This window comes from Pediococcus sp. (assembly GCF_003533255.1).
Taxonomy (GTDB): domain Bacteria; phylum Bacillota; class Bacilli; order Lactobacillales; family Lactobacillaceae; genus Pediococcus; species Pediococcus parvulus.
Window position 1 is genome coordinate 57,672 of the sequence record NZ_DOEM01000001.1, and the last position, 57,671, is coordinate 115,342.

General features: G+C 38.2%; 52 protein-coding genes, 1 other RNA gene and 1 pseudogene (2 of these 54 cut by a window edge). 11 read left to right on the forward strand and 43 right to left on the reverse strand.

Annotation, left to right across the window (positions count from 1 at the left end):
* Both rnjA and DD627_RS00265 read right to left on the reverse strand, forming a co-directional pair.
* Positions 1 to 804: the beginning of a ribonuclease J1 gene (gene rnjA, locus DD627_RS00260; protein WP_260274450.1), read on the reverse strand. Its footprint begins 882 nt before the window's first position; only the first 804 of its 1,686 coding nucleotides appear in the window; it begins with the start codon at positions 802 to 804; the stop codon falls past the left edge of the window.
* A 220-nt stretch (positions 805 to 1,024) separates the two neighbouring features.
* Positions 1,025 to 1,888, reverse strand: coding sequence for a DegV family protein (locus tag DD627_RS00265; RefSeq protein ID WP_260274448.1), 864 nt, complete (start codon positions 1,886 to 1,888; stop codon positions 1,025 to 1,027).
* 202 nt (positions 1,889 to 2,090) lie between these two features.
* Between DD627_RS00265 and DD627_RS00270 the strand changes: the two genes are divergently transcribed.
* A complete protein-coding gene (locus DD627_RS00270) occupies positions 2,091 to 3,788 on the forward strand; it encodes an NFACT RNA binding domain-containing protein (protein ID WP_260274446.1) in 1,698 nt (565 codons plus the stop codon).
* Between the two features lie 56 nt (positions 3,789 to 3,844).
* Here DD627_RS00270 and DD627_RS00275 read toward each other — a convergent pair whose 3' ends face one another.
* The 12 genes from DD627_RS00275 to DD627_RS00330 all read right to left on the reverse strand — a co-directional run bounded on the left by DD627_RS00275 (position 3,845) and on the right by DD627_RS00330 (position 15,225).
* Complete coding sequence (locus DD627_RS00275; protein WP_260274445.1) at positions 3,845 to 6,307, reverse strand: ATP-binding protein; 2,463 nt, start codon at positions 6,305 to 6,307, stop codon at positions 3,845 to 3,847.
* A 1-nt stretch (position 6,308) separates the two neighbouring features.
* Positions 6,309 to 7,391, reverse strand: coding sequence for a carbamoyl phosphate synthase small subunit (locus DD627_RS00280; protein WP_068807251.1), 1,083 nt, complete (start codon positions 7,389 to 7,391; stop codon positions 6,309 to 6,311).
* An 18-nt stretch (positions 7,392 to 7,409) separates the two neighbouring features.
* Positions 7,410 to 7,946, reverse strand: coding sequence for a bifunctional pyr operon transcriptional regulator/uracil phosphoribosyltransferase PyrR (pyrR, locus tag DD627_RS00285; protein ID WP_057782356.1), 537 nt, complete (start codon positions 7,944 to 7,946; stop codon positions 7,410 to 7,412).
* A gap of 113 nt (positions 7,947 to 8,059) precedes the next feature.
* The gene (locus DD627_RS00290; RefSeq protein ID WP_260274443.1) at positions 8,060 to 8,971 is read right to left on the reverse strand and encodes an RluA family pseudouridine synthase; all 912 of its coding nucleotides are present in this window, start codon (positions 8,969 to 8,971) and stop codon (positions 8,060 to 8,062) included.
* Between the two features lie 2 nt (positions 8,972 to 8,973).
* Positions 8,974 to 9,429, reverse strand: a complete 456-nt coding sequence (lspA, locus tag DD627_RS00295) for a signal peptidase II (protein ID WP_068807254.1) — start codon at positions 9,427 to 9,429, stop codon at positions 8,974 to 8,976.
* A gap of 19 nt (positions 9,430 to 9,448) precedes the next feature.
* Positions 9,449 to 11,107: a formate--tetrahydrofolate ligase gene (locus DD627_RS00300; RefSeq protein ID WP_260274441.1), complete on the reverse strand. Its 1,659-nt coding sequence runs from the start codon at positions 11,105 to 11,107 to the stop codon at positions 9,449 to 9,451.
* 4 nt (positions 11,108 to 11,111) lie between these two features.
* The gene (locus tag DD627_RS00305; RefSeq protein WP_068807403.1) at positions 11,112 to 11,516 is read right to left on the reverse strand and encodes an EbsA family protein; all 405 of its coding nucleotides are present in this window, start codon (positions 11,514 to 11,516) and stop codon (positions 11,112 to 11,114) included.
* Positions 11,517 to 11,524: 8 nt separating this feature from the next.
* Entirely contained in the window at positions 11,525 to 12,643 is a 1,119-nt protein-coding gene (locus DD627_RS00310) for an NAD(P)/FAD-dependent oxidoreductase (protein ID WP_260274439.1), read from the reverse strand.
* On the reverse strand, positions 12,630 to 13,787 hold the full coding sequence (locus DD627_RS00315; RefSeq protein WP_260274437.1) for a THUMP domain-containing class I SAM-dependent RNA methyltransferase: 1,158 nt from the start codon (positions 13,785 to 13,787) through the stop codon (positions 12,630 to 12,632). Before DD627_RS00315 ends, DD627_RS00310 begins: the two co-directional genes overlap by 14 nt.
* A gap of 80 nt (positions 13,788 to 13,867) precedes the next feature.
* An RNA gene (gene rnpB / locus DD627_RS00320) (RNase P RNA component class B) lies at positions 13,868 to 14,242 on the reverse strand.
* A gap of 12 nt (positions 14,243 to 14,254) precedes the next feature.
* The gene (gene gpsB, locus DD627_RS00325) at positions 14,255 to 14,596 is read right to left on the reverse strand and encodes a cell division regulator GpsB (protein WP_057782372.1); all 342 of its coding nucleotides are present in this window, start codon (positions 14,594 to 14,596) and stop codon (positions 14,255 to 14,257) included.
* 59 nt (positions 14,597 to 14,655) lie between these two features.
* The gene (locus DD627_RS00330; protein WP_068807265.1) at positions 14,656 to 15,225 is read right to left on the reverse strand and encodes an SLOG family protein; all 570 of its coding nucleotides are present in this window, start codon (positions 15,223 to 15,225) and stop codon (positions 14,656 to 14,658) included.
* Positions 15,226 to 15,316: 91 nt separating this feature from the next.
* Here DD627_RS00330 and recU point away from each other — a divergent pair, with 91 nt between their 5' ends.
* Both recU and DD627_RS00340 read left to right on the forward strand, forming a co-directional pair.
* On the forward strand, positions 15,317 to 15,952 hold the full coding sequence (recU, locus tag DD627_RS00335) for a Holliday junction resolvase RecU (RefSeq protein ID WP_084254316.1): 636 nt from the start codon (positions 15,317 to 15,319) through the stop codon (positions 15,950 to 15,952).
* On the forward strand, positions 15,942 to 18,230 hold the full coding sequence (locus DD627_RS00340) for a PBP1A family penicillin-binding protein (protein WP_260274435.1): 2,289 nt from the start codon (positions 15,942 to 15,944) through the stop codon (positions 18,228 to 18,230). The genes recU and DD627_RS00340 overlap by 11 nt, the downstream gene beginning before the upstream one ends.
* 74 nt (positions 18,231 to 18,304) lie before the next feature.
* Here DD627_RS00340 and DD627_RS00345 read toward each other — a convergent pair whose 3' ends face one another.
* The 4 genes from DD627_RS00345 to DD627_RS00360 all read right to left on the reverse strand — a co-directional run bounded on the left by DD627_RS00345 (position 18,305) and on the right by DD627_RS00360 (position 23,806).
* Positions 18,305 to 19,021, reverse strand: a complete 717-nt coding sequence (locus tag DD627_RS00345) for a DnaD domain-containing protein (protein ID WP_057782379.1) — start codon at positions 19,019 to 19,021, stop codon at positions 18,305 to 18,307.
* Positions 19,022 to 19,047: 26 nt separating this feature from the next.
* Positions 19,048 to 20,349, reverse strand: a complete 1,302-nt coding sequence (gene asnS, locus DD627_RS00350) for an asparagine--tRNA ligase (protein WP_057782381.1) — start codon at positions 20,347 to 20,349, stop codon at positions 19,048 to 19,050.
* Positions 20,350 to 20,376: 27 nt separating this feature from the next.
* A complete protein-coding gene (locus DD627_RS00355; protein WP_068807278.1) occupies positions 20,377 to 20,871 on the reverse strand; it encodes a cell wall elongation regulator TseB-like domain-containing protein in 495 nt (164 codons plus the stop codon).
* 64 nt (positions 20,872 to 20,935) lie between these two features.
* Positions 20,936 to 23,806: a helicase C-terminal domain-containing protein gene (locus tag DD627_RS00360; protein WP_260274433.1), complete on the reverse strand. Its 2,871-nt coding sequence runs from the start codon at positions 23,804 to 23,806 to the stop codon at positions 20,936 to 20,938.
* A 249-nt stretch (positions 23,807 to 24,055) separates the two neighbouring features.
* Here DD627_RS00360 and mvk point away from each other — a divergent pair, with 249 nt between their 5' ends.
* The 4 genes from mvk to fni are packed head-to-tail and all read left to right on the forward strand — an operon-like array spanning position 24,056 to position 28,133.
* A complete protein-coding gene (mvk, locus tag DD627_RS00365) occupies positions 24,056 to 25,018 on the forward strand; it encodes a mevalonate kinase (protein WP_260274432.1) in 963 nt (320 codons plus the stop codon).
* Positions 25,005 to 25,970 carry a diphosphomevalonate decarboxylase gene (mvaD, locus tag DD627_RS00370; protein WP_260274431.1) on the forward strand — a complete coding sequence of 322 codons (966 nt, stop codon included), beginning with the start codon at positions 25,005 to 25,007 and terminating at the stop codon, positions 25,968 to 25,970. Before mvk ends, mvaD begins: the two co-directional genes overlap by 14 nt.
* Positions 25,971 to 26,003: 33 nt before the next feature.
* Positions 26,004 to 27,080: a phosphomevalonate kinase gene (locus tag DD627_RS00375; protein ID WP_260274423.1), complete on the forward strand. Its 1,077-nt coding sequence runs from the start codon at positions 26,004 to 26,006 to the stop codon at positions 27,078 to 27,080.
* A gap of 12 nt (positions 27,081 to 27,092) precedes the next feature.
* A complete protein-coding gene (gene fni, locus DD627_RS00380) occupies positions 27,093 to 28,133 on the forward strand; it encodes a type 2 isopentenyl-diphosphate Delta-isomerase (RefSeq protein WP_068807290.1) in 1,041 nt (346 codons plus the stop codon).
* Positions 28,134 to 28,180: 47 nt separating this feature from the next.
* On the opposite strand, the gene DD627_RS00385 is transcribed toward fni, so the two are convergent.
* Positions 28,181 to 29,536: an RsmF rRNA methyltransferase first C-terminal domain-containing protein gene (locus DD627_RS00385; RefSeq protein ID WP_260274421.1), complete on the reverse strand. Its 1,356-nt coding sequence runs from the start codon at positions 29,534 to 29,536 to the stop codon at positions 28,181 to 28,183.
* A 102-nt stretch (positions 29,537 to 29,638) separates the two neighbouring features.
* On the opposite strand from DD627_RS00385, the gene DD627_RS00390 reads away from it, so the two are divergent.
* Positions 29,639 to 30,451: a Cof-type HAD-IIB family hydrolase gene (locus tag DD627_RS00390; protein WP_260274420.1), complete on the forward strand. Its 813-nt coding sequence runs from the start codon at positions 29,639 to 29,641 to the stop codon at positions 30,449 to 30,451.
* A 79-nt stretch (positions 30,452 to 30,530) separates the two neighbouring features.
* Here DD627_RS00390 and thmT read toward each other — a convergent pair whose 3' ends face one another.
* A complete protein-coding gene (gene thmT / locus DD627_RS00395; RefSeq protein ID WP_147206650.1) occupies positions 30,531 to 30,749 on the reverse strand; it encodes a 2-hydroxymuconate tautomerase in 219 nt (72 codons plus the stop codon).
* 84 nt (positions 30,750 to 30,833) lie between these two features.
* Here thmT and DD627_RS00400 point away from each other — a divergent pair, with 84 nt between their 5' ends.
* Entirely contained in the window at positions 30,834 to 32,264 is a 1,431-nt protein-coding gene (locus DD627_RS00400; RefSeq protein WP_068807296.1) for a C69 family dipeptidase, read from the forward strand.
* A gap of 169 nt (positions 32,265 to 32,433) precedes the next feature.
* Here DD627_RS00400 and ppsA read toward each other — a convergent pair whose 3' ends face one another.
* From ppsA to rpsP, 8 genes are all read right to left on the reverse strand, one after another.
* Positions 32,434 to 34,836 carry a phosphoenolpyruvate synthase gene (gene ppsA, locus DD627_RS00405; RefSeq protein WP_260274419.1) on the reverse strand — a complete coding sequence of 801 codons (2,403 nt, stop codon included), beginning with the start codon at positions 34,834 to 34,836 and terminating at the stop codon, positions 32,434 to 32,436.
* Positions 34,837 to 35,094: 258 nt separating this feature from the next.
* On the reverse strand, positions 35,095 to 35,355 hold the full coding sequence (locus tag DD627_RS00410; protein ID WP_260274417.1) for a hypothetical protein: 261 nt from the start codon (positions 35,353 to 35,355) through the stop codon (positions 35,095 to 35,097).
* Between the two features lie 33 nt (positions 35,356 to 35,388).
* Positions 35,389 to 36,090, reverse strand: coding sequence for a M57 family metalloprotease (locus tag DD627_RS00415; protein WP_260274416.1), 702 nt, complete (start codon positions 36,088 to 36,090; stop codon positions 35,389 to 35,391).
* A gap of 186 nt (positions 36,091 to 36,276) precedes the next feature.
* Positions 36,277 to 36,624: a 50S ribosomal protein L19 gene (gene rplS, locus DD627_RS00420; protein ID WP_057782405.1), complete on the reverse strand. Its 348-nt coding sequence runs from the start codon at positions 36,622 to 36,624 to the stop codon at positions 36,277 to 36,279.
* Between the two features lie 119 nt (positions 36,625 to 36,743).
* Entirely contained in the window at positions 36,744 to 37,502 is a 759-nt protein-coding gene (trmD, locus tag DD627_RS00425) for a tRNA (guanosine(37)-N1)-methyltransferase TrmD (RefSeq protein WP_260274414.1), read from the reverse strand.
* The gene (gene rimM / locus DD627_RS00430) at positions 37,499 to 38,020 is read right to left on the reverse strand and encodes a ribosome maturation factor RimM (protein WP_260267582.1); all 522 of its coding nucleotides are present in this window, start codon (positions 38,018 to 38,020) and stop codon (positions 37,499 to 37,501) included. The genes trmD and rimM overlap by 4 nt, the downstream gene beginning before the upstream one ends.
* Before the next feature lie 50 nt (positions 38,021 to 38,070).
* Positions 38,071 to 38,328 carry a KH domain-containing protein gene (locus DD627_RS00435; protein WP_057782411.1) on the reverse strand — a complete coding sequence of 86 codons (258 nt, stop codon included), beginning with the start codon at positions 38,326 to 38,328 and terminating at the stop codon, positions 38,071 to 38,073.
* Positions 38,329 to 38,343: 15 nt separating this feature from the next.
* Entirely contained in the window at positions 38,344 to 38,616 is a 273-nt protein-coding gene (rpsP, locus tag DD627_RS00440) for a 30S ribosomal protein S16 (RefSeq protein WP_046870580.1), read from the reverse strand.
* A gap of 484 nt (positions 38,617 to 39,100) precedes the next feature.
* Here rpsP and DD627_RS00445 point away from each other — a divergent pair, with 484 nt between their 5' ends.
* Complete coding sequence (locus tag DD627_RS00445; protein WP_260267585.1) at positions 39,101 to 39,772, forward strand: EAL domain-containing protein; 672 nt, start codon at positions 39,101 to 39,103, stop codon at positions 39,770 to 39,772.
* Between the two features lie 82 nt (positions 39,773 to 39,854).
* Here DD627_RS00445 and DD627_RS00450 read toward each other — a convergent pair whose 3' ends face one another.
* The 13 genes and pseudogenes from DD627_RS00450 to DD627_RS00500 form a co-directional block, all read right to left on the reverse strand.
* Complete coding sequence (locus DD627_RS00450) at positions 39,855 to 42,053, reverse strand: sigma 54-interacting transcriptional regulator (protein ID WP_260274413.1); 2,199 nt, start codon at positions 42,051 to 42,053, stop codon at positions 39,855 to 39,857.
* A 515-nt stretch (positions 42,054 to 42,568) separates the two neighbouring features.
* Positions 42,569 to 42,760: pseudogene (locus tag DD627_RS09165) on the reverse strand (ribulose-phosphate 3-epimerase); the annotation flags it as partial.
* A 136-nt stretch (positions 42,761 to 42,896) separates the two neighbouring features.
* Positions 42,897 to 43,118, reverse strand: a complete 222-nt coding sequence (locus tag DD627_RS09170) for a beta/alpha barrel domain-containing protein (RefSeq protein ID WP_147206655.1) — start codon at positions 43,116 to 43,118, stop codon at positions 42,897 to 42,899.
* Between the two features lie 176 nt (positions 43,119 to 43,294).
* Entirely contained in the window at positions 43,295 to 44,728 is a 1,434-nt protein-coding gene (ffh, locus tag DD627_RS00455) for a signal recognition particle protein (protein WP_260274412.1), read from the reverse strand.
* 17 nt (positions 44,729 to 44,745) lie between these two features.
* Complete coding sequence (locus DD627_RS00460; RefSeq protein WP_260274411.1) at positions 44,746 to 45,087, reverse strand: putative DNA-binding protein; 342 nt, start codon at positions 45,085 to 45,087, stop codon at positions 44,746 to 44,748.
* A 16-nt stretch (positions 45,088 to 45,103) separates the two neighbouring features.
* Positions 45,104 to 46,225 (reverse strand): signal recognition particle-docking protein FtsY, encoded by a 1,122-nt coding sequence (gene ftsY / locus DD627_RS00465; protein WP_057782422.1) that lies wholly within the window; start codon positions 46,223 to 46,225, stop codon positions 45,104 to 45,106.
* Positions 46,222 to 49,791, reverse strand: a complete 3,570-nt coding sequence (gene smc, locus DD627_RS00470; protein ID WP_260274410.1) for a chromosome segregation protein SMC — start codon at positions 49,789 to 49,791, stop codon at positions 46,222 to 46,224. Before smc ends, ftsY begins: the two co-directional genes overlap by 4 nt.
* Positions 49,792 to 49,809: 18 nt before the next feature.
* Positions 49,810 to 50,511 (reverse strand): ribonuclease III, encoded by a 702-nt coding sequence (gene rnc / locus DD627_RS00475; RefSeq protein WP_068807329.1) that lies wholly within the window; start codon positions 50,509 to 50,511, stop codon positions 49,810 to 49,812.
* A 130-nt stretch (positions 50,512 to 50,641) separates the two neighbouring features.
* The gene (gene acpP / locus DD627_RS00480) at positions 50,642 to 50,887 is read right to left on the reverse strand and encodes an acyl carrier protein (RefSeq protein ID WP_057783534.1); all 246 of its coding nucleotides are present in this window, start codon (positions 50,885 to 50,887) and stop codon (positions 50,642 to 50,644) included.
* Between the two features lie 81 nt (positions 50,888 to 50,968).
* A complete protein-coding gene (gene plsX / locus DD627_RS00485) occupies positions 50,969 to 51,979 on the reverse strand; it encodes a phosphate acyltransferase PlsX (protein ID WP_260274408.1) in 1,011 nt (336 codons plus the stop codon).
* Between the two features lie 20 nt (positions 51,980 to 51,999).
* Entirely contained in the window at positions 52,000 to 54,051 is a 2,052-nt protein-coding gene (recG, locus tag DD627_RS00490; protein ID WP_057783530.1) for an ATP-dependent DNA helicase RecG, read from the reverse strand.
* 57 nt (positions 54,052 to 54,108) lie between these two features.
* On the reverse strand, positions 54,109 to 55,785 hold the full coding sequence (locus DD627_RS00495; RefSeq protein WP_260267644.1) for a DAK2 domain-containing protein: 1,677 nt from the start codon (positions 55,783 to 55,785) through the stop codon (positions 54,109 to 54,111).
* Between the two features lie 39 nt (positions 55,786 to 55,824).
* Positions 55,825 to 56,187 carry an Asp23/Gls24 family envelope stress response protein gene (locus DD627_RS00500; protein ID WP_057748240.1) on the reverse strand — a complete coding sequence of 121 codons (363 nt, stop codon included), beginning with the start codon at positions 56,185 to 56,187 and terminating at the stop codon, positions 55,825 to 55,827.
* A gap of 392 nt (positions 56,188 to 56,579) precedes the next feature.
* Between DD627_RS00500 and rpmB the strand changes: the two genes are divergently transcribed.
* Positions 56,580 to 56,765 carry a 50S ribosomal protein L28 gene (gene rpmB / locus DD627_RS00505; RefSeq protein WP_046870836.1) on the forward strand — a complete coding sequence of 62 codons (186 nt, stop codon included), beginning with the start codon at positions 56,580 to 56,582 and terminating at the stop codon, positions 56,763 to 56,765.
* A 52-nt stretch (positions 56,766 to 56,817) separates the two neighbouring features.
* Here the strand turns inward: rpmB and DD627_RS00510 are convergent, their stop codons facing one another.
* A complete protein-coding gene (locus DD627_RS00510; protein ID WP_260274403.1) occupies positions 56,818 to 57,465 on the reverse strand; it encodes a thiamine diphosphokinase in 648 nt (215 codons plus the stop codon).
* Positions 57,465 to 57,671, reverse strand: the 3' portion of a protein-coding gene (gene rpe / locus DD627_RS00515) for a ribulose-phosphate 3-epimerase (RefSeq protein WP_260274402.1). It continues 450 nt past the right edge of the window; the window shows 207 of its 657 coding nt (coding positions 451-657); the start codon falls outside the window, past its right edge — the gene reads right to left on this strand; the stop codon is at positions 57,465 to 57,467. Before rpe ends, DD627_RS00510 begins: the two co-directional genes overlap by 1 nt.

The following is a 57,671-nucleotide window of genomic DNA, read 5'->3' on the forward strand; positions in this document are numbered from 1 at the left end:
CTCAATCGCATTTTCCATACTACGTCCAAAGATAGCAATTTTACGTCCCTGAGCCAAAGCAGCCTCGCAAGCTTCTCGAACCCGATAAACATTAGAAGCAAACGTTGCAAAAATAATTCGACCTTGAATTTCAGTAAAAATACGTTTAATACTTTGTTCTACAAAACGCTCAGATTTAGTGAAAGTTGGTCGTTCTGCATTAGTACTATCTGACATTAACAACAAAGAATCTTTAACGCCAATAGCAGCCATTTTCTGGAAATTTGGTGAAGGTAAATCCCCCACTGGCGTTAAATCAAATTTGAAGTCTCCTGTTTGCACAATAGTTCCTTGAGGGGTATGAACAGAAATTCCCAAAGTGTCAGGAATTGAGTGCGTTGTCCGGAAAAATGAAACGGAAAGTTTTCTGAATTTTAAAACGGTATCTTCCTGTAGTTCATGTAATTCAGTTGTCCGCAACAAATTATGCTCTTTTAGCTTACCCTTAATTAATTCCGAAGCAAAAGGACCTGCCCAAATTGGCACGTTTAGTTTTTGAAGGAAAAATGGAATTCCACCGATATGATCCTCATGTCCATGAGTGATTACCAACGCTTTAATTTTCTTTTGATTTTCAATCAAAAACTGATAATCAGGGATAATATAGTCAACACCTAGAAGTTCATCTTCGGGAAACTTAATTCCACAGTCAATGATTACGATTTCATCTTGATATTGCACACAATACATATTTTTACCAATTTCGCCTAAACCACCAACGGCATAGACAGCCACTTCATTATTTTTAACTTTTAATTTACGCATAAAAAACTCCTTCTTTTAATAAACCCTAATAACCCATTTGAAAGGCATCAGTGTTTTTACGATCATAATAATTTTTTTCATGGCAAACAACTCTCACCATTCCGATTGTATTAAATTAACCTTATCACATTCCCCTTCAGTTCACAACAAAAGTACCAAGCCTTTTATAGAATAGTAATAAAATAAGACGCAAGCCAATATGCTTGCGTCTTATTTTAGTTTACTGTTTTGTATAATCCTCTAACCAGGCCAAAGCAAGTGCTTTTTCACCTAAATGGGCTCCAATAACTGGGCCAAAATAACTAATATCAATTGGCAAGTCTGGATACTTGGTTTGCAATTTTTCCTGCCACTTTAACGCGGCAGGTTCATCGTTTGCATGAATAATAATTGCTCGAATTGGGTAATCTAGATTTTCTTTACTCTTTGCAAATAATTCTTCTACCCTGGCCAAGGCCTTTTTAGTAGAACGAACTTTTTCAAAGGCTACGATTTCGTGAGCATCGTTGAAAGTCAAAATCGGTTTAATTTTTAACAATCCTCCGATAAACGCTGAAGCATTTGACAATCGTCCCCCACGAACAAGGTTCTGCAAATCATCAACGATGAAATATTCCCCAAAAGTGGAACGTAGTTGATTGAGGCGTTCTAAAATCGAGGCTGGTTCTTGCCCCTCACGTGCCATCCTGGCAGCTTCTAACACGAGTGATCCCATCAAACGCACCGTGATTTCAGAATCATATACGTAAACATTTAAGCCTTCTATCCCATTTTTAATAGAGTCCAAACTACTTACAAATCCTGAAATCGTGCTTGCTAGGTGAATACTAATGACATTTTCATAACCTTCATCACGTAACTGCTTATACAACTCAATCATTTTGCCTAGTGGGGGCTGAGTTGTGCTTGGAAAAGAACCCGAAGTTTTTAGTTTTTTATAAAACTCTTCATTAGTAATGTCAACGCCTTCATCATAACTTTTCCCATCAATCACTACGGGAATTGGTACGATGGTAATATTATTATCTGATATTTCTCTTGCTGATAAGTAACAGGTACTATCTGTTACAATGGCCGTTTTCATGTGTACACCAACTTCTACTTTTAAAATTAATATTTCCATGATAGCATATTTTTATAAATTTTCAAAAATTGTCTTGCTCTATTTAAAATTCTAGATTTAAGAACTTTAGATCTCTCTGTTTGAAACTTAGTTTATCACATTTTCTGGAGACACTGGTATACTAGAAGTTAACAGTCTATTCGAGAAGAAAGTAGGTTTCATTATGTCCTTTGATGGTTCTTTTACACACGCAATGGTTCATGAATTAAATGATTTATTAAAAAGTGGTCGAATTACAAAAATACACCAACCTTACGAAAATGAAGTAATTATTACATTCCGGGCCAATCGAAAAAATTATCCCGTTTTACTCTCTGCTCACCCAAATTATGCGCGAGTGCAAATTACAAAAATTCCTTATGCCAACCCTGCTGTCCCAACTAATTTTGCTATGATGCTAAGAAAATACTTGGATGGTGCCATCTTAAATGGTATTCAGCAGGTTGAGAATGATCGGATTGTCAATTTTTCATTTTCAAAACGAAATGAATTAGGTGATATTGAGGAACTTCTGCTGGCAGTCGAAATTATGGGCCGCAGAAGTAACATCGTCTTACTTAATAACACGACAAAGGTTATTTTAGACACAATTAAGCACATTAATGCTGACCAGAATCGTTATCGTTTGTTACTTCCAGGAGCCACATACATCACACCACCCAGTCAAGACAAGTTAAATCCCTTTACTGATGAAACAAAGGCATATGCTAAAGCGCTGAGTGACTTCCCTAACCAGGAGGTTTTGGCTACTGAACTGCATCGCATTTATCAAGGATTAGATAAAAATACCAGCCTTGAATTAGCTAATTATTTGCATCAACACAACGAATCAAGCGCGTTTGATGACTTTTTCGAAAAATTCGATCAACCAAATCCTGTTATGACAACTAAAAAGCAAAAATCTAGTTTTACTGCTTTTCCATATGCAACTTTAGAAGGCACGCAGCAAAACTTTACTACCTTAAGTGACTTACTGGATGCATTTTACGTAGCGAAGGCTCAACATGATCGAGTCATTCAAAAAGCTGGCAATTTAGTGCATGTTGTCAAAAATGATTTAAAGAAGAATCGAACTAAATTAAAAAAACTTAACCAAACTTTGGCTAGTTCTGAACAAGCCGATGTTTACAAAATCGAGGGAGAAATTTTAACCACTTATCTTAATCAGGTTAAACGAGGAATGACAGAAATCACCCTTCCTAACTATTACGATAACAATCAAGATATTAAGATTTCTCTTTCTAACCAGGTTTCACCCTCACAAAATGCGCAAAAGTATTTCAAAAAATATCAAAAGGCAAAAAATGCTGTTCATTATGTTTCTGAACAACTCACAAAAACGCATCAAGAGATTGATTATTTGGACAATATTATGACGCAAATTGAACTGGCAAATCCTCAAGACCTAGATGAAATTCGAGAAGAACTAGAAAAAGAGGGTTATTTAAAGGTTAATCAAAAGAAACGAAAACAAAAACGATCAAGAGCTAGTAAACCAGAAACCTTCCATGCTACAGATGGCACTCAAATTTCTGTCGGTAAAAATGATACTCAAAATGATCGTTTGACTTTGAAAACGGCTAAGAAAACGGATATTTGGTTGCATACTCAGAAGATTCCAGGGTCACACGTGATTATTCATGACGCTAACCCGACCGACCAAACACTCACTGAAGCCGCCACTTTAGCTGCCTACTTTTCCAAAGCACAACAGTCCGCACACGTTCCTGTTGACTATGTGGCTGTTAAACGCGTGCATAAGCCGAATGGTGCCAAACCTGGACTAGTTATTTATGAAGGCCAAAGTACCCTGATTGTGGATCCTGATGAACAGTTAGTCAATCAGTTAAGACAAGTTTAATTAGCAAAAAGGATGCTACGACAAAACGAGTCGTAGCATCCTTTTTTTGTATGAATTTATAACTTTGTGCTTGTAATTCTGGCTCCAATTGCCAACGAAAACGGTGGATTCTGTGGCTCGGGAATCTGTAATTGATTGTACGGAAAAACGTGTTCTAGTTTTAGATGCACATTTTGACTAGTTAACTTAAGTGGTGATTCGCAATTTGAGCGTTTCAGAATTAATTTAACCATGTCCGCCACAATATCATAGTTTAAAGCGTAGGTCATAAAGGGAATATCCTGAATTGCCAACGGAATCGTTCCTGTAACGATAAGGTGACTCCCCTCCTGTTTAAACATAACTGAATAGATGCCATCCTCTTGTTTGCTGAGCTCACTTAGAGATATGTGTTGCAGTTTATTAGAAATCTGTTTCTTTGCTGAAGAAGGAAAATGCAAACTTGCATCTTCCGCAGTGTCAAAACAGCCTAAATTTCGTTGTTTTTCTTCCATCTTTTCAGCCACAACTAAATAATTTGATTCTACATTCTCTGCCCGCGAAGTTCGGGATAATGGTAGTTGGGTAATTTTAACACCAGCTGTTTCCAAGTCCGTAACAATTTGCCACTTTCCTTGTGCAATTACAAAATCCGGTTGTTCACTATTCATAATATTTAAGCAGTTTTCAACAGTTAACGGTTCTAAATACAGTTTGTCAGCTAACCTTGGTAAAATTGAAATTGCACTTGGATTATTATTAATCAAGATAGTTTCAAACCCTAATTTTTGGCAAGCTTGAATTGTATGCACCGTCACATATTCAGCTGCCGCATTCGTACCAACTTGATTATTAGCCGTACCCAAAATAAACACTTTAGGCTTTTCACTAATTTGTGATTCATTTTCTGTTTCAAAAGTTGTGTAATAACTACGATTATTATAAGGAAATTCTCCCGCCGTGGGCTCAATCCCCTTAAACGTTGGTCGAATTTGATTTGTCTCACGGAAATCACGCACTTTTTTGTCAGAACATTTCCACAATTGTGCAATTTGAGAATCGCCATATCCATAATATTTAGCATTGCGCAAAACATCAACGTCAAAAGGATGTTTACGTAACTTTTTTTCAATTTGAACAATATGAATCAATTTGTAGAAATAAAAAGCATCTATTTTTGTGAGTTCTGCCAATTCCTCTACCTGATATCCCCGCCGAATGGCTTCCAGTAAATAAAAAACTTCTCCTGCTGTGGGATGTACTAAAACATTGATTAATTGACCTTCGTTTAGCCTTGATTCATCCAGAGCCGCTTGCTCAGAGGTAGTTGTCGAATCAACTGATCGAATCGCTTTCAAGGTCGCTTCTTCAGTACTTCTCCCAAAAGCAATTACCGATCCAGTTGATTTCATTCGCGTATTTAGCTCCTGATTAGCATTAGCAAAACTAGCAAAAGAAAAAGTTGGAAAACGGACTGCAATGTGATCCAATGTTGGCTCAATTAAAGCCAAGGAATCATGCTGCCTCAGGCCTGGAATTGTGATACTCCTTAAATTTCTACCAAAACTAATTTGTGTGCAAACTAACGCAACCGGGTATCCAGTCGCCCGAGCAGCAAATGCCGTTGTGCGATCAAAATAAGGGTTTACCCGAATCACATAATAATTACCTGTACTCTGATTTAAAGCAAATTGAATATGACAAATTCCGCGAATCTTGAATTCTTGTACAATCCTTAAAGCTGAGGATCGAATCGCCTGAAATTCTTGATCTGTAAGAGTCTGAGTCGGCGTGAAGACAATTGAGTCTCCTGTATGAACACCAACTGGATTAAAATCTTCGGCAGCACAAATAAGCATTCTTGTATTTTCATTGTCTCGAATAACGGTCATTTCAATTTCTTTAAACCCGACAATGCTTTTCTCAACCGCAACTTGATGAGTGGTTGAAATTCTAAATGCGGACGCAAGCATTTGTTTCAGCTGATGCTCATTTTCGCATCTCATTCTGTTGTTATTGGTTATGGCAGCGACAGGTTTAATGATTACAGGATAACCAATTCGTCGCACAAATTTTAAAACCTCATTTGTATTACTTAAAATATTAGTTGGAATATAAGGTTCATGAATATTCTGTAAAATACGATTCAATGCCTCTGGATTTTGCGTATTTGCAATAGTCTTTAAGCTAACCCCCAAAACACGAATATTTAATTGATTAAAGATTCCAGCCTCATCAAGTTGGTGAAGTAATTGAAAAATAGGCGTTCCACCTAGTGTTGGTATTAAACCATCAAATTCATTATTTCTAAGAATTGTAATTAAAGAATTGGCATCCAAATTACTAATTATAAAGTGCTCCGGATCTAAATAGTCTCCCGCAACTGAATTAGCATTATTACTGACAAACGTAACTTCCTTGCCAGCCTTGTGAAGTTCTTGAATAGTTTGTAAGGTTGCTGTTTCAAGTTCAGTATCCATACCAATTTCATTTGGGCCAGACCCAATAATTACTATTTTTTGCAACTTTGTTCGTGCCATTTTACCGCTCCATTCGAGTAGTCATGATTTCGATGAATTCATCAAATAATTCTGAACTTTCCAATGGCCCAGGCGCACCATCAGGAAAAAACTGCACACTAAAAGCAGGAAAGTCCCGATGCCTTAATCCTTGAACAGATTGATCAACTAAATCAATGTGGGTAGTCAACATTTTATCGCGATTAATCGACTCACGATCAACTGTATACCCCTGTCCTTGTGATGCATAAAATATTTCATCTGTAATGATTGATAAAATCGGATGATTATCGCCATGATGCTCAAATTGTAATGGCTTAACCTTTGCCCCGTTGGCCATCGCAAATAGTTCATGTCCTAACCCAATAGCAAAGAGCGGAATCCGCTGTTCCACCTCTGCAATCATATCTGTCAATGATTTTGGTAAGTCAGTCGGACTACCAGGACCTGTTGATAAAATAACACCATCAGGGTCTAGATCAAAAATCTGTTCAGCAGTACAAGAATATGGTAGTACAGTCACATTGCAATTTCGTTGACTTAATTGCCGCAATATTCCATGTTTTAGACCTAAATCAACTACCACCACGTTCAACCCGGTTCCTGGGTTAGGGTACGCCTTTGGAGTTGAAACCTGGCTAACTTGTTGATTAGTCAACACAATCGCATTCAATTGATCAAATGCATGAGCTAAGTCCTTAACCGGATCAACAATGCTCCCCTTAACGGTCCCTTTGGCTCGCAACTTGTGAATCAACGCTCGTGTATCAATGCCACTAATACCGGGGATGTTTTGAATTTTTAAAAATTCATCTAATGAAAGTCTTCGTTGACGATTAGTTGAAACATCAGCGACATCGCGGACAATAACACCTTTACATGTAGGTTCAATTGATTCGTAACTAGCCCGATCAATCCCATAACCCCCAATTGAAGGCTGAGAAAAAACAATAATTTGATTGTGATAGATTTGGTTCGTAATAATTTGTTGATACCCAGTTGCACTTGTATTAAAAACAACTTCTCCAAAAGTAGTTGCTGGCGATCCAAAAGCCTGACCACGATAGACCGTGCCATCGTCTAAAATTAAATATCGCTCACTCACGGTCCTCACCTCATTTAACTATTTGCCATTAACAATCTTAACTGAATCTTCTTCATCAATTTCAGAAACGGAAACTTCAATTTTTTCATTCTGCGCAGTCGGGATGTTTTTGCCAACAAAATCTGCTCGGATTGGTAGTTCCCGATGTCCCCTGTCTACTAAAATCGCTAAATTAATTCGTTTAGGTCGACCTATATCCATAATGGCATCCATTGCCGCTCGAATTGTCCGTCCAGTATATAATACGTCATCTACCAAGATAACTTTTTTTCCTTCCAAACTAAATTCAAAATGTGGTTTCCCAGGTAAATTTGGGTCACTATCTAATTGATGAATATCGTCGCGATAAGCTGTGACGTTCAACTCGCCAACTGGTACTTCGACATTTTCAAGTTGTTTTAGTCTCTCCGCGATTCGCTGAGCCAAAAAAACTCCCCGTGTTTTAATTCCAATAATGACCAAATCCTCTACACCACGATTACGCTCAATAATTTCATATGTAATTCGTGTCAAAGCACGCTTCATCGCCATTGTGTCCATGATTTCTTTTTCCAAAGCAGCCAACTTCCTTTCTAAAATAAAGGCGAACCAAATTTACATTTGCTTCGCAAAACTACCTAATCTATATACGCACCTACTAATTTATAAAGCGCTATTACGAATTAACTTTAACCATGTTCAGATTGTGTGTCAAGCCATTTAAGTGTCTTTTCAAACACTGCAGGCAATGGTGCCTTAAATTCAAGATACTTGCCGGTTGTTGGCTGCTTAAACCCTAAGACACTGGCGTGTAAAAATTGACCATTACCTTTTAAAGTTTTTCGGGGTCCATACAACGGATCGCCAGCAACGGGATGTTCAATATATTTCAAATGAACGCGAATCTGATGAGTTCTACCCGTTTCCAATTTGCACTGAATTAAAGTGTAGTTTCCATAACGCTTGAGAACCTTAAAATGGGTAACTGCTGGTCGGCCATCTGCCACAATTGCCTGTTTCTTTCTGTCTTTGGGTGATCGACCAATTGGCGCATCAATCGTCCCTTGATCTTCTTTGATATTTCCGTGCACCAGGGCAATATATAATCGCGTATTTGTTTTAGCTTTCAACTGTGCCGATAAATTCTGTTGCGCATGATCATTTTTGGCCACCATTAATAAACCTGATGTGTCCTTATCAATTCTGTGAACGATTCCTGGTCGATTTGTACCGTTAATTGTAGATAAGGGACTATGATACAGTAACGCATTCACCAATGTGTGATCTGGATGCCCTGCAGCCGGATGGACAACCATACCTTGTGGTTTATTGACAACAATGACATCGTTATCCTCATACACAATATCCAAAGGAATATTTTCTGGTTCAAGATCAAGGGGTTGAATATCTTCATCTTGAATTTCGATCTTATCGCCAGGTTTAACGCTGTACTTATTCTTAATTTGCTTTGAATTAACCAAAATATGGTCATTTTTAATTAAATTTTGAATATGTGAACGAGTTAAATCTGGAAAAGCCGCTGCCAACACTTTATCAATTCTGCCTTGTTGATCCTGGATAACAAGTTCATGGGTTAACATATTTAACTCTCCAATCTATCTTCCTTGAAAATTGCAATAAAAAGTACGATAACACCTATTGTTAGTGAAAAATCAGCCACGTTAAAAATGGGAAAATTGATAAAATCAAGTTGAAACATATCAACAACGTATTTCAATCTAACCCGATCAATAAAGTTTCCAAATGCACCGGCTACAATTAAGCTTAAACTAATTTGATATAACCAATGTCCACGAGTTTGATACAAAAAATAAAGTAAAACGACCAAAGCCACTACTGTAATTAAATAGAAGAAAGTGGTTTTTCCTTCCAAAATACTCCAGGCTGCCCCGTTGTTTCGAATATTAGTTAGTGAAAAAATTCCAGGTATAACCTGATGAACAGCATCCATACTAATATTGGTTGCAACCCAAAATTTTACTAATTGATCAACTACGACAACTGCTAAAATAATTAAAAAATCTATGGCAAATAACATGTCATGACCTCATTTCCTATCAGAATAATCCGCTGATCTTACCATCATCACTGATGTCAATGTCCAACGCGGCAGGATGCTTGGGTAATCCAGGCATTGTTAGAATATTACCTGTCATTGCCACAATAAAACCGGCTCCCAGCTTAGGAACAAATGATTTTACATGAATAGTAAAATCTTTAGGAGCCCCCAATAATTTAGGATCGTCTGATAGTGAATATTGTGTTTTTGCCATACAAACTGGTAATTTATCCCAACCATACTTTTTAAAACGTTTGATCTGATTAATTGCTTTTTTAGAATACTCAACATGAACACCACCGTATATCTTAGTCACAATGGTTTCAATCTTGACCGTAAGATCAGCATCTGGTTCATACAGTGGCTTAAATGTGGCCGGTTTTTCAACAGTTTTAATTATCGTTTTAGCAAGGTCGAGTGCGCCGTGACCGCCTTTTGCCCAAACATCTGTATCCAAAGCTTGAATTCCCATATCTGCACAAATTTGTTTGACATAGTCAATTTCATGATTGGTGTCTTGAGTAAAACGATTAATTGCTACAACAACCGGTACTCCATATTGAGCCATACTTTTAATATGATGAACAAGGTTTGCAATACCCTTTTTTAATGCATCTAGATTTTCTGTTGCCAAATCTGATAACGCCTGACCACCATTAAGCTTCAAAGCCTTTACAGTCGCCACAATCACAATTGTATCCGGCGTTTTTCCTAATACCGGTGTCTTGATATCAAGAAATTTTTCGGCGCCAAGATCAGCGCCAAAACCTGCTTCGGTAATCGTATAGTCAGCCAAATTCAATGCGGTTTGTGTAGCAAGCACACTATTACAGCCATGCGCAATATTTGCAAACGGACCACCATGAATAATAGCTGGTGTATGAGCCAAAGTTTGAACTAGATTAGGTTTAATTGCATCTTTTAGCAAAGTTGCAATAGCCCCACCAACATTTAAATCTTGGACGGTCACTGGTTTCCTATCGTGCGTGTAACCAATCACAATTCGATTAATTCTTGCTTTCAAATCGTGCAAATCTTCAGACAAACATAGAATAGCCATTAGTTCACTGGCTACCGTAATATCAAAACCATCCTCCCGGGGAACACCTTGAACAGGGCCACCCAAGCCAATGACAATATTGCGAAGTGCGCGATCGTTGATATCTAAAGTTCGTTTCCAAACAATTCTGCGTTGATCAATTCCTAATGCGTTCCCTTGCTGCATATGATTATCAATGAGAGCAGCCAACGTATTATTGGCTGTTGTTAACGCGTGCATATCACCAGTAAAATGCAAATTAATATCTTCCATTGGTACAACCTGAGCATAGCCGCCACCAGTGGCTCCACCCTTCATACCCATCACTGGCCCCAGCGAGGGCTCCCGGAGCGCAATCATAACCTTCTTTTGTAATAAACTAAAAGCATCTCCTAAGCCAACCGTAACAGTTGATTTTCCCTCGCCAGCAGGAGTTGGATTGATTGAAGTAACCAAAATTAATTTTCTTTTAGTCTTTTTTTCTGTTTGCAGAGGCAATTTTATTTTGGCTTTATATGAACCATATTGCTCGATATCATCTTCCGATAGACCAATTTTTTCTGCAACTTTTACAATCTTGTCCATTTTTACATTTTGTGCAATTTCTATGTCTGTCATTTAATTACCCCGCAATTCCAGCACGTTTATCTTTTAAAGTTTGAAACAAATATTCTCGATTCTTTTTAGAAAGATAAAAAGAATACTGATCAGAATTAAACATAAAACTAATTCCAAATTTAGTCAGTTTCATTGTCTGAATGTCTGCCACATTCATCACTAGCCAGCTCTTTTGTAAACTTCGATTAACAACTAACTTATCAGCTTGTACTAACATTGAACGGGTAAAATACTGGACACCACAAATAATGATAAAGCCAATAAAAAATGCCGCCGTAATCCAATTAAAATGAGTGACCTCAAGCCAAAAAATAACTCCCATAATTAAAACTAACAGTGTCCACGACCATGATGAAATACTGGCTAAAAACGCTGGTTGATAATAAAAATTAGTTTTTGAGGATTGCACAGTGATCACTAACCTTTCATATGAAGATAATTAGAAATTTCTTTTTGATACTTCGAGTAATCTCTTGAAGATTCAAGTAATGAAACTAATAGTTTGGCAACTATCGGTCCGGTTGTTAACCCAGATGATCCCAGTCCTGAAGCCACTAAAACATGGTCATTATTTGGTAACCAGCCAAAGAATGGCGAAAAATCATCTGTAAACGACCGGGTGCCAACCCTAGTCGCGATTAAATCATCCTTAGATAAACGATTATCAATTCTTTTAGCACTTGCAAAAAGATCATCCAAAGCATCTTGAGTGAATTTTAAGTCAAAACCCGGTGTATTTTCGTGGGTCGCTCCAATAATTAAGCGCCCATCACCAATTGGCATAAAGTCCTTTTCACTTTCAGGCATTAATACCGGTGCCATTACATCATTTTGATAAGCTGGTACATTCAATTCAATTAATTGCCCTTTTTGTGGATGAACTTGTACTTCATAATTTAGAGGGGCCAATAATTCGTTAATGCCCGCTCCAGCACAAACCAGGATCAGATCAAATTTTTTAACTTGGCTTTCATCTTTGATAGTTTGATCATCAACTAACTCAACCTTGCTATGCACAAGGTTAACACCATTTCGTTCACTAATTTCCAAGAGATGTTTGACGAATCGATTTCCGTCAATGCGCGCCCCACCGCTAATAAAGATCCCTTGAAAATCTGCAGTAACAAGTGGCAATAGCGTCCGAATTTCTTGCGCATCCACACGCTTAATTGTCCCCATTTCCGGAGCATTCACTTTTCTTTGATTAGCCAATGATTCTAACTCATCCAAATCAGCACTTTCTTTTCTGGTGACAATTGTCCCAGATTGCAGATAAGTTTTGGAATTCATTTGAGTTTCTTTAGCCAATTCAGCAATATAGGTTGCACCATCTTTAGCTAATGTGTACCATTTCTTATTCCGGCGTTTTGATAGCCAAGGCGAAATAATTCCGGCAGCAGCCCTAGTAGCCTGACCTTTTCCTGAATCATATAAGGTAACCGAGTAATCATTGTTTTTACTTATTAAATACGCAGCAGTTGCACCAACAATGCCACCACCGATAATGGCAACTTTTTCCATACTAATTCGTTTCACGCTTTCCTTCATGATGCCAAACTGGCTTTCCCCAATATTGGAAATAATCAGTTCTTAAAGCACCATTGTACAGTTTTCTTTTTTTAGTGGCTTGACCACCATAAAATCGTTCAAATTCCAAATCACTTGTTAAAATATATTTACTCCAGGTTTTTAACGGCTTGTAAACGACTCCCATTTCACGATAGAGTTTACGTACGCTTTCTTGATCACTTAACCGTTGTCCATAAGGAGGATTGGCTACAATAACACCATTTAATTTATCTGTTTTGAAATCTTTAACAGCCATTTGCTTAAATGAAATAAGATCTCCCAAACCCGCTTCGAGTGCATTTCGTTTAGAGATATTAATCATATTTTGATCAATATCGTAACCTGTAATATCAAGTTTAGCATCATAATTAGCCTGGGCGTCTGCTTCATCACGTAATTTTTCACTCACTGTATCAGGAACCCAATCCCATTTTTCACAAATGAAGTTACGGTTAAACCCGGGCGCAATATTTTGACCAATCAATGCAGCTTCAATGGGAATCGTTCCTGATCCACAAACAGGATCAACAAACGGCATATCTGGTTTCCAACTGGTCAATAATACTAAAGCAGCAGCCATGTTCTCCTTTAAAGGAGCACCACCTTTGTCAATTCGATAACCTCGTTTGAATAAACTGTCTCCAGTGGTATCCAAAGTCAACTGAACCTGATCCTTGTTAATTGCAACTTCGATTGGATAAACGGCACCTGTTTCTGGTAATCTTGTTCGTCGATGATAAGTTTCTGAAAGCTGGTTCACAATTGCTTTTTTGACAATGGCCTGTGCATCCGGCACACTGTGCAATTGTGAATTTCTTGATCTTCCCTCTACAGGAAAATTAGCATCAATGGGCAATAATTTATCCCAGTTTATTTGTTTAGTTTGCTCAAAAAGAGAATCAAATGTCTTGGCTTCAAACTCACTGACCACAATTTTAATTCGATCTGCCGTTCTTAACCAAAGATTTGTTCTAAGAATGTCTTCAATTGTACCTTCAAAACGAACGCGGCCATTTTGAACCTCAACATCATAACCAAGTTCGCGTAATTCCTTACCTACCAGTGCCTCAATTCCACTAGCACAGGTGGCCATTAATTCAAATTTTTGCATAAATTTCACCTTTTATATTTTTAATCTAAAAAAAACTAGGATAAAAGCGAACTTCTACCCTAGTCTCCTGAAATGTAAATCTCTATAAGCCATGTTTTGTCCAAAATGAATTCTCAGGTTCAATTCAAATTTGGGTAATCATCTATCTCCAAGCGTCACCGCTTGCCCCCACATTTAGTTCAATTCCAGATGTGAAGCGCCCCTACCAATGTTTGGGTTGCCCGCTCGTGGGGTTTACCGCGTTCCAACAATATGATTTCTCATATTGATACGTTTCTGTGGCACCTTAGGGAACATGAGAACATAGCCGAAACCTTAGTTCTGTATTCCGCCGTTATCTCAAATGAGATACCTCAGCTTATTTTTTCACCGAGCACGAACACTACAAGCATCGCAGCTTGTGCGGGCATGGACTTTCCTCAGCCTACATAAGTAGACCGCAATTACCCGAGATTTACAAAGTATAATTAAATTCGATGTGATTCATTTTCGCCATTGTCAAGTTGTGAGCCGAACACCCGACGCTCCAAGTTTGAAAGCCGCTTAAGAATATCCATGTTGGTTGCGCTATTGACAGGCTGTGTACTAGAAGTAGTTTTGCCCACGGAAACTTGTTTTGTTAGTTCATCAATTTTATCGAGTAGTCTTTCATTTTCATCCTTTAACTGTTGGATATTTTTTGAAAAAGTCTCATAATCTTTGATAACTGAATCCAAATAGGTATCAACGTCTGCTGGATCGTAGCCACGCATCTTAGGTTTAAATTCTTTTTGCAAAATATCTTTTGGAGTAAGATTTATGTTATCCATATTTAGCACCTCATAATTATTGTAATATCTGCGTAACACGTATTCCATTGTATCAGACTTTAATCCAAATTAAAACTGTTGTTCTCATTTTCTGCATATTCATCCGCTGCTTCTTGTAGATCATCAAAATCTATCACTTCTAGTGGATAAGGATGATTCTCTCGCCATTTCTGAATAAGATCATAGTCATACTTAGTCTTTCCGGGATGCTCTGGATCGTATATTAAAATTGCCTGGTCTGTATGGGTTAACATAAAGCGTTGATAGGCCCTCAACTGTTGAGGCGCTTGATACGGTTTATGACTAACGCTATCTGTAAAATCTGCTTTTGTTAAAATTTGGGAAAGTTTTGCTTGATTATTCTCGTTCCACTGTTGACCAAATTCCGTAAACGGTAGCATTACGGCAACTTTAAAGTCAGGATACTCAGTTTTTAGTTGAACGCCAATTTCCGTTGCCCACTGTTCTACTCCTAGTTGAGCACCAGTTATTAGCCAATCAGCACCTGACTCAAGACGAATTTTAAGCGCATCTTTTATAACTTTTTGAATAATTAATAGTTTTGGATCTTTATCATTAAAAATTTCTAATTCATAACTTCGATATCCTGTAACCCAAACACGACTCATAAAGTATTCCTCCAAATTTTAAAAATAGATTTCAGATAGTTTTTAACTTTACATCTATAGTATAATATAGAAAATAGGAAGTGATGAACAAGTGAACTTTCATTACCCATCAGGAAAGAAATATATGCATCCAGACTCGTCTTCCAACTCTGGCATTAAGAAGGCCCCCACGCAGTTCGGAAAACGGGGAATGTCATTAGAAGATGAATTAAACGAAAGTAATCAATATTATCTTTCACACGGAATTGCAGTGGTTCATAAAAAACCAACTCCCATTCAAATTGTTAAAGTTGATTATCCTAAGCGAAGTGCCGCAGTTATTAAAGAGGCCTATTTCCGTCAGGCGTCTACAACTGATTATAATGGCGTTTACAAGGGTTATTACATTGACTTTGATGCAAAGGAAACTAAAAGGAAAACTGCATTTCCACTCGATAATTTTCATGACCACCAAATACGTCACATGAAAGCTTGCATTGCTTCCAAAGGTATTTGTTTTACAATTATTAAATTCGTCGAAATCGATCAAATTTTTTTGCTTTCGGCAACGGATCTCTTTTATTTTTGGGATCGTCAAAAAAATGGTGGTAGAAAGTCCATTCCACTTAGTTATATAAAAGAAAATGGCTACTTAATTAACTATCAGTTAAATCCCCTTATTCCGTATCTGAATGCTGTGGACAAATTGTTAATTAAGAAACACGAAGGAGAACAACATGCAAACTAATAATCACAATTCTGATAATTATCAGCCTCACCGTACCCAACATTCGCAGTTAACTCAGCCACCTCATCGTCGTCGCTCCATCTTTAAACGAATTCTTTTGTGGCTAATTGCACTATTTGTTTTAGCACTAATTGGTGGCGCAGGGCTTTTTATGTATTATGCCAAGGATTCCCCAAGTATTTCGGAAGAACAATTATCTAGTGATGAAGCAACTGTTGTTTATGACAAAAGCGGTAAAGTTATTAGTCGTTTAGGTGCTCAAAATCGGGACTATGTCAAAGCAAACGAAATCCCTAAATCTCTTAAAAGTGCGGTTGTTTCAATTGAAGATAAACGTTTTTATAAAAATAATGGCGTTGATCCCGTTCGAATTGTTGGCGCGGCATTCGCAAATTTAACTGGCTCTTCACTTGGCCTTCAAGGTGCCAGTACACTAACTCAACAATTGGTTAAACTTTCAGTATTCTCAACCTCTGCAAAAGACCGAACGTTGCGTGTAAAGGCTCAGGAAGCTTGGTTGGCCTTAAAAGTTGACAAAAAATATTCGAAAGATAAAATTCTGGAGTTTTACATCAATAAAGTTTACATGGGCAATGGCGTTTACGGAATGGGAACCGCGGCCAAGTATTATTATGGGAAATCACTTTCTAAGCTAAGCCTCGGTGAAATCGCCCTGTTAGCTGGTATGCCACAAGCGCCTACTTCTTACGATCCCACTAAGTACCCAACGTATGCATTATCACGGCGTAACACCGTCTTACAGGCCATGGTAAGCAATAAAGTAATCACTAAGGCTCAAGCAGCCAAGGCCGAAAAGACAAGCGTTAAAACTGGTTTAGTTAAAACCCACAGTACAAATGGTCTTTCCACGGTAAGTAGTAAAATTGTAGACTCCTACTTGAAGCAAGTCATTAGAAGTGTTCAGTCGAAGGGATTTAATCCTTATAGGGATGGTATGAAAATTTATACCAACTTAGATTTAGCCGCTCAAAAACGACTTTATAAAATTGGAAATTCAAGTAACTACGTTCAATATCCTGATTCTAAGTTTCAACTTGGTGTTTCGATCACCAATCCAAATAACGGAAAAGTGGTCGCCATGCTGGGTGGTCGGCAAAACGGAAATGTCACTTTTGGTTTGAACCGGGCTGTTCAAACGGATCGTAGCAGTGGTTCTACTGCTAAACCGTTGATGGACTATGGACCAGCCATTCAGTATCTAAATTGGCCAACCAGTCGAACGGTAAAGGATGAGCCCTTTACTTACCCAGGATCAAAAACAAAATTATATGACTTTGATAAAGCATACAAGGGAAAAATGACAATGCGTCAAGCACTTGTTCAATCCCGAAATATTCCGGCAATTCGAACCTTACAAGATGTTGGTATTAGTAAGGCAACCACCTTCTTAGGAAAACTTGGTATTTCTCAAAAGGGAACCTATAATCTTCAAAACGGAATTGGCTTATACATTTCACCCCTTCAGGAAGCAGCTGCTTATGCGGCGTTTGCCAATGGCGGAACCTACTACAAACCATATTATGTCAATAAAATTGTGACCCAAAGCGGCAAAACCTATCGTTATAGTAGCCAAGGTAAACGAGCAATGAGTAAAGCTACAGCCTATATGATCACAGACATGCTTAAGGGGGTCCTAACTGATTCAAATGGTACCGGATCAACAGCTGCTATTTCAGGACTTTATGAGGCTGGTAAAACTGGAACAACGGCTTACCCATCCGACATTGCTAGCAACTATCCAAGTACTGCTTCAATGGACTCTTGGTTTACGGGATACACGCGTCATTACAGCATGTCAGTCTGGACCGGCTATGATGAGCAAAATACTGCTTCCGGATTCCTAAGCGAACAGGAAACTCTTATTGCGCAACAGGTTTATAAGAGCATGATGGGCTATCTTGCCACATCTGTAACCAATGAAGACTGGGTAAAACCAGCCAGTGTGACAGAAAAAACCGTAAATGGTGTGAAAGAACTATTCAAGGTAAACTCTAGCTATAGTACTTCAGGAGCTAGCGATGAAGACTCTTCAAATAATTCATCAAGTTACTCTAGTTCCTCAAGATCTAGTTCTTCTACTGTTACCACCAGTCGTGATACATCTTCAAAGAGTAGTAGTAGCAGTAATAGTAACAACAGTAGCTCTAACAATAGTTCCTCCAGCTCATCAAGTTCTAGTTCCAGCAGCTCAAGCAGTGCAAGTTCTAGTTCGAGCTCATCCAGTGAAGAATCTTCATCAAGTAGCAACAAAGAATAAACAAAAAGAACCTATATTCTCTAACTAGCCGAAAAACGACTAGAAAATGGAATATAGGTTTTTTTGAGCCCTTTTTAATCTTGGTCTGAAATCTTATATATAGGAATTTTGGGACCTGTTAAGTCAGCTTTTGTAGTTGGCCGATTTGAATCCGAACTGTTTATTGAACCGTTCCGTTGGCGATTTTCTTCTTTTTGGACTTGTTTCACTGTGGTTAAGTTTCGCTTTTCCCAGTTTAACAAAATACGATCCATATATCTTAAACTATATGCCTGACTTAAAACGGCCTCTTTTAAGGCTAATGAAATCATTTCTGGAGCATAATGGTCATCGGTTAGCCATTGATTAATAGTTTCATATTCAATCGGCGACAATGGTCGACCAAATTCAGATTCGATTTGAGCAAAAACAGTTTCACGGGTTACTTTATTAGTCTCCTGTTTTTGGGCCTGAACCTCATTGCTTGCCGACTGCAATAGTTTTTCAAATAGTCGTTCAAAACTATATTGATCATAACTTTTCCCGTCAGCGTGCTTAACAGTTTTTATTTCCATTAATTTATTTTGAATCATTTCGTGCAATAACTCGTAAACTTTATTCTCCGTTAACCCCGTTTCTTTAGAAATTAACTTTGAACTAGGAAAAAGATCGCCTTGTCCGCGCTGTTTTTCAATAATTAAGTAAATAACTAATTCATCATTAGTTAACCCAAGTTGATGGAAGTTACTTAATAAATAGTTGGAAACGACCGTGTTCCCAGCTTTCAAAAACCTTCGTGTTAACTCATCCAAAGCTTTCCCCTCCTTTTTTCAGTTCACTATGGATAAAGCCGATGAAGCAATCTTGGGAATGGAATTGTTTCACGCACATGATCCTCACCAGTTATCCAAGTTAAGGTCCGCTCTAAGCCTAACCCAAACCCAGAATGCGGCACTGATCCATATTTACGTAAATCTAAATACCAGTCATAGTTTTTAGGATCTTGGCCAGCTTTTTTTATTTGACTAACCAAATAATCATAATCCGTGGCCCGTTCCGATCCGCCAATAATTTCTCCATAACCTTCAGGAGCCAATAAATCAGCACAAATCACTAAATCATCCCGGGTTGGATGTGGCTTCATGTAAAATGCTTTGATTGCCTTAGGATAGTTCATAACAAATACTGGTTGTTCAAATTGATCGGCCAAAAATGTTTCTTCAGGAGAGCCAAAATCTACACCCCATTGTAAATCAGGGAATTTTCCTGATTCTTGTAACATTTCAATAGCTTTATCATAAGTGATTCTAGCATAGGGTAATTTAGTATACTTCTTTAAGACCTCAATATCACGACCCAAAATTTTCAATTCATAAGCACAATGATCGATGACATTTTGTACTAAAAAGGCAACGTATTTTTCCTGTAATTCAAGACTCTGTTCTTGATGCATAAAAGCCATTTCGGGTTCGATCATCCAAAATTCGATTAAATGCCGCCGTGTTTTCGACTTTTCAGCCCGAAATGTTGGTCCAAATGAAAACACCTTGTCAAAAGCCATTGCACCAGCTTCTTCGTATAACTGACCACTTTGTGACAAGTAGGCTTCACGATCAAAATACTTGGTCTTAAAGAGCTCTGTGGTTCCCTCAGGTGCACTTCCTGTCAAAATTGGTGCATCAAGTTTAATAAAGCCTTCGTTATTGAAAAATTCATAGGTAGCCCGAATTACTTCATTTCGAATTTCCATAATGGCATGTGGGCGTGAGGATCTTAGCCAAAGGTGACGGTGATCTAGTAAGAAATCAATCCCGTGTTCTTTTGGTGTGATTGGATAGTCGTTACTTTCCCCAATTACTTCAATACCATCAACTTCAATTTCGTATCCAAAATGTGAACGATCATCTTGATGAATAGTCCCTGTAATCCACATACTGGTCTCTTGCCGTAATTTTTTAGCAATTTCAAAAATTTCTTCGCCAACAACGCTTTTGACTACAACACCCTGAAAAAAGGCTGTGCCATCCCGCAATTGTAAAAAACTAATTTTTCCGCTAGATCGTTTGTCCGTTAACCAAACGCCAATTTTTACACGTTCGTCAACATGATCTTTGGAATCTACGATACTTATTTGTTCCAAGATAAATATCCTCCTTGAGTAATTTCATTAAATGTCATTCACTGATCGAACAACCGTACCATTTTTAAAGTTTAAAGTTTTCAGACATAATTGTCCAGAGGCATTCATATATCCGACCTCCCAAACAGGCTTTTGTTTGTAAATTCCCATTGAAATGGTGGTTACTTTTTTTGGACTATAATTGTTCCAAATCTTTTTAAGGGCATCATTGCGATCAATTCCTGCTGATTGTTTAAAAATACGGATCTTTTTTCCATTATTCGAAATAATGACGTACACGGGAATATTTTGTTTGGTCACTCCCGTTACTGTGTAGAAGGTCTGTTCTGAGTTAGCCCACGAAAAGTTGGTTTCTGTCTTCAAATGGGCATATTTTTTTGCAATTTTCAGTGACTGACTTTTAGCTGAGTCTATTGGTTTACGAACTTCATGATACACAATAGAAGATCCACCAACCAAGATGATAACGGCTGCAATAAATATCAGAAACCAATGACTATTGTGTTTTCTTGAACGTTTCAAATTTACAGCTCACTTTCTTTTAAGTTTCAAACTTCACCATTATAGCAAACATATCAGGCTCTAGTTAGTGATGTTTCTTAAAGAATTTATCAAGTTCGCCATTTAGTTCATTTAGCGGCAACTTCTGTACTGGCATGTTCTCGGGCAAACTGTGAAGCATAGTCTTTCCGTAACTCTTATCAAGAATTCGGCGATCTAAAATGACAGCTGCCCCATAATCTTTTTCGGAACGAATTAATCGCCCAATCCCTTGCTTTAATCTGAGAATGCTTCTTGGTAATAATGCCGATATGAATGGATTTTTATGTGCTTGCTTTTGCAGTTTGGTCTCCGCCTTAGTAAAAATTTCGTCCGGAGAATCAAACGGTAACCTCGTTATAATTAATAAATCAAGTTTACCATTTGATAAGTCCATCCCCTCCCAGAAACTAGAGGCGCCAAACAACACACTAGTGGAACCAGACAAAAATTCTCGTGTCAATTTTGATTTTGTCCCATTCACGCCTTGAGCCAAAATTCGGCGTTTGTGTCCTAAGTCAGTTCTTTGAATACGGTTGAAAACATCTCTAATTGTTGCCAAAGAATTAAACAAAACTAGAATTTTTCCAGGTGTCACTTTTGCTAACTGATAAATCGCATCTGTTAAATACTGGGCATATTCGTCTGCATCAATTTCATTGATCACAGGACCGTCGTTAGCAACCTGCAAGAGTGCATTCTTGGCAAAATTATACGGACTACTATATTTTTTTACAGTGGTTGAAGCCGTTGCTAATCCAACTTGATTCAAGAAATACTTAGAGCGACTGTTAGAAAACAACGTTGCCCCAATTAAAGTTGGCTTTTGGAACCAAGGATAAACCTGATTCTTTATATAATTAGCACTCTCAATAATTCCCTGCGATAAACTCACACTACCAGCATCATGTCGTGGTCCAACTTGAATCCAGTAAAAATCTGCATCTTTATTACGTTGATTGGGTTTAAAAAACGATCCAAAAATTTGTAAAAATATTTGAGATTGTTCTTCAACTTCAAGTTGACTATTATTCAATTTAATCCACGTCCGTACTTCAGACTCAAGTAAATTTTGTTGTTGTTTTTCAATGATTTTGCTAAGGGCTTCAAACTCCAGAATTTCAGAAGTAAATTTTTCTTGTAAACTTTGAATAGTTCGTTTATTAGCTTCGTAAAAAGTTTGCAGTTCCGGATAGGTTATCACATGTTGAAATGGCAAATTGTTAGTTTCGGCTGGCATTTGACGGGCCAAAAAACGTTTAAACAATTGCTCTTGCAAACTAGCAATTAATTGATTAATTGTTTCTAAATGATCGGCCATTTGATGAACATGAAAACTTCCCATTGGATCACTTTGAATAATTGGTGATCGATTAATTCCTTGATTCATCTTAAGATGGCTAACTTCACTATGTGCCATACTCATCAAGTGATTAATATCGAATGTGACCCGATTTTCTTGTAAAATCGTGTTTACAAAACGCTGCGCCTCATCCACAACCAAGTAGGGTTTATGAGCTTTATTGCCAAGTAAATCTGCGTGCCGCAAAAGAAATGCGTGATTAGTCACCACAATCTGTGAAATATGAGCTTTTCGAATGACGCGCTGGTAAAAATCAAGCTCATAAAACGGGTTAGTCGCATCTAAACTAGCAATTCCCTGGTGACGAATTTCATTTAATAGAGGAATTTTGTGATTATTGATATGTAGTTCATCTAAATCACCTGTTTTTGTATAGGTCAACCAAACCAACAGTTTCATTTTAATCAAACGACTTTGATTGGCTGGGTCACTCTCGTTAAGCTGTTGTGAAAATTTTGCCAAATCAATATAGTGACTACTCCCCTTCACTAGGGTGGCATTCATCGGGATTTGTAAAATTTTACTCAAAATAGGAATGGCCTTTTCCATCAACTGAGATTGTAATAAAGTCGTTGTTGAACTAATAACGACTGGCAATTGATTTTGAATGACCAAATAAGCAAACGGTAACAAATACGCAATTGTTTTGCCAATTCCCGTGGGAGCTTCAATAACTAATGCTTTAGGATCGGGATTCTTGTAGTTTGCATAAATTGCATTCATGATTCGTGACTGGGCGCTCCGCCAACCCAAATCACCTTTAAATAGCGCTAACTTGGCCTTCTTAGATTGCGGATAACGCCCTAGTTGCTCAGTTGTCGCGTCAGTAAAACTTGTTCGTTGCACCCGCATGACAATGTTTTCCTTAACCATTAAGTAATCGGGCAAAGTCCCCGGATTCTTCTGTTTCCGTTCAAATGCATCACTAATTAATTCTGCGGTTTGTCGAGGTAAACTTCCAGACAGGATGTTCAACTGTTGTAACGTTAATAATGGCAATTCTGCCAATCGTTTCATCAGCATAATAAATAGTTTAGCTGTCGCAAGTGCGTCACTATCCGCAGAATGTGGATGTTCATGTTTAATTCCAAAGTACCGCGATAAGTCTCGCAAACGATAACCATTCACACTAGGCAATAGAATCTGACTTAACGTAACCGTATCAACCGCTTTAATGGTTAAAGCTGGATAACCTACGCGTTCAAATTCATAATTTAAAAACGGAAAGTCAAAATTGACATTGTGCGCCACAAAAACGGTATCAGAAAAAAGCCCAAACAAGGTTGGCGCAATGTCGTCAAATAAAGGGGCTTTACGAACACGCCGATTGGTAATTCCTGTCAGTTGCTGAATGGCATTTGGAATCCCCATTTCTGGGTTAACGTCCGTTGCAAAAGTATTAATAATTTTATGATTTTTAACAAAAACACAGCTAATTTGGATTATCCGCTCGTTATCATTCAAATTAGTCCCTGTGGTTTCGATATCTACGACTGCATAAGTTGTATTAGAATCCATATTCTCACCAGTTAACTCATAAGATGTTTGTTTCATATCTTTAATGATACTACATTCATGCCAGTGCATAAATGCTTACTGACTTCTGTTACCAGAAATTAAAATTAAACTCACCTTTTCGACCTAATTCTGATCTATAAAGCAACAAGATTGCTAAATATAAAAATATGGTAAAATGTAAGTTTGTTTGTGGTTTATGTAATCTAAAACAGGTAGACTAAAAATAAAAAAAGTTATTGCTAAATAAAATCTTAAATTAAGTGTTTTTGAAAGTGAGCGAACGCTTTGCAAAAATCAACGACTGGTCAAAGTCATGCTAAAATTATTTTTTTTGGTGAACACAGTGTTGTCTACGGGCAACCTGCAATTTGTTTACCAATTTCGAAAATAAAAACCGTTGTGTCGATTAAATCTTCTAGTGAAGGCCAACAAGTTTCAAGTCGGTATTTTACTGGCTTTTTATCAGAAATGCCTGAAAGTCAAACTGGTATCCAATTACTAATCAAAACCGTTTTAACTGAATTAAATCAAGAAAAAACGCCGTTTGGACTAACAATAACCAGTGAAATTCCAGCCGAACGTGGAATGGGATCTTCGGCGGCCACTGCTGTCGCAATTGTCCGTGCTTTTTTTCACTTTTTTAAACAACCGTTATCTCATACTGAATTATTGCGCCTTGCTGATGTTTCTGAGCAATACATCCATGGGAATCCCAGTGGCTTAGACGCTGCCACCGTGAGTTCACAAACCCCAATTTGGTTTGTTCGGGGCCGCCGCCCTCAAGCCATTCCCATTAAACAAAATACATTCTTAGTTATTGCGGATACAGGCATTATGGGGCAAACGGGTCTGGCTGTTCAACATGTAAAATCCCAATTGGCCAGCGATCCTCAGGCTGAAGCAGCTATTGAATCTCTTGGAAAATATGCCAAACAAGCCCGTCATTGTCTAGCGATTGGCGATTCAAAAAAATTGGGTCTTTTAATGAACCGTTCTCAAACTATTTTATCCAAATTAGGTGTCAGTCATCCTACGTTAGATCTGTTTGCAAATTTATCTCTTTCTAACGGTGCACTAGGTGCCAAACTCACTGGTGGTGGCATGGGTGGTTGCTTGATTTCGTTAACACCGGATAAACCTTCGGCCGAAAAAATTGCCACAGTATTGGAAAAACACGGCGCAATTCATACTTGGATTGAACCTCTCGTCACGCTGAATCGCAAAGGAGATCACCATGATCACAGCTAGAGCACATACGAATATTGCGTTCCTAAAATATTGGGGAAAAAAAGATTCAAACTTGATTTTACCTTACAACGACAGCATTTCTTTAACTCTAAATAAGTTTTATACGGATACCAGTGTCGAATTTACATCATCTATAAAAGAGGATGAAATTTTGGTAGATAATCAGCCTTTGACAGGATCGGGTTTAAAAAGAGCTAAACGCGTTTTAGAGTTGATTCGGCAAAAAAGCGGGATTAAAGCGAGTGCTGTGGTTCATTCAACCAATCATGTTCCAACAACGGCTGGCCTTGCCTCATCTGCATCGGCATTTGCTGCCCTAGCTGCGGCTGGTGCAAAAGCTGCAAACTTACACCTCACTGATAAAGAACTCTCCATTTTGGCTCGTCACGGCTCCGGTTCGGCATCCCGTTCAATTTTTGGTGGTTTCGTACAGTGGCATGCCGGTCATGATGATCAAAGCTCATATGCACAAAGTATTCAATCACCTGTTGACTGGGATATTAATTTAATTACGGCTCTTGTAGATACAGCTCAAAAGAAAGTCAGTAGTACAAATGGGATGCAAGCGGTTGTTGAAACTTCCCCTTTCTTTCCAGCCTGGGTAAAAAGCGCGCAAGCAGACATCGAACCGATGAAATCAGCAATCCTTAACAAAAACTTAGCAAAGTTGGGCGCAATCGCCGAAAACAATGCAATGCGCATGCACGCGACAACGTTTGGAGCCGTTCCCAATTTTACTTATTTCCAACCTCAAACGCTTGCAATTATTGAAGCTGTTCGCAACATCCGAAAACAAGGTGTAGAATGTTATAGTACCGTTGATGCTGGTCCTAATGTTAAGATAATTTGCGCCTCATCTGATAACGATTTGATTATGGAAAAATTAGAACCAATCATGGGTCACAATCAGTTATTAGGTTGCAAACCTGGACCTGGCGTGACGTACCGATAAACATTAATTAAAATTTTGAAGGGACATGATCCATTGATTACGGTAAAAGCACCTGGGAAGCTCTACATCGCTGGTGAATATGCAGTTGTAGAGTCAGGATACCCTGCCATTATTGTGGCATTAAATCAATTTGTTTCGGCTTCAATTGAAAAAACAGAAAATGTTGGTCGGATCGTTTCTGAACAATATCACGAAAACTCAATTTCTTGGCGTCGACAAGGTTCTAAGATGATTTTTGATAATCGTGACAATCTGTTTCACTACATCCTTTCTGCAATTAGTTTGACAGAAGAATACGCCAGCAATCTTCACAAAGACTTGGGACTTTATAATTTATATATAAACAGTGACCTTAATAGCGCAGATGGCAAAAAATATGGTTTAGGCAGTTCCGCTGCCGTAACTGTGGCAACCATCAAAGCTTTGGCCAAATTTTATCACCTGCCTTTAACCAAGGACAGTTTATTTAAGCTAGCAGCTATTGCGCATTTCGATGTTCAAGGCAATGGATCCCTTGGTGACATAGCTGCTAGTGTTTATGGCGGCTGGATTGCGTATCATTCCTTTAACCGAGATTGGTTATCTGCGCAACGTCGCCAAACTTCTTTAATGGACTTGTTAGAAAAACCTTGGCCAGGATTGGATGTTGAACTATTGACCCCACCCGATGATCTAAAACTGATGATTGGCTGGACTGGTTCTCCTGCTTCAACCTCTCATTTGGTTGACAAGGTCGCCATGGGTAAAGTAAAAGATCAGCATGAATATCAGGTCTTTTTGCAGGAAAGTAAAGCTTGTCTAAAAGAAATGATCCGCGGTTTTCATGACCAATCGATTGCCGTTATTCAGCACCAATTACGTGTAAATCGTGCCATTTTAAAAAAATTAGCTGATTTTAGTCAGGTATTAATTGAAACCTCAACTTTAAAAGAAATGATTAAAGATGCTGAAAACGCCGGCGGGGCTGCAAAAAGTTCCGGTGCGGGTGGTGGTGATTGTGGAATCGTCTTAATCAATAAAAATCGTCCCATCGAAAATCTTCTAAAAACTTGGCATGATAAGGGTATCAAACAATTAGAGTTTAACGTTCATAACGTCACTGAACTTTAAGGAGAACAAGCTATGAAAGATATTCAGTCCCATCGAAAAGATGAACATGTTTCTCTAGCAGAACATTTCTACCAAGATCAAGCTAAGGCTGGTTTCCAGCAGGTTCGCATACTACCGAATAGTCTTCCTGAAATCGATAAAGCTCAAATTAATTTAAAAAGCCAATTTGGGGGAATCGTGACTGATTGCCCTTTTTATATTGAGGCAATGACTGGTGGCAGTTCATACACCGGCAAACTAAATGCAAGTTTGGCACGGATTGCTAAGGCTACTCATTTGGCAATGGCCGTTGGCTCTCAAAGTGTCGCCTTAAAACAGCCCGCTTTACAATCTACCTTTGAAACTGTTCGCAAAATCAACCCAGATGGCGTTATTGCAGCAAACATTGGTGCCAATCACTCGGCCGTTGATGCGCAAAAGGCGATCGACATGATTGACGCCAACTTGTTGGAAGTTCATATCAACGCGGCCCAAGAAATTGTGATGCCTGAAGGAGATCGTCAATTTAACTGGTTAACAAACATTAAAGAAATTGTTCAGTCCGTTTCCGTTCCTGTTATTGTTAAAGAAGTTGGCTTTGGCATGACTAAACAAACTATGCAAAAACTTGCAGCGATCGGGGTTCAATCAATTAATGTGGCCGGTCATGGTGGAACTAATTTCGTAAAGATCGAAAACGAACGCCGGCATGACAAAGTATACGGCTACCTTCAAGATTACGGCATTACTACCGTGGAATCTTTGTTGGAATCTCAGGCTTTGCAGAATAAGCTCCATATTTTGGCCTGCGGTGGCATTCGAACGCCTCTAGACATGACAAAGAGCTTTGCTTTAGGAGCCGAAATGGTTGGAATTGCCGGAAAAATCTTACATTCCCTCCTTCGTGAAGGTGAAGAACAGACTATTCAAATGATCACGGATTGGCAAGAACAGCTAGCAGATTTGTTAACCCTGCAAGGTGCTTCAAGCATTAAACAATTAAATTGTCAAAATTTAGTTTTTGATGCCGCGTTACGTGATTATTGTGGACAACGAAAAATTGAAATCAATTAAAAAAGTTACGACAATTTTGTCGTAACTTTTTTAATCAAGCCATAAACTTAATTTTTAATCTCAAACCGCAATTTTTTTGGATAGAAATTCTTAACGACCCCATTGACTACTTTACCAAATCCAACCGTCAGCTCATGACTGATTAAGACATGCCAGCCATTTTCAACATCTACTACAGAAAAAGTATCCCCATGCACGTAATTTTGCCACTGCTCTTGCGTAATTAAAACTGGTTTTTGAAAATCAGTGGGTTTAAAAGACAATGCCAATGGTAAAGACGGTTCAAAGCGATTTTTCTTAAACACACCTAAATTGACACCCGGTCGAATGACTTGAAGTTTTGTAAGATCTGGCAAGTTGCCCGGCATCGCATATAAATAATCTCCAAATGCTAATAATCTGGCATCTTCAATCGGATTTACCAACAATTTATCTGCCACTTTATGCCAATCCTGTTTTTGTGCCTTAGACACGTTAGATTTTTGCGGTTTTAAATCTTTTACCGTGGACTCACTGGGTTGTTTTTGCAACTGGGCAATAAAATGACCTTCTCCACGCATTTTATGCGGGAAAATTCTTGAAGTCTTAGCAAGTTCTGGATTATTATCAGCCCACTCTGGCCGCCCATCATCCATCCCTGGATACTTCTTAATCGGTAAAACCCACAAATCTGAATAGGTTTGCAACAACCAGGCAATATTTTGCTCATCTTCTTCAGGAGCAAAAGTGCAGGTAGAATAAACTAATCTGCCACTTGGTTTCAACATTTTTAACGCACTTTGCAAAATCTTTTTTTGTCGATTTGCACAGGATAATGGATATTCAGGCGTCCAGTATTGTACTGCTTCGTGATCTTTTCGAAACATCCCCTCACCCGAACAAGGAGCATCCACCACGACAACATCGAAGTATTCAGGAAAATGTTTTTCAAGTGTATCTGGTGATTCATTAGTTACAATTGTATTTTGTAAGCCAAAACGCTCTACATTTTCAGCAAGAATTCCAGCCCGTTTCCGATTAATTTCATTTGAAACTAATAAACCACTTTGATTCATATAACTGGCCAGATGCGTCGTTTTACCACCGGGAGCTGCGCACAAGTCTAAAACCTTGTCGCCGGGTTGCGGATGAGCTACTTCTCCTACATACATAGCACTTGGCTCTTGACTATATATTAGACCACTTTGGTGATCAAGCGTTTTACCGCTGACTGAACCATAATAGCCAAACGGACAATACGGAATAGCATCCTCAATTGAATGATCAAGGGGCTTGGTCTGGGCTTTCAACGGGTTTACGCGAAATCCTCTGGTGGCCTCTTTATCGAAAGATTGCAAAAAGGCCGGCGCTTCCTCACCTAATAATTTTGAATATTTTTTTATAAATGCCTCTGGTAACTGCATATTTTCACTCATTTCTAAATTTAATAGCATCCGACTTTAAACTGTGTTAATTTAAATTAAGACACATTATCTTTTATTATAAAGCTTATTGGAGTGAATGACATGCCACAAAAATTAATCACCATTGATCTTGATGGAACTACCCTAAATAGTCAAAATCAAGTTTCACCAAAAACGATTGAAGTTATCAAAAACGTCACTGAAGCCGGCCATATTGTCAGCATTGTCACCGGCCGTCCCTACCGTATTTCAGAAACCATCTATGATCAATTGCAGTTAAAAACACCGATGGTTAACTTTAACGGAGCACTCACTCACATTCCCCACCAACATTGGCAAGGCGAGTACAAACGCACCATCAGCAAGGCAATTGTGCTTGACATGTTAGAGAATCAACAAAAATTGCAACTTGAGATGATCGCAGCTGAGGGTAAACACACGTATCTGGCTAATCACTTGCCACCTTCAGATTTAAATTTCTTTCCAACAACTTTAAGTGAAGATCAATTGCTCTCAAAAACTTCACTGATTCACAACCCCGCTTCAATGATTCTGTTTGTCACACCCAACCAAGAACAAGTTGTTCGAAATACAGTTTTACATCATTATGGTCAACAAGTTGATGTGGGTGTTTGGGGAGGCCCAAATAGCGTTCTAGAAGTTGTTTCTAAAGGTATTCAAAAAGCAAAGGCTGTGGCCTACATTGCAAAACAATATCATATTGATCGGCAAAATATTGTGGCCTTTGGTGATGAACACAATGATGCTGAAATGTTAGCCTATGCTGGTCGTGGTGTGGCGATGCAAAATGCCACCCCAACGATTAAGTCAATTGCAAATGATGTCACTGAATTTGATAATAATCATGATGGTTTAGCCAAATACCTGGAATCTTACTTAAAATTGGCTAACTAACTAAAAATGGAACTGATTCAAAACAATCCTGAGATTTCAATGATTGTTTGTAAAATTAGTTCCATTTTTTTATCGATAACTATTTCTCATCACTTCTTAAAACCCCACCATCGCTGTAACGGTCAGGGCGCATTTCATTTAAGACAATATGAATGTGTTCTGCTGGTGCACCGGTATTCTTTGAAACTGCAGACGTGACATCTTTAACTAATTGGCGTAACTGGTCCGTTGAACGTCCTTCAATAAGATCAATATGAACTAATGGCATGTTGAATTCCTCCTCAATGTTGTTTACCATTATCGCAGGAATTCTCAAAAATTTCAAACTCAACTTATGCTAGAATGTAAACTATATATAATCACCGGAACAGGAGAAATTCTAATGATAAATCAAACTAATAAATATTCTGCTTGTACAAGTTTTTTAGCTGGCCGACTAGCAACCGCAGATGGTTCCACCTTGATCGGTCGCAATGAAGATTCACGGGCAGCTTGGCCAAAACATTTTGTGGTCCATCCTCATCGTGAATTCTCAGAACCCCAAACATTCAAATCAACCGATAATGGTTTTACGCTCAATCTCCCTAAGGTTGCTGCCAAATACACGGCCACCCCTGAATGGACTGACAAGTTTGGCTTGTTTGAAGAAGATGGCATTAATGAGTATGGCGTGGCCATGAGCGCAACTGAGAGTGCCTATACCAACAATCAAGCTTTAGGAGCCGATCCACTAGTTGAAAACGGGATAGGCGAAGAGGCCATGGTAACCGTCACACTTCCTTATATTAAAACCGCTCGTGAAGGAATCACTTATCTGGGTAACATTGTTGAAAGATACGGGACTTCCGAAACAAACGGAATTTTGTTTTCAGATCAAACTGAAGTTTGGTATATGGAAACGGCAGCCGGTCATCAATGGGTGGCACAACGCATCCCTGATGACGCATATGCTGTGGTGGCTAATCAATTATCTATTCAAGAAATCGATTTTGATGATCAAGACAATTTCATGACTGTCTCAGGTTTAAAAGACTTCGTGAATCAAAATCATTTAAACCCGCATCGAAATGGCTTTAATTTTCGTGAAATTTTTGGCACGAACGACTTGTCAGACGAGATTTATAACACGCCACGAGTTTGGTATGGTCAAAAACTTCTTAATCCAAGTATTGACCAACAACCTCAGAGTCAAAGTCTGCCTTTCATTCGCCGCGCAGAAAAACTAATACAAGTTGATGATGCTGAGCAAATTTTAAGTTCCCATTTCCAAGGAACTCCGTTTGATCCAATTGGTGTCGGTTCAAAACATGAACAAACTTTATATCGACCAATTAGTCTTGCTAAAACACAAGAATCGCATATTCTCCAACTGCGCCCTAATTTACCTCCTGAAATTGCTGGGATTCATTGGCTTGCAATGGGGGTTGCCGCTCAAAGTCTGTATATTCCGTTTTACGCCGGAATAAAGGATACGCCGGCTAGTTACAAGAAAGGCTCCGAAACCTATCAAGTAGACTCTGCCTATTGGATTTACAAGCAAACTGGCATTCTAGTTGACGCTCACTACTTAGAATTTGGGCCCTTACTGGAAGATGTGCAAGATAAAATCAACCAGCAACTGATTCAAAACTTGCACATCAGTGACAAAATGGCATTAACTTTGGATGGCAAAGCCTTAGAAAACTATTTAACCAGTCAAAGTAATCAAAATGCAGCAATTGGCTTGCAAGCTATGCAGAAATTAACTGCCCAATTGATTACCAAAATGACAGATATGTCGCCGTTAAACTACAAGCAAGATATGAATCTATAATTAATCGCCCACTATGATCATCTTAGGGTGTAAATTAAACTGAATATTACTAAACTCAAGCAGCAGGAAGAACTTTTTTCCGCTGCTTTTTAAATATAGATAGCAAAAATGAGATTGAGGGAATTTTCCCCAATCTCATAATTTTATTGCCAATTATCAGCAAAAATTATTACCAATTGTAATCCGTTTTATCCTGTAGGCCACGTCCAGTCGCTTTATCAAGTATAAGTCGCTGTTCAAAATGAGCCACATTGCGTTTAGTTTCCTTAACCATATCAGGATTAACTGAAACATAATCAATCCCGCTTTGAATCAAGAAGTTCGTAAACTCCGGATATTCTGAAGGAGCTTGTCCACAAATGGAGACAGTCTTGCCATCCTTATGCGCAGTCACAATCAGATGACGAATCGCCCGCTTGACAGCAAGGTCACGTTCATCAAAAAGACTGGCAACCGTATCATTATTCCGATCACAACCTAAAATTAGCATTGCTAAGTCATTTGATCCGATCGAATAACCATCTACAAACTGGTTGAATTGATCCGCAAGAATGATGTTTGATGGAATTTCTGCCATCATGTAAACCTTAAGATCAGCACTGCGAACCAGGCCTTCATCACGCATAATGGCTGTTACTTTTTGAGCTTCAGTCACCGTCCGGACAAATGGAATCATTACATTTAGGTTCTTCAGCCCAAATTCATTCCGAACCTTCTTAACCGCTGCTAGTTCAAGTTTGAAGGCATCAATATACTTAGGATCGTAGTACCTTGAAGCCCCCCGCCAACCTAATAAGTCAGCAGATTCGTGTGGCTCATATTTATCGCCACCCTTTAGGTTCCGGTATTCACTTGATTTGAAGTCTGAGAATCGCAGTACAACTGGTCGAGGTGCCATTGCGCGAACTACTTTAGCAATCCCTTCAGCAAGCATATTAACAACCTTGTCTGCCTGACCATTTTCAATTAAATACAAAGGATGTTCATGAATATATGAGGTCCAGATGAACTCCTCACGCATCAGTCCAATTCCGTCAGCCGGTAACGAAGCGTACCTATCAACTAGCCCTGGATCACCTAAATTCATCATGACACCCGTAGCAGTTGGTGCAAACGATTCTGCCGCCACGACCTGACCAGTTGTGGTTGTTTCTGGGGTGGCCTTTTTGAGCATGCTGGTTACTTCACCACGATAAACAACCCCGTTTTTAGCATCAACAGTCACGACATCACCCGTTTTAAGCACTTCGGTTGCAACTGTATTCTTACTTCTTGTCCCAACAATACAAGGAATCTGCATTTCACGGGAAATAATGGCCGCGTGACAAGTCATTCCGCCATTATTCGTGATGATTGCCACTGCCTTTTTCATGGCTGGAACCCAATCAGGTGAAGTCATGACGGTTACCAAAACTTCGCCTTGTTTAAATTGATCAATATCTTTCGGATTGTCAATGACATGCACAACGCCGCTGGCGACCCCAGGACTGGCTGCTAGTCCCCGAACCGCAATTTCAGCATCAGCTTCTGTAACCACGTTGCTACTACCATCAATAGCATTATCTTTATTTTTCTTACGTTGTGACCAAACAGTTTCTGGCCGTGCCTGGACAATCCACAGCCGATTCGTATTAGTATCCAAGGCGTATTCCATATCCATGTAACACCCGTAGTGACGCTCGATCTCCTTAGCGTAACCAGCCAATTCAATCACCTGACTATCTGTCAGTGCAGCCTGCTCCTGTAATTCAGTAGGTACGGTTTGTTCTTCGGTCCCACCATCTGCCACACGGACTAGCTCAACAGTCTGTTTAAGGATATCTTTTTCGACAATCTTCATCGATTGTTTATCAATGACAAAATGATCTGGTGTTACCTTACCAAGGACAATATATTCGCCCAAACCATAGATTGCATCGACCATAATCTTGGAGCCGTCGCCATTCGCAACGTTCACAGAGAACATGATGCCCGATGCCTTGGAAAAGACCATCATTTGAATTGCCGCTGATAGGGCAACCTTCTCGTGAGGGAAATGTTGTTTGTGACGGTAATAGGTCGCACGATCAGTGAAGAGTGAGGCATAACATTGTTGGACTCGATTCACAACATCTGCAGCCCCTTTAATGTTCAAATACGATTCTTGTTGACCTGCAAATGATGCATTAGGAAGATCTTCAGCTGTTGCAGAAGAACGGATGGCAACAAAAGGATCCTCTTGACCCATCTTTTTTGCCAAATCACTATAAGCCTGCTTAATATCGTTTGCCAGATCATCCGGCATCTGCGCCTCAACGATTAAGTTACGAATCTGCTCACAGGTTTTGTGCAGTTCATCTGAATTTTCATAATCTTTAATGCTTTCAAGCAAGTCGTTCACTTTATCATTCAATTTGGTTTTGTGCATGAAGTACCGATAAGCTCGAGCGGTTGTTGCAAAACCATACGGCACTGGCACATCCATCGAAGAAGTCATTTCGCCCAGTGAAGAAGATTTGCCCCCTACCAGATTAACGTCTTCCCGATGTAATTCGTTAAACCATAAAACATTTGCAGTATCGCGACTACTCATAATATTACCTCCTTGTATAATTAATTTCTGACTTTATTAATTACGAAACAGAAGATTAACAATAAAAGCGTTTTCATTAACTGCCCTTATTATAATTCAACTTTGCTTAAAGTGAAAGCAAAGTCTGTTAGTTTGAGGTATAAAGTACGAATATAAAACAACTAGAGAAAAGAAAAAAATTGAGAGAAAACATTTTCCCTCAATTTTTCAATTTGGCTTATTCTAAACAACTATTTGTTTCAAAATTTTTGTTGCTGCTTAACTATTAAACTCGCTAAGAATCATAAATGCAATAAAGCCCACAATGACGGCTAAAATGATGATTCCGCCTAATAAAAAGTTAAAAACAAACCCAAGCCCGCCACATAATAATAAGATGATGAAAATAAAGGGATGCCGGAAACAGAATCTCAAAAAACTCATAATGAGTTTAAAAAAGAGGATGACAAAAATAATGCCACCAATCAGGAAAGCAATATTGGTATTTGATGCAGTGGTTACCAGCATAAAATGTGTCATGACTAGTCAGTCCTTCCCTATGTTAAATATACTTTAATTATTATAGATTGCTTTCAATCCTTCAAGGTCACCACTAGATAAGCTAGTTTCTCCTTGATCTACTGGATACATTACAGAATTTCGGTTACTACTATGATCAAGTCCCAAGGCATGGCCCAATTCGTGGACTGCCACTGATAGCTGAACGGACTCTGCGTAACGAACATTCAAACTTGCCTTTGCATGATTAACTGTGTATGCATTCATCCCCGTTTGCTGAATCACTTCAGGACCACCGTGTCCCAATTCAATTGTACCTTGATTTGCAGTGGTCATTTTTTTATTGTAGGTGGAGAAAAGGATTTGATTTTGTTTTTGGGTCCCTTTTCGGGCCACCAGCTTCACAATACCAGTTTGGTTGTATTCACTAACTGCCTCTTTAAATACTTTTTTTACGTTGCTAGGAATAGTGGTTGCAAACCGATAGTAATACACGTTTGATAACGAGTGCCCCTGAACGACACTTTCGATTGGAGTTGCAGTTTTACTTACTGATTTCATGGTGACTTTGCTTGTTTCAGTCGCAATCTCGTAGTTTTTAGTGATTTTTTTTGGATTGATATCCGCAAAAACTTGAGTGACTTGTTGTTTAAAATCGGTCGCAATGTTTTTGGCAGCTACTTGGTAATTTTTACCAAGTAATAAATATAACACCATAGCTAACATCGCTAACCACGCAATACCCCTGTGTTTCATTCTTGTTCCCCCGATTTTTTTACGAACTACGCCAAGTTAAACAGATTCATTTACGATCTGCATGATAATTATTGATATTAGTGTAGTTTGGAACAGTAGACAACCCAAATAGGTAAACCTTAATCATGATTTAAGTAAATTGTCATAAAAAAATACAAACCCTTAAGGTTTGCATTTTTGTCTATATTAACGACGGTCTTCTTTAATACGAGCAGCCTTACCATGTAAAGCACGTAAGTAATAAAGTTTAGAACGACGAACACGTCCATGACGAATAACATCAATCTTAGCAACTCGTGGTGAATGTAATGGGAATGTACGCTCAACGCCCACACCATTACTAATCTTACGAACTGTATAAGTAGCACTGATTCCGACACCATGGCGTTTGATCACAACACCTTCGAATAACTGGATACGTTCACGAGTACCTTCAACAACACGGGCATGCACACGAACTGTATCTCCAGCACGGAAATCAGGAATATCATCACGCAATTGTGATTCGGTAATTTTGTTAATTAATGGATTCATTTAAGAAACCTTCCTTTCATCAACATTCTTATCCTTGTTGAACAGCGGAATATTGTTTTCTTCAGTCTTAACAGACCAATCAAAAGTTTATCATAAAACTTACTGGCTGTAAAGCTGTTCTAGTTTTTTGCTTCAGGTTCACTCAACTCTGCTTTTATATCATTGAGGAGATTTAAGTCTTCTTTACTCAGCCTTATTTTTTTCAAAAGGTCCGGACGTTTTAATAAGGTTCGCTTTAAAGCCTGTTTTTGGCGCCATTGATCGATTAATTGATGATTCCCGTTCAATAATACCTCGGGAACCTGCATCCCTCTAAAATCAGCCGGACGTGAGTATTGCGGATATTCTAACAAACCAGTTGAAAAAGAATCTCCAGGTGCCGACTCTTTATTCCCCAAAACTCCAGGTAGTAAGCGCACGGTGGCATCAATCATTACCATTGCAGCAAGTTCCCCACCTGTAAGCACATAGTCACCCAATGAAACCTCATCCGTAGCCAATGTTTTAATCCGCTCGTCATAGCCTTCATAATGACCGCAAATAAAAGTTAAGTGTGCTTCTTGCGCAAAAGACTCCGCCATTTTTTGGTCAAACTGCTTACCACCGGGATCTAAAATGACCACTCGCCCCTTTGGTAAGTTAGCATTATCGTTTTCTACAGCGGCCATTGCATCAAAAATGGGTTGAGGTTGAAGGAGCATCCCCGCCCCACCACCATACGGGTAATCATCGACATTATGGTGTTTGTCACTAGAAAAATCGCGGAAATTGGTTACCTTGACATCAAGCAACTGGTCTTCAATGGCTTTTCCCACAATCGATTGATGTAAGGGACCGCTAAACATATCTGGAAAAAGGCTTAAAATATCAATTTTCATGAATCCAGCCCCTCCAGGAGTTCAACTGTAACTCGCTGATTATCCAAATCAACCTTTTTAATTACCTGATGAATATATGGTAACAACAAATCGTCCTTATCGGCGCGTTTAACGACCCAAACATCATTAGCTCCCGGAGACAAAATTTCAGAAACCGTTCCAAGCAACTGATCATCTGCGTCGTATACCTTAAGACCAATGATGTCATCATAATAAAACTCATCACTGCCCAATTTCTTCCGGTCATCTTCGGAAACCTTCAACTCAAATCGTTTATACTTTTCAACATCATTAATTGAATCGAAGCCATCGAATTGAAGTAAATAGACCTGTTTTTGTTGACGGGACTTTTTAATTTTTAAAGTTTGTACGGGAGTGGCATCATCCTTGGGAGAAAACAAGAATAGTTGCTTGCCAGCTTTGAAACGTTCTTCAGGAAAATCAGTAATTGGCAACACTTTTACTTCGCCTTGAATGCCATGTGTATTGACAATGGTACCCACTTTATAATATTGCATAATTTACCTCGTAATATACTAAAAACTCTTAAACAAAATCAACATTTCGTTTAAGAGTTTTTTGATTTGCCATCCTCAATCACTAACCGAACTCGTTTTTCGCCATGGAAACGAAAACTATAAACAACGTTCCGAATTGCTTGAGCAACTCGACCATGTCGACCGATAATTCGGCCAACATCTTCATCAGCCACACTTAAATGAAATTCATAAAAGCGATCGGATTCTGATCGTTCAATTGTAATTCGCTCCGGATACGAAACAAGTGGTTTAACAATTGTTAAGATTAAAGTTTCTACATTTTTCATAATTAAAAATGCCGATTACTTAGCAAGCTTTGATTCATGATACTTTTTCATAATTCCAGCTTTTGAAAGAATATTCTTAACGGTATCTGATGGTTGAGCACCATTACTTAACCAACTTAAGATGTCTTCCTCATTTAATTTTACTACAGCTGGATTAACTAATGGATTATAAGTACCAACTTGGGCGATAAAACGACCATCACGTGGAGAGCGAGAATCAGCAACTACCACACGGTAGAAAGGACGCTTTTTTGAACCCATTCGTTTCAAACGAATTTTTACAGACATGTCAACACCTCCTGTTTTATTTCACGTTAAATAATATACCAGTTATTCATTTAGATGTAAAGGTTTTTTTCTTTACAGGCAGTTTTTATTAAACAATTTCTTTGGAATTCATAGTTCCGGATCATCCCAGTCAAACTAAGTGCTTTATTTTATTGTTGAAAATTAGTTAATCCAGAAACGCCATTTTCTTTCCCACGTCACACCTCAATTATGTCATGGTTGGAATTATTAAAATAGGTTATTAATTTAGTAATTAAAGCAATCGAACTATAGATAGTTCCCGATTCTTATTGCATTTTTAAACAAAAAATGGTATTTTAACAGTGTTAATTATATTTGCTCAACTCAAAAATGCAATTTTACATAATTTAAGTTTCTCAAAGTGCATTAAGAGTGACGACCCGTACTTGAGAAAGTCAAGATTGCGGGTCTTTTTTCTTTAAAAGAAGTAACTAACCAATGATTTTTGTATAGGAGCCTTACAATGTATCAATATTTTATTCAACAAATCATTAATAAATATAATAAGTCTGTGGTCGGCTATGAACTATTACTTCGCAAACAAGTTGGTTCAAATTGGGGACCAGTTACAAACTTCACAAGTTTACCCCCTGAAATAGTGGCGGATGAAATCATCAAAATAGCTGAGCAACTTTATAGTAAAGTACCATTTTTGTCCGTCAACCTCAACCGAACCCAACTTATGAATCAAAAAATAGTTGATGCACTGATTGGAATTCAAAAACTGTTACGTCCTGTACAAATTCAAATTGAGTTGACTGAAGATGAGACTAAAAATCATTTTAAGGAATGTGACATTATTAATCAGTTAAAACAATTCATTGAAGAAGGCATGACCATCTCAATCGATGATGTCGATTGTGGGGTTAATACAGAAGATCAGGTAAGAGCTCTCATTCCATATACTAATGAAATAAAGTTTGCCCTTCAAAATTTTGGCCAATCAGTTTACTTTCCAGAAATTCAACAACGGATCATTTATTGGCGTGGTTTTGCTAAGAAACACAAAGTTCGTTTTATTCTTGAAGGAATCGAAAACGAAAAAATTGATGCTTTTATTGATCTTTTTGACATTGATATTCGTCAAGGATATTTTTATGAAAAACCGCACCCTATTCAGGAAAATCAACTTTGACTTTCGGATTACTAAAAAATAGCAACGACATATGGAACTAAGCCATAATAAAACCGGGTCTACACTTTCTGGTATTAGTTATTCACCAATACCAGAAAGTGTAGACCCTTTGATCTGAATCAATTAATGCATCATATTCAAATGATTTTACAGACAAATTTGACAACATACTCTGAGGTAAACTTTCTATCAATAATTTTTGAATTTGTTTTGCTGTACCAATATCAGTCAAACAAGTTGTGATTATCAAGTCTTTTTTATTTTTTTGATAGAGCATCTTACCACTTTGAATACAATGATCAGGTATTTTTTTAACAATTTGTTCTAATGAAATACCGTGTGTCATTTTTTCTCCCGCATCCACCACCATTAATGTTGACACGTTATCAATCAAACCAACTGTAAAACCCAACTTCATTTCTAGTTTTCTTACAATGTCCGCTGGAGAACCCATATCTATAAAAACCAATGTGTCCTTACGATGTTCATCATTCCTAAAATAATATTCAATCTTCTCAGCCATCTCTTTAGTATCAGAGTTTATCGGCATATCAATTGCATCAAAGATATTATTTTTCAAGAGCCTATTAACGACATTAGCAATACTACTGGCAGTGGCATATCCATGGGCTAATATAAGTCCGTGAGTTGTAATATTGTTTTGTTTAACATGTTTTTCCAACAAATTTCCGAGAATAAATAATTTATCACTTTCATCTAATACAACACCAGTATTCTCAGTAATACTGTTAATAAAACTATTTAAAACATGATCGGAGAGTCCGAGATTCTCAATTAAACGTTGATTAATGGTATTTATAACTGGTATACTTTCGTTTTTGATTTGCCAATTCAAATGTTTTTTAAAATATAAATAGTAACCAATCACAATACCTGTATTTCCATCTAATTTCATATTATAATCGTCTCGAAAAAAATCAATAATTCGATTAATCTCAGTAGAGTAATAATTAATTGGCATATCTGACTGAGCGTGTTTAAAAACAAGATAATCGTTAAAATCATTTACAGCATTGTAGCAATTTGATGCTAGTTCTCCGAAATCCATAGTTTCCCCACCCGCAGATATTGAATTTGTGATTAAAGAAATCATTCTATTTAGTGCATTATCATTACTTCCCTTTTGTGAAATTATATCAGGTAACGTCGTTTGAGGTGTGATGATCTGTAGTTCTTCTTGATTTTTGTGAAACGAAATTTTCTTTGATTGTTCTGGTTTCAATAATAGATCTCCATTATCATGAATAATTGACATTGCAACAATTTTCTTGATTTTAGATTTCATACCACCAATATTATCCTTGTATCGAACTTTAACCAATTCATCTATCAACTCAGGATAAATTTTGAATTCTCTATTGACAATTTTACTTTCCGCCATAAAGAATGACCAAATTAACTCCTTTTTCTCTGATAAAGTTCTTTCATAAATACTTGGGACTTTAATTTTAACTGGTATCCTTCTTATAAACGTTTTAAGAAAAGAACTACCAAGAGATTCTGTTGTTGCAAAAAGTAACCTCACATTGAGTTGCCGAGGATGCGTTGCCTCACCAACTCGATAAACTACACTATCGTCCAAGTATGTAAATAATTTTTCTTGACCATGTGCTGATAACCTCTGCACTTCATCCAAAAAAAGAACTCCGTTTTGTGCTTGCTCAAATATACCAACGTGGTCTTCTTCTGCACCCGTGAAAGCTCCCTTTTTATATCCAAATAATGAACTGGTTAACAGCTCCGGATTATCAGCATATTGCGCACAGTTAAAACTTATAAATGGCGCATCACTTGAAACCAAAGATTTTTCTTCACAGTACTCGTAAAACTTTTTTGCCAAATAACTTTTTCCGGATCCAGTTTCTCCAGTTAATATTGTTGGCAACCCTTTACCAGGGTACATAGCAGCAGCCCGTAATTGTTCCAAGATTTGATATAGAGAAGCATCATGACCAATGATTTCACTAAAGGGGTCCTTTTTTTGATTTTTCTTCATAAAATCATGCAAATCTCTTAAGCTTTGAAAACCATCCAATTCACCATTACCGCCATTATTCAAAAACCATTCCCTTCCTATAAAAATAACCGGTCTAGTACTTATTTTCAGTAATCTTTTTGAATGAACCAGTAGATTTAAATAGTGACTTGCTGTATTTCTTTTTAATTTAAACTTTTTAGAAACTTCAAAAGCATTTGAAGTCTTAAAACTTAAATTTTTACTCATTTTTTCAATATAGTCATCAATTTCATTAATTAACATCAAATTCACCCCCTGTTTCGAAGCAACGCAATCGCTTACATGCTAACATATGTGCATAAAAAAGCGCAGCCATTTTCACGAGTTTGATTGCGTCTTTATAACTTAAGTTTCATTTCACTCTATATTTGTGTGTCGCCTTTGCATATTCCTTTCAATTTGATGTAACTGCGCTTTTAACTGAAGAATCAGTCCTTCCATATAAAGAATTCGAACAAAGATCCCATCGGCCGAATGGAACTTTTTGAACTAGTATTCTTACTATCGGATTTTATAAACACATAGTGATCAGATAGCTTGAGCAAAGGACTCGACATATTTGCAACAATTATCATTACTTTACTACCAGCTTTTTTTGGCTTTTTTAATTCTGTCAATTATTTCTGGATTAGCTACCGAACCCGAAACTACTATATACAAATCATTTTTTAACTGCATAAGTCGATTACCAAACACTGGGCAACAATTACGGAGCGATCATTACCATCGGCAAAAATTTTTTAACATTAATTTTGATTTTATCCATTATCAGTCACTCTCAAAAGTTTCTTCAGATTTTCTCTAGCAGTTTTCAATTTTACTATACAGCTACCAGAAACAAAGTCATCGCAATTTGCGCACATGAAAGTTTGAATGTTGCTACTTTTAATTCCACCATCAACCGCAATTCTATAGTTCAAATTACCATTCTTTCGTTTTTTATCGAGCCAGTTAACTTTTTTGGCTCATTATAAGAACATTTTTGACCAACTCGATCTAGGCAAGTTAACCAAAACACGATGAATTAATGGCAATAAATATTTTATTGACTCTGGAGAAGAAACTGGATTCAACGTAATACCTGAATCAATACCTATCAATACCTAAGTTATTAATCTTAGTTATTAAGTAGTACAAATCTTCATTGCAATTACGGTGCATAGTGATTGCACTAGCATCAGCTTCTACAAACCTATCCAAGTATTTTTCTGGAGAAGAAACCATTAAACCATGTAATTTCTTAAAAATTACCAAATAAATAAAAAAGCACCCAGAAACGACTTCTAATCTCGTTTCTGGGTGCTTCATCTCTTGGAATATGTAGCATCTAAATAGACGAACATATTCTATCTTTTATTTTGTATTTAAACTCCAACTAGCAACCTTAATCACTATTTTCATCTAAAAACTTTCCAAAATCATCAGCACTTTATACCAAATATCGCAGTGCTCTTACAGAAAGCTTTGAATTTATTGGCCTAATCCTACTTATTTCGCCGATTTTTCTTCATACGTTTTTTCTTATTTTTCTTGACCTTACGGACCATGGAATTCATCGCCATCTTCGAGAGACGACCACCTACGCCCTTACCCAACAAACCATCCATACCGTTGAAGTTACCTTTAGACATTTGGTTCATCATTTTTTTCATTTGACCAAACTGTTTAATCATTCGGTTAACTTCAACCACTGGTCGACCAGACCCACCAGCAATCCGACGACGCCGGCTTGGGTTCAACAAGTTTGGATCTTCCCGTTCAGCAGGAGTCATTGATAGTACGATCGCCTTCATATGAGCCATATCTTTAGGATCAATATTAGCGTTCTTTAAAGCAGGGTTATTGGCCATCCCTGGAATCATCTTCATGATATCTTCCATAGATCCCATATTTTGCATTTGATCCATTTGATCAACGAAATCGTTGAAGTCAAAACTATTTTCCCGGATCTTTTTGGTCACATCTTGGGCTTGTTTTTCGTCGTACTCTTTCTGAGTCTTTTCAATCAAGGTGAGCATATCGCCCATCCCCAAAATTCGGGAAGCCATTCGATCTGGATGGAAGACATCGAGATCAGTCATCTTTTCGCCTTGCCCAATAAACTTAATTGGTTTACCAGTCACCGCGCGGATTGAAAGAGCAGCACCACCACGGGTGTCACCATCTAACTTAGTTAAGACAACGCCCGTCACATCCAACTGATTATTAAAACCTTCAGCTGTATTGACCGCATTTTGACCAGTCATGGCATCGACAACTAACAGGATTTCATTTGGATGAGCTAATGCTTTGATTCGAGAAAGTTCATCCATCAGTTTTTCGTCAATTTGTAAACGACCGGCAGTATCAATAATGACATAATCATTATTTTCTTCATCCGCTTTTTGCAAACCTTGACGCACAATCTCAACGGGATCAACATCAGTACCTAACTGGAAAACGGGCACATCAATTTGTTGTCCAACTTGGATCAACTGGTCAATAGCGGCAGGCCGATAAACATCCCCTGCAATCATCAATGGCCGCGCTTTTTGTTCATTTTTTAGCTTTAAAGCTAATTTACCAGCAGTAGTAGTTTTACCTGCCCCTTGTAAACCAACCATCATGATAATTGTTGGTATTTTAGGTGATTTGTTTAAGTCAACAGCTTGATCACCCATGATTTTAACTAACTCATCATTAACGATTTTGACAATCTGTTGAGTTGGATTTAAGCCCTTTAAGACATCCGCACCAATTGCTTTGTCACGAACTGTTTTAACGAAGTTTTTAACAACGGTAAAGTTAACGTCGGCCTCTAATAAGGCCAACCGAATTTCACGCATTGCTCCTCGTAAATCCGTTTCGGAAATTTTACCTTTTTTTCTTAATTTACTAAAAGCATTTTGAAGTCGATCTGTTAAACTTTCAAAAGCCATGGATTAGTCCCTACCTTTCATTCTCCCTCAATTGATTCTAGGTTATCTACTAATTGTAGAAGCGTTTTATCTTGTGCGTAATTGTTTTTAACATAGTCCATTAAACGATCCGTTTGGTGATTGCGCGCCAAAAAATTGCCATAAGTATGCAGTTTTTCTTCGTAATCTTCTAAAATTTGAACTGTTCTCTTAATATTATCATACACTGCTTGCCGACTTACAGTATAATTTTCCGCAATTTCGCCTAGTGAATAATCATCGGCATAATAAAGTTCCATGTAATTACGCTGTTTTTTGGTTAATAAGCTCCCGTAAAATTCAAACAGAAAATTAATGCGGTTATTTTTCTCAATCTCCATTTAATCACACTACTTCCTATTTGGCCGGCTCCAGAAAGCCACTAAACAGACCGTCGACAAAGTCTTTAGGTGAAAATGGACTTAAATCGTCCACCTGTTCGCCAAGTCCGACATACTTAACCGAAAGATGAAGTTGATTGCGAATTGCCAAAACAATCCCACCTTTTGCAGTTCCATCTAGTTTCGTCAAAATAATTCCAGTTACGTTGGTAGTTTCCTTAAAAATCTTAGCCTGACTCATTGCGTTTTGTCCAGTTGTTGCATCTAAAACGAGAAGAATCTCTTGCGGCGCATGCGGAATTTCACGTGTAATAACCCGTCGCATCTTATCAAGTTCCTTCATCAAATTAACTTTATTTTGCAATCTACCGGCTGTATCTACCAAAACCAGATCATAATTTTCGGCTTTAGCCTTTTTAACAGCATCAAATACAATTGCTGCTGGATCACTTTTCTCTGGTCCCGAAACAACCGGAACCCCGTCACGTTTACCCCATTCTTGTAATTGCTCGATGGCACCTGCTCGGAATGTATCACAAGCAGCTAGTAACACTTTTTTACCGCGCTTCTTAAATCGATTGGCAAGTTTACCGATACTAGTAGTTTTACCAACACCATTTACACCGACAAACAAGAACACACTGGGCCCTTCAGTTGCAAAAACCAAGTGATTATCTTCTTTTGTACCGTTGCGTGTATAGAGTGAAACCAATTTAGATACGATCAAGTTCGAGATAACTTTTTGATCGTTTTCGTGCTTGGCTTCAATTTCTTCGCGCACTTCATCACTAATCTGAACAGCTGTTTCAAATCCGACATCAGCGCCAATTAAAGTTTCTTCTAAGTCATCATAAAAATCATCATCAACCCCACTAAAATTTGTAAATAGGGCGGTCAGCTTTTGACCAAAAGTGCGGCGTGACTTTTCCAAACCACGGTTATAACGATCGATTTCTGCTGCTTCTTCGCTCGTCACATTTTGTGGATTAACTTGCGTATCAGCTGGTGAAATTTCAGGCTCTTCAGGTGTTTTCTTTTCTATTGTTTTTTCTTCGTTTGCTTTTTGTTCTAACGCTTGTTGCGCCAAAGCTTCTTGTTCTTCAAGTTTCTTTTTCTTTCTTCGACCAAATATACTCATTGCGTGCTGGTCTCCTTTCGTGAAACATCTTCAAGTGATACAGAAGCCATCTTCGAAACTCCGGATTCTTGCATCGTGACCCCATATAAGACATCGCATTCTACCATTGTACCCTTTCGATGGGTAATCACAACAAATTGGGTCTGGTGACGGAAATTGCGGAGATAATCTGCAAAACGCGCCACATTTGCGTCATCAAAGGCAGCTTCAACTTCATCCAAAATACAAAATGGCACTGGGTTAACTTCCAAAATTGAAAAAAGCAATGTAATCGCCGTTAGCGCCCGTTCACCACCAGAAAGTAAACTTAGTCGCTGAAACTTTTTACCAGGTGGCTGTGCCTTAATTTCCATCCCTGTGGTCAGTAAATGCTCAGGATCTGTTAATTCCAGTTTCGCCTTGCCACCACCAAACATTTTGACAAAGACTTTCGAAAATGAGGCTGAAATCTGATCAAAGGTGTTCTTAAAGCGTAATGCCGCTTCAGTATCAATTTCGTTGATCGTTTCAAGCAACTGCTTTTGCGAAGTCATTAAATCATCTTTTTGAGTGGTTAAAAATTGATAACGTTCAGATACCCGTTGGAATTCTTCAATCGCACCAACGTTTACTTCACCAATTTCGGCAAGACCCTTTTTAGCTAACTTAAGTTCACGTTGTAACTCATCTGGAGCTACAGCTATACTTTGTGCTTTGGCTAATTCCAAGCTTAATTGATATTTCTCACTTAAATCATTCAAGGCGTGATCAACTTGCTCTGACAAACGAGTTTGCTTGATTTTAATAGTTTGCAACTCGTCACTTGAAACGGAACCGAGCTCCTGAACGCGTTGCAATTCTTGCTCTTTTTCAGTTAAGGATTGATCAAGCTTGGTAAAACTTGCTTTCTGGTCTTCCAATTGCATTTTTAATTCAGCAATCGCTTTTTTACTTTCAGCCAGTTCTTTTTGTTGTGCCTCATTTTTAGAACCAGTCGATTCCTTTTCTGAGCGTATCGTTACCTGGCGTTTTTTAGAATTTTGCACAAGCAGCTGCGTTTTTTCAATTGTTTCTTCAAGCGCATTCAATCTCGTTTTTGCTTGGGTCAATGTGACCTGAGCATCTGTCAATTGATCCCGATAGTGCGCGAGTGCTTGTTGACTTTTATCCTGTTTTTCATGTAATTCAGTGAGCCGCTGTTTATATGAATTGGTATCGGTTGAAATCTTCTCCAAGTCGGCGTTCAATTGTTTTTCCTGTTGACTTAGATCCGCCGATTGGGTTGTGAAATCAGATTGTAAATCACCATTTTGCTGTGACTCATACTTAACAGCAACAATCCGACGATCCAACTCTGTGATCTGATTTTTGGAAATGGTTAGTTTTGATTGACCATCTTTAAACAAATCATTAGTGACATTAAATTGTTGCCTTAATTCGCTACCCTTTGTTTCGGTGGCGGCTAGTCGCTGCTTTAAATCCTGAACTAAAGCTTCACGACTAGCCAATTGTGTTTTCATTTGGCTAACCTGTTTCGCCAAATTACTCCGTGCTTGCTTTTGGGTCAATAATCCAGCAGTTTGGTGACGATTCACACCACCAGTCATCGAACCAGACGGATTAATAATTTCGCCATCTAAGGTTACGATCTTCAAACGAGTTGACAATTGCTTAGAAATCTTTGAAGCCTGCTTTAGATCCGTTGCCACACACACGTTACCCAGTAAAAACTGTTTAACCAATCCCCACTTATCAGAAGTTTGTACCAGATCTGCGGCAATTCCCTCTACACCCTCTAAATTCTCTAATTCATGTTGCACTTTAGCTGAGACTTGTTTGGCATGAATTCTTGAAAGAGGCAATAAAGTCACTCTTCCGGCGCGTTGCTTAGTCAAATACTGAATAATTTGGCGCGCATCCTGATCATTTTGAGTAACTAGTTGCTGAAGCTGGCCACCCAATACAGTTTCAATCGCTTTTGTGTATTTATCAGGAACTTCCAGTAATTCGGAAACAACGCCAATTAGACCCGGAAATTGTGTCTTATTTTTTAAAACGTTTTGCACACCTTGATAATAGCTACGAAGTTCTACATCTGAATTACTGAGCGTTTCTAACCTAGTCTTTGCTTGTTGATAAACCCGTAAAGCATCTAGCCAACTATCCTGACTTTGTTTTTGCTGTTCAGATAACTTTTGATAGTCACTTAAAGCCTCTTTTAATGTGTTTTCGGCAGTTTGGGCGTCCTTTTTTAAAGTCTCTACGCGCTTTTCTTGATCTTTAAAGCCAGCCGTTAATTCATCAAGTTGATCTTCTAATTTGCGCAGATCAGCATTGACATGCAATTGCTGTTGGCTATCTTGTTCATACCCTTTTTTTAGATTGACCTGTTCATTGTGAACTTGTGCCACCTGTTGCATTTTCTCAATATAAGTCGTCTGCAACTGATCAATCGTAGCTTGAATCTCAGTCTGCTTTTTTTGAATTTCTTTTTCAGACAAACCTGCTAGTGCTGACTTAATTTTTTCAACGGTCTGTTGATTAGCAGCAACCTGTTGATCTAATTCTACTTTTTGTGCCTGGTAATCAGTTAGTTTTTGCGAATTAGCCTTGATGGTTTCCGCCAATTCACTGAGTTGTTGATCTTGATACTTAGTTTTTTCTGAACCGACATTTTGTTGACCGGCCAAATTCTCATACCTTTTAGTGGTATTCAATAAGTCAGTTTGTAAATTATCTTTTTTTGATTCTAAAACTTGGCGTTGTTGCTTTAATTGATCAACCGTGATCGTCAAAGTCTTTTTTTGTTTCTGATATTGATCAACTAACTTTTCAGCAGCGGTTACTTTATCAGTGATTGATTGGCTTTGGCCTTGTAAACCCTCAATTAACTGAACTAATCGTGTTTTCTCCAACTTATCAAATTGCTTTTTTTGATCAACGTAATCTTGAGCCAGACTACTTTGTTCTTCCAAAGGCTCCAGTTGAGACTGGAGTTCGGCGATTAAATCACTCACTCGGTCCAAATAATCGTTCGTTTTGCTTAGCTCTGATTCGGCTTTTTGTTTATCTTGTTTATAACTCAAAACGCCGGCGACCTCTTCAATAATGACCCGTCGATCTTCTGGTTTACTATTAAAGATTGCTTCAACCCGACCCTGAGAGATTACAGAAAACGAATCGCGACCTAAACCAGTGTCAATAAACAGATCCAACACATCTTTTAGTCGACAGTCATTTTGATTAATCAAATACTGACTGTCACCATTACGAAACAATTTACGTGTCACACTGACTTCTGTAAAATCAGTCTTCAAAAAGTGATCCGAATTATCAAATGTAATGGTCACTGCCGCCCGATTAAGAGGTTGTCTGCTTTGTGAGCCCGCAAAAATGACGTCGGGCATTTTTCCCCCACGTAAACTTTTAGCTGACTGCTCGCCCATGACCCAACGGACAGCTTCAATAATGTTACTTTTGCCACTTCCGTTTGGCCCGACAACTCCGGTAATTCCGTCTTCAAAATTAATCGTGGTTTTATCGGCGAAGGACTTAAAGCCACTTATTTGTAAGGACTTAAGTTTCATTAACATCAAACTCCTAATCTAAGCATTCTTTACCCGTAACTTTTGCAAGGCATCTTTGGCAGCATCTTGTTCCGCTAATTTCTTGGACTTACCCGTGCCAACACCAAGTTTTCGATCATCGGCAAAAACAGCCACTTCAAAATCTAGATCATTATCGGGACCTGCTTCGTTTAACAACTCATAATGAATCAAGACGTCGCCATCACGTTGCAAAATTTCCTGTAAATTAGTTTTGTGATCAATCACGTGATCAAAAGCACCAGTATCCAATTTAGGAAAAATAACTTGGTGCACAAACTTTTCAACAGTTTGTCGGCCCTGGTCTATATAGACTGCCCCAACAAAAGATTCAAAAATATCACAAAGAAGTGAATCACGATTCCGAGCGCCAGCCTTTTCTTCACCCTTACCAAGCCGGATGTATTGATCAAAATGGCATTCACGCGCAAACTGACTAAAACTAGCTTCACAAACCATAGCTGCTCTCAAACGAGTTAGCTTTCCTTGTGGCATTTCTGGATAACGTTTAAAAATATATTCGGAGACAATTAACTGTAAAACTGCATCCCCCAAAAATTCGATTCGTTCATAAAATTTCAACCCTTGATTGGGATGTTCATTGACATATGACGCTTGAGTTAAAGCTTCGTCCAATAAACTTTCGTCATGAAATTCAATTTGAAAATTCTTCTTTAATGCTTCATCAATTGATTTTTTCAAAAGTTTCATCCTTCCTTAAATACTCACTATAACATTATAGCTTTTTTTAGCGAAACTGCCTACTACATCGCCATTACAGATACAAATTGAGACCGGAACAAAACATTCCAGTCTCAAAAGTGGTCATTTTTTATTTCTTTTGATTGGCGGTAATGAAATCAACTGCTTCACCGACTGTGGAAAGCTTTTCAGCATCCTCATCAGAAATTTCCGCGCCAAATGTATCTTCCAATTCAAGAACAAATTCAACAATATCAATTGAATCTGCATTCAAATCAGTTTTAAAGTTCAAATCGTTTGTAACTTTTGCTTTATCGACATCAAAATGATCCACAATGATATCGGTAATCTTGGTAAATACCTCTTCTTTAGTCATGTGATACTCCTTATATCTTTTAATTACATCAGATAAGTTTAATGTTTTTCTTGGGTATTGTCCACCCAAAATGAGAAGATTTTATTTTTTATCAGTTGGCCGCGCTGCAAAATAGTCTGCCAAATTCTGAGTCAAATTTGATTTAACCATCGAGCGGAGTTGACGTAAAGCATTAGATACCTGAATCTCATTACTTGATCCATGTGCTTTAACAACCGGCGCTTTTACACCTAACAGAACCGCACCACCATGTTTTGAATAATCCATTTTATCTTGAATCACTTTAAAAGCCGGCTTTAACAGCATTCCACCCAATTTGACCTGCACGCCAGAATCCAAAATAGTATGTTTGATTAATTTTAGCATCGATAAGGCGGTTCCTTCTGTATTTTTAAGAACCGCATTGCCTGTAAAACCATCCGTAACCACAACATCTGCCTTACCGGCTAAAAGCTCACGAGACTCAATATTACCCACGAAATTCAAGTTAGGATCGTCTTTGAGTACCTGGTAGGTCTCTTTATGCAGCGGATCACCTTTGTCTTCTTCAGCACCGTTATTTAATAAAGCAATCCTTGGATTCGTGACCCCCATTACGTTACTACTGTAAAAGTTACCGAGGACAGCAAACTGCTGCAAATTCTTCACTTTGCTTTCCGCATTTGCACCAACATCTAGCATCGTAAATGAATCTGGTGAACCCTCTAATGCAGGTAGCGTCGTGGTCATTCCTGGTCGATCAATCCCTTTAATTCTGCCAATAATAAATAAACTCGCAGCTAATAATGCTCCCGTATTACCGGCTGAAAATAGTGCATCAGCTTTTCCCTCTTTAACAGCTTGAGCGGCTAACACCAAAGAAGAGGTCTTTTTTTGACGTACCGCCCGAACCGGTTCATCACCCATCGCAATTTCTGAATCTGTATGAACAATGGTAATCCGTTCACCATTGTTAAGATATTTTTTTATCTGATCTTCTTTACCAAACAGGGTAAATTTAACATCTGAATACTTGTCCCTGGCCAGCTCAACGCCTTGAACATTTTTTTCTGGTGCATAGTCGCCACCCATAGCATCAATTGCTAATTTCATTTTTATCCCTCATTTTCAAATTAATCAAAATTGGCATTTTTTTGCATAACAATCGTTAAATAATCACTTAATTTTCTAAATTGCTTGTCTATTTGCCAATCTTCTTCGTTCACAATTTTACTAGCCTCTAGTTGCGCCGTTTGCAATGCCCCAATATCCACAACGGGGTCGCCAACTCGAAACTCAGGAATACCTGACTGTTTACTTCCAAACACGTCACCAGAACCCCGAAGTTGCAAATCAGCCTGGGAAATTTTAAACCCATCGTTCGATTGAGTCATAATCTTCATGCGTTTAATCCCAGTCTCATTTTTAGGATCAGCCACCAAGATACAGTAAGCCTGATCTTGTCCACGTCCAACGCGTCCCCGTAATTGATGCAATTGTGCTAATCCAAACCGATCGGCATCATAAATAATCATGACTGTTACGTTGGGGACATCCACCCCTACTTCAATAACAGTGGTTGAGACTAAAAGCTGAAATTCATTGTCCTTAAATTGACGCATAATTTCATCTTTTTCATTAGGCTTCATTCTACCATGAAGCAACCCAACTTTATAAGTTGGTTCAAATTCGGTTTGCAATTGATCGTAGAGTGCCATCGCATTTTTCAAATCTAAAGATTCTGATTCTTCAATTAATGGTGTAACCACAAACGCTTGGTGACCAGCTTTAAATTGTTTTTTCACAAAATCCAGCATACCACGAACATTACTATTTTTGACCCAGCTAGTTAGCACTGGTTTTCGACCATTAGGCATTTGATCAATCGTGGAAACATCCATTTCCCCATAGGCTGTGATTGCCAAAGTTCGGGGAATTGGCGTTGCTGTCATTGCCAAAACATCAACATCAGCACCCTTTTTGCGCAAGGTTTCCCGTTGTTTAACCCCAAAACGGTGCTGTTCATCAATAATAACTAAGCCGAGCTTTTTAAACTTGACATCATCTTGAATCAACGCATGGGTCCCAATCACTAAATTGATATCACCCTGTTCAATTCCCGCCAATAACGCCCGTCGTTGCTTGGACTTTGAGCCAGATGCACCGGTCAACAGACCTATATTCACACCCATCCCTTCGAATATCTTGGTGAGGTTATTGGCATGTTGCTCGGCCAAAATTTCTGTGGGCGCCATTAAGGCCGTTTGGTAGCCCGCTGTAATTGCTGCAAACATGACAATTGCTGCCACAATTGTTTTTCCGCTCCCAACATCACCTTGCAACAGGCGGTTCATTCTAATCGGCCGTTTGAGGTCATAACAAATTTCATTAACCACGCGTTTTTGGGCATCCGTCAATTCATATGGCAAACTCGCAATGAATTTTTTTAATTCATCAATATTGTATTCAATAGCCGTTCCATTTTCTGTTTGATCTCGTTTTTTGAGTACTTGTAATTCCATTTGAAAAACGAAAAACTCTTCAAAAGTTGCCGTTCGCCGGGCAATTTTTGCCGATTTTAAATCGTCAGGAAAATGTAAATCATGAATCATTGTTTTGCGATCAATTAATCGGTACTTCTCAATTAACGTTTCTGGAATAATATTAGCAATTTTATCTTGAAATTGTTCAAAAGTTTGCGTAACCAATTTTTTTATCGTGTTTTGGCGAATATGTTGACTAGCAGGGTACACCGCATCAATTTCTGAAGAATCACCGCTTGAAAATGGCAATAATTTCATTCCAGTTAAACTTCGACGTCGTGCATCCCATTTGCCATAGACGGCAAACCTTTCATCAATTGTGACTTGTTTTTTTATCCAGGGTTGATTAAAAAAAGTGACCATAACAGATTCTTGATCGGTTAATAGACGAAAATTCAGGCGATTCTTTTTTCTGCCATAACGGGCAATAACCGGCTCTGAAGCTACAGTACCCTCTAAGGTTACTTTTTGTTGATCCACTAAGTCCGCCATGTTTTGAGGTCGTAAATCCTCATAACGAAACGGAAAATAAAGTAACAAATCTTCAATTGTATAAATCCCTAACTCATTTAGTGCTTTTGCGCGTTGTAGCCCAACGCCGCTAAGAACTGAAATGGGTGAGAAAATTGTGTTTTCAGTCATACATCGACTCCCTAACTACAAAAAGAGGCTGACAAATTTCCAACCTCTTCACATTACTTATTCAACTGAGACAATAAACGGATATACCGGCTGATCGCCTTCATGAACTTCAATTTCAAGTTCATCGTCTAATGCTTGAACGGTACTCTCAAGTTTTTCAGCATCGGCCCTTTTAGCATCTTTGCCATAAATGATAGTCACAATTTCACTATCCTCATCCAGCATCAATTTAACCATTTCACTGGCCGCTTCAAGGATTGTCGGTTTTGTAGTGGCAATTGTGCCATCAATGATACCCATGAAATTGCCCTTTTTAATCGTTTTGCCCTGCACTGTCGTGTCCCGAATAGCAGTTGTGACTTCACCATTTTTAACAGAAGATAAATTATCTTCCATTGCAGTGACATTATCATCTAGTTTGCTATCCGGATTAAAGCCCATTAAAGCTGTCATTCCTTGTGAAATATTACGACTATGCACAATTTTAGCTGGAATGTCCGCCACTTCAATTGCCTGCTCAGCGGCTAAAAAGATATTTTTATTATTTGGTAAAATAATTGCCCGTTTCGCATGGGACTCATTAATTGCCGAAACAATATCCGCAGTACTTGGATTCATAGTTTGTCCGCCACTAATAATGTGGGTCACCCCAAGACTTCGGAACAACTTATCAACACCTTCGCCAGAAGCAATTGCAATGATCGCCGTTCCGTTTGTATCCGGAACTGTCTGTTCTGCTTCAACTGGATCGTCTTTTTCAATGATTTCTTCTTGCTGCTGACGCATGTTATCGACCTTAACTGTTGCAAGATCACCAAACTGCTGTCCCCAAGCCAATACTTTGCCAGGATGTTCAGTATGCACATGCACTTTAACGACATCATCATCATTAACAACTAAAAGTGAATCACCCAATTTAGCCAGATAATTATAAAAGGTATCGTAGTCAAAATCTTGTTCGACTTGTAATCCCTTGCCGATTCGAACCATAATTTGTGTACAGTAACCGTATTTGATATCAGCGGGATCAATCTTACCTTGAACACTTTGATGATGTTTAGCATCGACCATTTCATCCATCTGTTCTTCATCAGGTTGGTCCACTTCCGCTTCTGTACGACCGTTCAAAACATCATCAAAAGCATCAAAAACAAACGTCAAACCTTGACCACCAGAATCCACAACCCCAACTTCTTTTAAGACTGGCAAAAGATCGGTTGTCTTTTTCAAAGCTTCTTTACCAGCTTTTGTGACAGCATCCATAACATAAACAATATCATCTTTTTCTTCAGCAGCGTCATTTCCTGCCTTAGCGGCTTCTCGGATGACAGTTAGAATAGTTCCTTCGGTTGGTTTCATAACGGCCTTATAGGCTGTCTGAGCCCCGTCAGCGAACGCCTGCGCCAAATCATCAGCATTTAAAGTTGCTTTATCTTCCACACTTTTAGAAAATCCACGAAAAATCTGAGATAAAATCACACCAGAATTACCCCGGGCACCCATCAAGAGGCCTTTAGCAAGTGCACCAGCCAATTTACCAACATGTTCGCTTGGTTCATCCATTTCATACTTTGCGCCGCTCTCCATTGATAAACTCATGTTTGTCCCAGTATCACCATCGGGAACTGGGAAAACATTTAATGAGTTAATAAAATCGGCATTACGTTTTAACTTTCGCGCACTTGCCTGAATCATTTGATCAAATTCTTGGTTCGTGATTTCAGTAGTTGCCACTTTCAATTCTAAATTCCTCCTCGTTTTAGTCCTTCGTAACTAGGCTTCTAGTACCTTTACACCCTGGACAAAAACGTTCACAGAGTTTGCCGAAACACCTAACATTGATTCCAAATTATATTTTACTTTCGATTGCACATTTTTTGAAACTTCAGAAATTTTTGTGCCATAACTGACAACAATGTACACATCAATTGCCACACCATTATCTTGTTGACGGACAACAACGCCCTTAGCATAATTTTCTTTACGTAAGATCTCATTTAAATTATCACGAATCTGATTCTTACTTGCCATACCGACAACACCATAATTATCTGTTGCGGCGCCACCAACAACTGTGGCAATGACATCATTGGATACATCTACAGTTCCATTTTTTGTTTGAATTTTTACAGCCATCAAAAATAGCCTCCCTTAATCGTGATTCTTATATCAACGATATTTTACCATACTTCAACAAACCAAGAAACGCAACCACCTTTTAGACAATTATTTGTTAATCTCCACCAAAAGGTTATTTCATTGGTATTCAACCGGAAAACTGCTCACTTTTGTATGGTTACAAGTAATTAGCTATCGTCACGTCGGAAAAATTGTGCTAAACTCATCAAGAACAATTAGTCGCTTAATTAAACCCACTTAAATCTCTACTTATGGTTGTTAAAACGAACTGTCAAGTAAAATTACTTGAAAGAAAAGTATTGCAATCGCGGGGCATATATGATAAGTTATTTAGGTGAGTTAAAAAGAATTCTATGATAAATATAGAAGCGACAAAGGAGGATTTTAAAATGGCAAAAGACTTTGTCACCGGTCGTCGTACCCACTTTGGTAACACACGTTCACATGCTTTGAACCACAGTCGCCGAAGCTGGAAACCAAATTTGCATAAGGTCCGCATTCTTGTGGATGGAAAACCAAAACGTGTTTGGGTTTCTGCTCGAGCATTGAAATCAGGCAAAATTAAACGTGCATAAAAAAGATTGAAGCTATCAAAGGCTTCAATCTTTTTTATTTGTACTTATTTTTTTATTTAGGTAAATCACGACTATAAATGGCCGCCACCATTCCTGCTGAAAAACTAATTGTAGCTTTCTCACTAATGAACTCATTGCTGACATAAACAATCGGATTCTCATCAGATTGTTTATGTAATCGATATTTTTCATCTGGTAAGGTTAGATTCCCCACGTTACCTAAAGTGACAATTGATAAATACTTATATTGCGGCTGTTTCAGCAAAACATGTTTTCCCGGATTAAAAAACAAAAAAACATTCTGTCGATCTATCAATTGGACTTGTTGCGCATATTTTCTAAATTGTGGCTTTAAAAACATAAAAAAATTACTCAAAAAATGATCTTGCCGACCACCAGTCGCCCCATAAATTTTTACTTCATCAGCATGCAGCAATGTAAAAGCTTTGGATACTGCCAATTCGGTATCTGTATCATCTTTAATAGGATTGACTTGGATAATCTTCGGCACAAGACGTTTTATTTCTGAGAATTCTGTTTTGCTCATGGAGTCAAAATCGCCAATTGCAATTTGAGGCACAATGTGTTGACGTAACAAAAACAGGCCTCCCCGATCAACGCCAATCCAGTTTTCTTTTTGATTAAAGATCTTTTCTGGATAGAACTGTTGGGGTCCACCTGCTAATATATTTACTTGCATTAATCTGTCGTCCTCGTTTTAAGCTTTTTAATTTGTGCGATTGGATCCTCACTATTGAATACATACGATCCGGCCACCGCAATGTCTGCTCCCGCCTTATAAACTGAAACTACATTTTCATCATTAATTCCCCCGTCAACTTCAATCGCAAAATTATTCTCACCAGTTTGACGAAGCTGATTAAGACGTTGAATTTTAGGCAACAT

What these genes read in the sequence shown, in the direction of transcription:
- fni (WP_068807290.1), top strand. Translation starts at nt 27,093, where the DNA reads ATGAAAGATATTCAGTCCCATCGAAAAGATGAACATGTTTCTCTAGCA.
- ppsA (WP_260274419.1), bottom strand. Translation starts at nt 34,836, where the DNA reads ATGAGTAGTCGCGATACTGCAAATGTTTTATGGTTTAACGAATTACAT.
- DD627_RS00410 (WP_260274417.1), bottom strand. Translation starts at nt 35,355, where the DNA reads ATGACACATTTTATGCTGGTAACCACTGCATCAAATACCAATATTGCT.
- DD627_RS00450 (WP_260274413.1), bottom strand. Translation starts at nt 42,053, where the DNA reads ATGTTAATTAATGAAATTGATGACTATATTGAAAAAATGAGTAAAAAT.
- DD627_RS00400 (WP_068807296.1), top strand. Translation starts at nt 30,834, where the DNA reads ATGATAAATCAAACTAATAAATATTCTGCTTGTACAAGTTTTTTAGCT.
- DD627_RS00270 (WP_260274446.1), top strand. Translation starts at nt 2,091, where the DNA reads ATGTCCTTTGATGGTTCTTTTACACACGCAATGGTTCATGAATTAAAT.
- ftsY (WP_057782422.1), bottom strand. Translation starts at nt 46,225, where the DNA reads ATGAGTATATTTGGTCGAAGAAAGAAAAAGAAACTTGAAGAACAAGAA.
- DD627_RS00330 (WP_068807265.1), bottom strand. Translation starts at nt 15,225, where the DNA reads ATGAGTCGTGTTTGGGTTACAGGATATCGAAGTTATGAATTAGAAATT.
- ffh (WP_260274412.1), bottom strand. Translation starts at nt 44,728, where the DNA reads ATGGCTTTTGAAAGTTTAACAGATCGACTTCAAAATGCTTTTAGTAAA.
- acpP (WP_057783534.1), bottom strand. Translation starts at nt 50,887, where the DNA reads ATGACTAAAGAAGAGGTATTTACCAAGATTACCGATATCATTGTGGAT.
- DD627_RS00385 (WP_260274421.1), bottom strand. Translation starts at nt 29,536, where the DNA reads ATGCAGTTACCAGAGGCATTTATAAAAAAATATTCAAAATTATTAGGT.
- rplS (WP_057782405.1), bottom strand. Translation starts at nt 36,624, where the DNA reads ATGAATCCATTAATTAACAAAATTACCGAATCACAATTGCGTGATGAT.
- DD627_RS00360 (WP_260274433.1), bottom strand. Translation starts at nt 23,806, where the DNA reads ATGAAACAAACATCTTATGAGTTAACTGGTGAGAATATGGATTCTAAT.
- DD627_RS00435 (WP_057782411.1), bottom strand. Translation starts at nt 38,328, where the DNA reads ATGAAAAATGTAGAAACTTTAATCTTAACAATTGTTAAACCACTTGTT.
- DD627_RS00500 (WP_057748240.1), bottom strand. Translation starts at nt 56,187, where the DNA reads ATGGCTGTAAAAATTCAAACAAAAAATGGAACTGTAGATGTATCCAAT.
- DD627_RS00275 (WP_260274445.1), bottom strand. Translation starts at nt 6,307, where the DNA reads ATGGCACGAACAAAGTTGCAAAAAATAGTAATTATTGGGTCTGGCCCA.
- DD627_RS00300 (WP_260274441.1), bottom strand. Translation starts at nt 11,107, where the DNA reads ATGACAGACATAGAAATTGCACAAAATGTAAAAATGGACAAGATTGTA.
- plsX (WP_260274408.1), bottom strand. Translation starts at nt 51,979, where the DNA reads ATGAAATTAGCAATTGATGCTATGGGTGGCGACTATGCACCAGAAAAA.
- mvaD (WP_260274431.1), top strand. Translation starts at nt 25,005, where the DNA reads ATGATCACAGCTAGAGCACATACGAATATTGCGTTCCTAAAATATTGG.
- rpmB (WP_046870836.1), top strand. Translation starts at nt 56,580, where the DNA reads ATGGCAAAAGACTTTGTCACCGGTCGTCGTACCCACTTTGGTAACACA.
- DD627_RS00415 (WP_260274416.1), bottom strand. Translation starts at nt 36,090, where the DNA reads ATGAAACACAGGGGTATTGCGTGGTTAGCGATGTTAGCTATGGTGTTA.
- gpsB (WP_057782372.1), bottom strand. Translation starts at nt 14,596, where the DNA reads ATGGATAACATAAATCTTACTCCAAAAGATATTTTGCAAAAAGAATTT.
- DD627_RS00315 (WP_260274437.1), bottom strand. Translation starts at nt 13,787, where the DNA reads ATGCAAAAATTTGAATTAATGGCCACCTGTGCTAGTGGAATTGAGGCA.
- smc (WP_260274410.1), bottom strand. Translation starts at nt 49,791, where the DNA reads ATGAAACTTAAGTCCTTACAAATAAGTGGCTTTAAGTCCTTCGCCGAT.
- thmT (WP_147206650.1), bottom strand. Translation starts at nt 30,749, where the DNA reads ATGGTAAACAACATTGAGGAGGAATTCAACATGCCATTAGTTCATATT.
- DD627_RS00265 (WP_260274448.1), bottom strand. Translation starts at nt 1,888, where the DNA reads ATGAAAACGGCCATTGTAACAGATAGTACCTGTTACTTATCAGCAAGA.
- DD627_RS09170 (WP_147206655.1), bottom strand. Translation starts at nt 43,118, where the DNA reads ATGAAGCACCCAGAAACGAGATTAGAAGTCGTTTCTGGGTGCTTTTTT.
- recG (WP_057783530.1), bottom strand. Translation starts at nt 54,051, where the DNA reads ATGACTGAAAACACAATTTTCTCACCCATTTCAGTTCTTAGCGGCGTT.
- rimM (WP_260267582.1), bottom strand. Translation starts at nt 38,020, where the DNA reads ATGCAATATTATAAAGTGGGTACCATTGTCAATACACATGGCATTCAA.
- DD627_RS00460 (WP_260274411.1), bottom strand. Translation starts at nt 45,087, where the DNA reads ATGGAGATTGAGAAAAATAACCGCATTAATTTTCTGTTTGAATTTTAC.
- trmD (WP_260274414.1), bottom strand. Translation starts at nt 37,502, where the DNA reads ATGAAAATTGATATTTTAAGCCTTTTTCCAGATATGTTTAGCGGTCCC.
- DD627_RS00445 (WP_260267585.1), top strand. Translation starts at nt 39,101, where the DNA reads ATGTATCAATATTTTATTCAACAAATCATTAATAAATATAATAAGTCT.
- rpsP (WP_046870580.1), bottom strand. Translation starts at nt 38,616, where the DNA reads ATGTCTGTAAAAATTCGTTTGAAACGAATGGGTTCAAAAAAGCGTCCT.
- DD627_RS00290 (WP_260274443.1), bottom strand. Translation starts at nt 8,971, where the DNA reads ATGTTAACCCATGAACTTGTTATCCAGGATCAACAAGGCAGAATTGAT.
- lspA (WP_068807254.1), bottom strand. Translation starts at nt 9,429, where the DNA reads ATGTTATTTGCCATAGATTTTTTAATTATTTTAGCAGTTGTCGTAGTT.
- DD627_RS00390 (WP_260274420.1), top strand. Translation starts at nt 29,639, where the DNA reads ATGCCACAAAAATTAATCACCATTGATCTTGATGGAACTACCCTAAAT.
- DD627_RS00510 (WP_260274403.1), bottom strand. Translation starts at nt 57,465, where the DNA reads ATGCAAGTAAATATATTAGCAGGTGGACCCCAACAGTTCTATCCAGAA.
- DD627_RS00340 (WP_260274435.1), top strand. Translation starts at nt 15,942, where the DNA reads ATGCAAACTAATAATCACAATTCTGATAATTATCAGCCTCACCGTACC.